The 57671-nt window shown below is 63.7% G+C and carries 50 protein-coding genes and 2 tRNA genes (1 of these 52 running past the window's edge); 11 read left to right on the top strand and 41 right to left on the bottom strand.

Annotation, left to right across the window (positions count from 1 at the left end):
• The 9 genes in view from ACODR8_RS16310 to ACODR8_RS16270 are tightly spaced (at most 45 nt apart) and all read right to left on the bottom strand, a layout consistent with a single transcriptional unit that may run on beyond the window.
• Window positions 1-423, bottom strand: the 5' portion of a protein-coding gene (locus tag ACODR8_RS16310; protein ID WP_489008241.1) for a retropepsin-like aspartic protease family protein. It extends 201 nt beyond the left edge of the window; the window shows 423 of its 624 coding nt (coding positions 1-423); it begins with the start codon at window positions 421-423; the stop codon falls past the left edge of the window.
• A complete protein-coding gene (locus ACODR8_RS16305; RefSeq protein ID WP_489008240.1) occupies window positions 423-1214 on the bottom strand; it encodes an MBL fold metallo-hydrolase in 792 nt (263 codons plus the stop codon). The genes ACODR8_RS16310 and ACODR8_RS16305 overlap by 1 nt, the downstream gene beginning before the upstream one ends.
• Window positions 1211-1984, bottom strand: coding sequence for a TatD family hydrolase (locus ACODR8_RS16300; protein WP_489008239.1), 774 nt, complete (start codon window positions 1982-1984; stop codon window positions 1211-1213). Before ACODR8_RS16300 ends, ACODR8_RS16305 begins: the two co-directional genes overlap by 4 nt.
• 4 nt (window positions 1985-1988) lie before the next feature.
• The gene (gene metG, locus ACODR8_RS16295) at window positions 1989-3557 is read right to left on the bottom strand and encodes a methionine--tRNA ligase (protein ID WP_489008238.1); all 1569 of its coding nucleotides are present in this window, start codon (window positions 3555-3557) and stop codon (window positions 1989-1991) included.
• Window positions 3558-3600: 43 nt separating this feature from the next.
• Window positions 3601-4572, bottom strand: coding sequence for an AAA family ATPase (locus tag ACODR8_RS16290; protein ID WP_489008237.1), 972 nt, complete (start codon window positions 4570-4572; stop codon window positions 3601-3603).
• Window positions 4569-5195, bottom strand: a complete 627-nt coding sequence (gene tmk / locus ACODR8_RS16285; RefSeq protein ID WP_489008260.1) for a dTMP kinase — start codon at window positions 5193-5195, stop codon at window positions 4569-4571. The genes ACODR8_RS16290 and tmk overlap by 4 nt, the downstream gene beginning before the upstream one ends.
• Complete coding sequence (locus ACODR8_RS16280; protein WP_489008236.1) at window positions 5192-6355, bottom strand: D-alanyl-D-alanine carboxypeptidase family protein; 1164 nt, start codon at window positions 6353-6355, stop codon at window positions 5192-5194. Before ACODR8_RS16280 ends, tmk begins: the two co-directional genes overlap by 4 nt.
• Before the next feature lie 45 nt (window positions 6356-6400).
• Entirely contained in the window at window positions 6401-7378 is a 978-nt protein-coding gene (locus tag ACODR8_RS16275) for a septal ring lytic transglycosylase RlpA family protein (protein WP_489008235.1), read from the bottom strand.
• A gap of 31 nt (window positions 7379-7409) precedes the next feature.
• Complete coding sequence (locus tag ACODR8_RS16270) at window positions 7410-8456, bottom strand: lytic murein transglycosylase (protein WP_489008234.1); 1047 nt, start codon at window positions 8454-8456, stop codon at window positions 7410-7412.
• Between the two features lie 135 nt (window positions 8457-8591).
• Here ACODR8_RS16270 and ACODR8_RS16265 point away from each other — a divergent pair.
• A tRNA-Ser gene (locus ACODR8_RS16265) sits at window positions 8592-8679 on the top strand.
• 34 nt (window positions 8680-8713) lie between these two features.
• Complete coding sequence (locus tag ACODR8_RS16260) at window positions 8714-9289, top strand: hypothetical protein (protein ID WP_489008233.1); 576 nt, start codon at window positions 8714-8716, stop codon at window positions 9287-9289.
• A gap of 124 nt (window positions 9290-9413) precedes the next feature.
• On the opposite strand, the gene ACODR8_RS16255 is transcribed toward ACODR8_RS16260, so the two are convergent.
• Both ACODR8_RS16255 and secA read right to left on the bottom strand, forming a co-directional pair.
• On the bottom strand, window positions 9414-9779 hold the full coding sequence (locus tag ACODR8_RS16255; RefSeq protein WP_489008232.1) for a PilZ domain-containing protein: 366 nt from the start codon (window positions 9777-9779) through the stop codon (window positions 9414-9416).
• Between the two features lie 123 nt (window positions 9780-9902).
• A complete protein-coding gene (secA, locus tag ACODR8_RS16250) occupies window positions 9903-12629 on the bottom strand; it encodes a preprotein translocase subunit SecA (protein ID WP_489008231.1) in 2727 nt (908 codons plus the stop codon).
• A gap of 193 nt (window positions 12630-12822) precedes the next feature.
• Between secA and argJ the strand changes: the two genes are divergently transcribed.
• Both argJ and ACODR8_RS16240 read left to right on the top strand, forming a co-directional pair.
• Window positions 12823-14049, top strand: coding sequence for a bifunctional glutamate N-acetyltransferase/amino-acid acetyltransferase ArgJ (gene argJ / locus ACODR8_RS16245; protein ID WP_489008230.1), 1227 nt, complete (start codon window positions 12823-12825; stop codon window positions 14047-14049).
• Window positions 14049-14846 carry an inositol monophosphatase family protein gene (locus tag ACODR8_RS16240; protein WP_489008229.1) on the top strand — a complete coding sequence of 266 codons (798 nt, stop codon included), beginning with the start codon at window positions 14049-14051 and terminating at the stop codon, window positions 14844-14846. The genes argJ and ACODR8_RS16240 overlap by 1 nt, the downstream gene beginning before the upstream one ends.
• Window positions 14847-15083: 237 nt before the next feature.
• Here the strand turns inward: ACODR8_RS16240 and trxA are convergent, their stop codons facing one another.
• From trxA to ACODR8_RS16195, 9 genes are all read right to left on the bottom strand, one after another.
• On the bottom strand, window positions 15084-15404 hold the full coding sequence (gene trxA / locus ACODR8_RS16235) for a thioredoxin TrxA (protein ID WP_294134703.1): 321 nt from the start codon (window positions 15402-15404) through the stop codon (window positions 15084-15086).
• A 30-nt stretch (window positions 15405-15434) separates the two neighbouring features.
• Entirely contained in the window at window positions 15435-18866 is a 3432-nt protein-coding gene (gene addA, locus ACODR8_RS16230; protein ID WP_489008228.1) for a double-strand break repair helicase AddA, read from the bottom strand.
• Entirely contained in the window at window positions 18847-21816 is a 2970-nt protein-coding gene (gene addB, locus ACODR8_RS16225) for a double-strand break repair protein AddB (protein ID WP_489008227.1), read from the bottom strand. Before addB ends, addA begins: the two co-directional genes overlap by 20 nt.
• Window positions 21809-22519 (bottom strand): nucleotidyltransferase family protein, encoded by a 711-nt coding sequence (locus ACODR8_RS16220; RefSeq protein ID WP_489008226.1) that lies wholly within the window; start codon window positions 22517-22519, stop codon window positions 21809-21811. The genes addB and ACODR8_RS16220 overlap by 8 nt, the downstream gene beginning before the upstream one ends.
• Entirely contained in the window at window positions 22516-23502 is a 987-nt protein-coding gene (locus ACODR8_RS16215; protein ID WP_489008259.1) for an aminoglycoside phosphotransferase family protein, read from the bottom strand. Before ACODR8_RS16215 ends, ACODR8_RS16220 begins: the two co-directional genes overlap by 4 nt.
• Window positions 23499-23957: a tRNA (adenosine(37)-N6)-threonylcarbamoyltransferase complex ATPase subunit type 1 TsaE gene (gene tsaE, locus ACODR8_RS16210; RefSeq protein WP_489008225.1), complete on the bottom strand. Its 459-nt coding sequence runs from the start codon at window positions 23955-23957 to the stop codon at window positions 23499-23501. Before tsaE ends, ACODR8_RS16215 begins: the two co-directional genes overlap by 4 nt.
• Entirely contained in the window at window positions 23950-26295 is a 2346-nt protein-coding gene (locus tag ACODR8_RS16205) for a sensor histidine kinase (protein WP_489008224.1), read from the bottom strand. Before ACODR8_RS16205 ends, tsaE begins: the two co-directional genes overlap by 8 nt.
• A 167-nt stretch (window positions 26296-26462) precedes the next feature.
• On the bottom strand, window positions 26463-27881 hold the full coding sequence (gene ahcY / locus ACODR8_RS16200) for an adenosylhomocysteinase (RefSeq protein ID WP_119745775.1): 1419 nt from the start codon (window positions 27879-27881) through the stop codon (window positions 26463-26465).
• Between the two features lie 155 nt (window positions 27882-28036).
• Window positions 28037-28597 (bottom strand): YqgE/AlgH family protein, encoded by a 561-nt coding sequence (locus tag ACODR8_RS16195; protein WP_489008223.1) that lies wholly within the window; start codon window positions 28595-28597, stop codon window positions 28037-28039.
• 120 nt (window positions 28598-28717) lie between these two features.
• Between ACODR8_RS16195 and ACODR8_RS16190 the strand changes: the two genes are divergently transcribed.
• Window positions 28718-29200, top strand: coding sequence for a peroxiredoxin (locus ACODR8_RS16190; RefSeq protein ID WP_489008222.1), 483 nt, complete (start codon window positions 28718-28720; stop codon window positions 29198-29200).
• A gap of 74 nt (window positions 29201-29274) precedes the next feature.
• A complete protein-coding gene (locus ACODR8_RS16185) occupies window positions 29275-30729 on the top strand; it encodes an AMP nucleosidase (protein ID WP_489008221.1) in 1455 nt (484 codons plus the stop codon).
• Here the strand turns inward: ACODR8_RS16185 and ACODR8_RS16180 are convergent, their stop codons facing one another.
• The 9 genes from ACODR8_RS16180 to ACODR8_RS16140 all read right to left on the bottom strand — a co-directional run bounded on the left by ACODR8_RS16180 (window position 30730) and on the right by ACODR8_RS16140 (window position 38986).
• On the bottom strand, window positions 30730-31881 hold the full coding sequence (locus tag ACODR8_RS16180; protein ID WP_489008220.1) for a GGDEF domain-containing protein: 1152 nt from the start codon (window positions 31879-31881) through the stop codon (window positions 30730-30732).
• Between the two features lie 31 nt (window positions 31882-31912).
• On the bottom strand, window positions 31913-33790 hold the full coding sequence (locus ACODR8_RS16175; RefSeq protein WP_489008219.1) for a M2 family metallopeptidase: 1878 nt from the start codon (window positions 33788-33790) through the stop codon (window positions 31913-31915).
• A 54-nt stretch (window positions 33791-33844) separates the two neighbouring features.
• A complete protein-coding gene (locus ACODR8_RS16170) occupies window positions 33845-34606 on the bottom strand; it encodes an alpha/beta fold hydrolase (protein WP_489008218.1) in 762 nt (253 codons plus the stop codon).
• Between the two features lie 72 nt (window positions 34607-34678).
• Window positions 34679-34855 carry a type II toxin-antitoxin system VapC family toxin gene (locus tag ACODR8_RS16165; protein ID WP_489008217.1) on the bottom strand — a complete coding sequence of 59 codons (177 nt, stop codon included), beginning with the start codon at window positions 34853-34855 and terminating at the stop codon, window positions 34679-34681.
• A 29-nt stretch (window positions 34856-34884) separates the two neighbouring features.
• The gene (locus ACODR8_RS16160) at window positions 34885-35106 is read right to left on the bottom strand and encodes a type II toxin-antitoxin system VapC family toxin (RefSeq protein WP_489008216.1); all 222 of its coding nucleotides are present in this window, start codon (window positions 35104-35106) and stop codon (window positions 34885-34887) included.
• On the bottom strand, window positions 35106-35348 hold the full coding sequence (locus ACODR8_RS16155; RefSeq protein WP_489008215.1) for a FitA-like ribbon-helix-helix domain-containing protein: 243 nt from the start codon (window positions 35346-35348) through the stop codon (window positions 35106-35108). Before ACODR8_RS16155 ends, ACODR8_RS16160 begins: the two co-directional genes overlap by 1 nt.
• Before the next feature lie 45 nt (window positions 35349-35393).
• Window positions 35394-36419, bottom strand: a complete 1026-nt coding sequence (locus tag ACODR8_RS16150; RefSeq protein ID WP_119745791.1) for an aspartate-semialdehyde dehydrogenase — start codon at window positions 36417-36419, stop codon at window positions 35394-35396.
• A gap of 145 nt (window positions 36420-36564) precedes the next feature.
• Window positions 36565-38793: a S9 family peptidase gene (locus tag ACODR8_RS16145; RefSeq protein WP_489008258.1), complete on the bottom strand. Its 2229-nt coding sequence runs from the start codon at window positions 38791-38793 to the stop codon at window positions 36565-36567.
• Between the two features lie 118 nt (window positions 38794-38911).
• Window positions 38912-38986 (bottom strand) — tRNA-Val (locus ACODR8_RS16140).
• 140 nt (window positions 38987-39126) lie between these two features.
• Here ACODR8_RS16140 and ACODR8_RS16135 point away from each other — a divergent pair.
• Entirely contained in the window at window positions 39127-39243 is a 117-nt protein-coding gene (locus ACODR8_RS16135) for an entericidin A/B family lipoprotein (protein WP_489008214.1), read from the top strand.
• A gap of 14 nt (window positions 39244-39257) precedes the next feature.
• On the opposite strand, the gene ACODR8_RS16130 is transcribed toward ACODR8_RS16135, so the two are convergent.
• Window positions 39258-39446, bottom strand: a complete 189-nt coding sequence (locus ACODR8_RS16130) for a hypothetical protein (protein WP_217672343.1) — start codon at window positions 39444-39446, stop codon at window positions 39258-39260.
• Between the two features lie 173 nt (window positions 39447-39619).
• On the opposite strand from ACODR8_RS16130, the gene hslV reads away from it, so the two are divergent.
• Together hslV and hslU are read left to right on the top strand one after the other, a co-directional pair.
• The gene (gene hslV, locus ACODR8_RS16125) at window positions 39620-40186 is read left to right on the top strand and encodes an ATP-dependent protease subunit HslV (protein WP_294134751.1); all 567 of its coding nucleotides are present in this window, start codon (window positions 39620-39622) and stop codon (window positions 40184-40186) included.
• A gap of 104 nt (window positions 40187-40290) precedes the next feature.
• Window positions 40291-41592, top strand: a complete 1302-nt coding sequence (gene hslU / locus ACODR8_RS16120; protein WP_489008213.1) for an ATP-dependent protease ATPase subunit HslU — start codon at window positions 40291-40293, stop codon at window positions 41590-41592.
• A gap of 110 nt (window positions 41593-41702) precedes the next feature.
• On the opposite strand, the gene proS is transcribed toward hslU, so the two are convergent.
• The 3 genes from proS to phaR form a co-directional block, all read right to left on the bottom strand.
• Window positions 41703-43229 (bottom strand): proline--tRNA ligase, encoded by a 1527-nt coding sequence (gene proS, locus ACODR8_RS16115; protein ID WP_489008212.1) that lies wholly within the window; start codon window positions 43227-43229, stop codon window positions 41703-41705.
• A gap of 87 nt (window positions 43230-43316) precedes the next feature.
• Window positions 43317-43661 (bottom strand): hypothetical protein, encoded by a 345-nt coding sequence (locus tag ACODR8_RS16110; RefSeq protein ID WP_489008211.1) that lies wholly within the window; start codon window positions 43659-43661, stop codon window positions 43317-43319.
• Between the two features lie 6 nt (window positions 43662-43667).
• Window positions 43668-44249 carry a polyhydroxyalkanoate synthesis repressor PhaR gene (gene phaR, locus ACODR8_RS16105; protein ID WP_489008210.1) on the bottom strand — a complete coding sequence of 194 codons (582 nt, stop codon included), beginning with the start codon at window positions 44247-44249 and terminating at the stop codon, window positions 43668-43670.
• On the opposite strand from phaR, the gene ACODR8_RS16100 reads away from it, so the two are divergent.
• Both ACODR8_RS16100 and ACODR8_RS16095 read left to right on the top strand, forming a co-directional pair.
• Window positions 44248-45336: an alpha/beta hydrolase gene (locus ACODR8_RS16100; protein ID WP_489008209.1), complete on the top strand. Its 1089-nt coding sequence runs from the start codon at window positions 44248-44250 to the stop codon at window positions 45334-45336. The genes phaR and ACODR8_RS16100 overlap by 2 nt on opposite strands.
• A gap of 49 nt (window positions 45337-45385) precedes the next feature.
• On the top strand, window positions 45386-46558 hold the full coding sequence (locus ACODR8_RS16095) for an acetyl-CoA C-acetyltransferase (RefSeq protein ID WP_489008208.1): 1173 nt from the start codon (window positions 45386-45388) through the stop codon (window positions 46556-46558).
• Window positions 46559-46615: 57 nt separating this feature from the next.
• On the opposite strand, the gene ACODR8_RS16090 is transcribed toward ACODR8_RS16095, so the two are convergent.
• The 8 genes from ACODR8_RS16090 to ACODR8_RS16055 form a co-directional block, all read right to left on the bottom strand.
• On the bottom strand, window positions 46616-46765 hold the full coding sequence (locus ACODR8_RS16090) for a DUF2256 domain-containing protein (protein ID WP_294134766.1): 150 nt from the start codon (window positions 46763-46765) through the stop codon (window positions 46616-46618).
• A gap of 19 nt (window positions 46766-46784) precedes the next feature.
• Window positions 46785-48374: an MFS transporter gene (locus ACODR8_RS16085; protein ID WP_489008207.1), complete on the bottom strand. Its 1590-nt coding sequence runs from the start codon at window positions 48372-48374 to the stop codon at window positions 46785-46787.
• Between the two features lie 166 nt (window positions 48375-48540).
• On the bottom strand, window positions 48541-49230 hold the full coding sequence (locus ACODR8_RS16080) for a DUF2490 domain-containing protein (protein ID WP_489008206.1): 690 nt from the start codon (window positions 49228-49230) through the stop codon (window positions 48541-48543).
• Between the two features lie 246 nt (window positions 49231-49476).
• Window positions 49477-51477, bottom strand: coding sequence for an ATP-binding protein (locus tag ACODR8_RS16075; protein WP_489008205.1), 2001 nt, complete (start codon window positions 51475-51477; stop codon window positions 49477-49479).
• A gap of 580 nt (window positions 51478-52057) precedes the next feature.
• The gene (gene bioB / locus ACODR8_RS16070; protein ID WP_489008204.1) at window positions 52058-53062 is read right to left on the bottom strand and encodes a biotin synthase BioB; all 1005 of its coding nucleotides are present in this window, start codon (window positions 53060-53062) and stop codon (window positions 52058-52060) included.
• Window positions 53059-55212: a methylmalonyl-CoA mutase gene (gene scpA, locus ACODR8_RS16065; RefSeq protein WP_489008203.1), complete on the bottom strand. Its 2154-nt coding sequence runs from the start codon at window positions 55210-55212 to the stop codon at window positions 53059-53061. The genes bioB and scpA overlap by 4 nt, the downstream gene beginning before the upstream one ends.
• A 182-nt stretch (window positions 55213-55394) precedes the next feature.
• Window positions 55395-55832 carry a methylmalonyl-CoA epimerase gene (mce, locus tag ACODR8_RS16060; protein WP_119745819.1) on the bottom strand — a complete coding sequence of 146 codons (438 nt, stop codon included), beginning with the start codon at window positions 55830-55832 and terminating at the stop codon, window positions 55395-55397.
• Window positions 55833-55959: 127 nt separating this feature from the next.
• Window positions 55960-57492, bottom strand: a complete 1533-nt coding sequence (locus tag ACODR8_RS16055) for an acyl-CoA carboxylase subunit beta (RefSeq protein ID WP_119745821.1) — start codon at window positions 57490-57492, stop codon at window positions 55960-55962.
• Window positions 57493-57671 lie beyond the last annotated feature (179 nt).

Here is a 57671-nt window from a genome sequence, read left to right as displayed (position 1 = left end):
GCCGGGCGCGCCGACATCATAGTTGAGGCCCGACGCCCGTGCGGTATTTTCCGACAGCGCAGTGATGGTCGCGCCGCTGTCTATCAGGAACCGGGCGGGCGTGCCGTTGATCGTCGCTTCCACCCAATAATGGCCATCGGGCGCGACCGGGATGCGGATCGACTGGCCTTCCGCTTTGGCGGGCGGCGGCGCGGCAGGGGCTTCATCGACCATATCCCCCTGCTCTGCCCAACGCCCGGTCAGATAGCCTTCATTCTGCGCCAGCTTGAAAAGGCCGAGCAGCCCGGCAAAGATCGCGACCCACAGCAACGCCATGCGCAATATCCCGCCCCAGGCGAGCCGCCGACCGATAAGCGCAGAGCCGACCAGCACCAGTGCCAGCACATACCAGATGGTTGATGCCGCCTGATCGCCGCTATCCATCAATCCCCCCGCTCTGCCGGTTCCAAGACTATCACCATGCCGTCATAGCCCGGTTCGACGCCGCTGGGGAGGGTGCGGCGCAATGTCGCATAATCCATGCTCTGGTCCATATGGGTCAGGATCGCGCGACCGGGCCGGGCGGCGGCGATGCCGTCCAGCGTCAGCGCCAGATGCGGATGCGTCGGGTGCGGCTTTTCGCGCAAGGCATCGACCACCCACACATCGACGCCGTCATAGAGCGCCAGCATGTCCGGCGTCAGGTCATGAAAATCCGTGGCATAGGCAACAGACTTGCCGCCATGGCTGAAGCGGAAGCCGGTCGAATAAATGTCGCCATGGGGCTGATCGACGCAGGCAATGTCGATGTCGCCGATCCGCAGGCCATCAGGCAAAACCCGCCCGTCGATGGTCGGGTGATAGCCGTTTCCGCCGTCAAAGACATAGGCGAAGCGCCGGCGCAGAAGCTTGAGCGTCTGCGACCGGGCATAGCCGGGCAGCGGCTCGCGGCGATGGTGATACAGCTGCCGCACATCGTCTATGCCATGGCTATGGTCGGCATGGTCATGCGTCCAAAGGATCGCATCGATGGCGATCACGTCCGCGGCCAGCAGTTGCGCGCGCATATCGGGCGAGGTGTCCACCAATATCCGCGTCGTCGCGCTTTCGACCAGAATCGACACGCGGGTCCGGCGATTCTTTGGCTCGGCGGGGTCGCACGCTCCCCAGTCATTGCCGATGCGCGGAACCCCCGACGATGTTCCGCTGCCCAGGATCGTCAGCTTCAGGCTCATGCCACCTTCTTGAACAGGGTGCGGAAATTGGCGGAGGTGGCGGCGGCCAGATCCTCCAGGCTTTCGCCGCGCAAGGTGGCGAGGAATTTTGCGGTGTCGGCGACGAAGGCCGGCTCGCACGGACGCCCGCGATGCGGCACCGGGGCCAGGAAGGGCGAGTCCGTTTCCACCAGCAGCCGGTCGATCGGTAGCCGAGCGGCGGTCTCCTGCAAATCCTTCGCGCTCTTGAAGGTCACGATGCCCGATATGCTGATGTAGAAACCCAGTTCCAGCGCCGCGTCGGCAAAGGCGCCGCTGGCAGTGAAGCAATGGATGACGCCGGTGTAAGCGCCCTTCCCCATCTCCTCGCGCATCACCGCCAGCGTATCCTCCTCCGCATCACGGGTGTGCACGATCAGCGGCAGGCCCGTGTCGCGCGCTGCGACGATGTGCGACCGGAAGCTGCTGCGCTGCCGTTCGCGGTCGCTATGGTCGTAATAATAATCAAGGCCGGTCTCGCCGATGCCGACCACGCGGGGATGCGCCGCGCGGGCGACCAGCTTGGCGGTGTCGATATGGGGATGCTCATCCGCCTCATGCGGGTGGATGCCGACCGTCGCCCATACGTCCGGCGCGCGGATGGCGGTGTCCAGCACCGCGTCCCACTCGCTTTCGCGCGTCGCGATGTTAAGCATCAGGTCGATGCCGGCCGCGCGCGCACGTTCCAGCACATTCTCCTGATCCTCGACCAACCCCTTATAATTGAGGTGGCAATGGCTGTCGATCAGCATGGGCTTAGCCGTCCGCTTCGGTCAGTTCGAGCCGGGGGAAAAGCGGCTTCGGCGCAGCCAGGATGAAGTCGCTTTCCGCCAGCGGCGAATACCAATGATCGCCGATCGCGCTATAGGTCCGCTTGTCGGCGGGGATGCCCATATGGTCGAGCAGCGCGGTGGCGCTGGCGGGGATCACCGGCAACACGGCGACGGCGAGCTGCGCGATGGCGATGTAGAGGGTCGCCAGCACAGTCTCCATACGCTGCGGATCGGTCTTGCGCAGGGTCCAGGGTGCCTGCGCATCGATATATTGGTTGCAGGCAAAGGCCGCGCGCAGCCAGGCGTCGATCGCCACCGACGGCGCAAGATCGGCCATGGCGGCAGGCATGTCAGTGCGCACAACCCGGTCGATCAGGTCGAACAATTCGCTGTCCGCCGGATCATGGCCATGAATGGCGGGCAAGTACCCCTCCAGATTCTTGGCGATGAAGCTCAGCGTCCGTTGCGCCAGATTGCCGAACGCATTGCCCAGATCGCTGTTGGAACGCTGGACGATCGCCTCCGCGCTGTAGCTGCCGTCATTGCCGAACGTCACTTCCGACAGCAGGAAATAGCGCAGCTGGTCGACACCGAACCGATCGGCCAGTTCAATCGGGTCGGCGACATTGCCGACCGACTTGGACATTTTCTCGCCCCGGTTGAGCAGGAAGCCGTGACCAAAGACCTGCTTGGGCAAGGGCAGCTTCGCGCTCATCAGGAAGGCTGGCCAGTAAACGGCATGAAAACGCACGATATCCTTGCCGATAATGTGCGTGATGTCGCCGCCTTCCGCCCAATATCGCGCCATGCGGTCGGCATCGTCGGGATAGCCGCAGCCGGTCAGATAATTGGTCAGTGCGTCGACCCACACATACATGACATGGCCGTCCGCCCCCGGCACCTTGACCCCCCAGTCGAAACTGGTGCGGGAAATACTGAGGTCAGACAGGCCACCCTCGACGAAGCGCAAAATCTCGTTGCGGCGACTGTCCGGGCGGATGAAATCGGGCTGGCTTTCATAGAGCGCCAGCAACTTGTCCTGATAGTTGGACAGGCGGAAAAACCAGCTTTCCTCGACCGTCCACTCCACCGGCGTCCCCTGGGGCGAGAGCTTGACGCCCCCTTCCCCGTCGGTCAGTTCCTTTTCGTCGTAGAAAGCCTCGTCGCGGACCGAATACCAGCCTTCATAGCGATCCAGATACAGGTCGCCATTGGCCTCCATCGCCTGCCAGATCGCCTGGCTGGCAGTGTGATGCGCGGCTTCACTGGTGCGGATGAAGCGATCATGGCTGATGTTAAGCCGCTCGTTCATCTCACGGAAATAGCCCGACATTTCATCGGCCAGCGCCAGTGGCTCGATCCCGCGGTTGCGCGCGGTCTGGGCCATTTTCAGGCCATGCTCGTCCGTACCGGTCTGAAAGAATACGTCGCGGCCCATCATCCGCTGGAAGCGGGCAATCGCGTCGGTCGCGATCACCTCATAGGCATGGCCGATATGGGGGCGGCCATTGGGATAGGAAATGGCGGTGGTGATGGTATAGGGCTGGGACATGACCCGTCCCTAGCGGCTGTTGCGCCGGGCGGGAAGCCGCTTTTCAGGCCGATTGCGGTGCGAGCGCCGCGACATGGCCCGCCAGCTCAAACACCACCGCTGCCGGATCGAGCGACAGGATCACTGCCCCGCCCGCCAAGTGCCGCGCCTTTTCCCAATGGTCGAGCGCCACGCCGAGGGCGGACCCACTGCGATGGCGTGCGGCCTGCGCGATGAAGGCGGGCGCGCGTTCCAGAAACGCCTCGTATCGCGGCTTGGCCGATTTGATCGCCAGCGCCTTGGCCAGCGCCAGACGCTGGCGATTATCGCGGTCGCCATCCTGCGCAATCCGAGCCATAGCGCTTTCAATGTCCGCCAGATTGAGGCCAGCATAGCGCAACGCCTTGCCCGGCGACCCTTCCCCCGCGCGGATCAGTGCGTCGATCTCCGCCGGGGACAGCGTCTCATCCTTGCCCCGCAAGATCGCGCGCATCGCCCCTTCATTCAGCGGATCGAAGCGCAGCGTGCGGCAACGCGACCGGATCGTCGGCAGCAAGCGCCCCGGCGCATGGCTGACCAGCAGAAACAGCATGTCGGCGGGCGGCTCTTCCAGATTTTTGAGCAGCGCATTGGCCGCGCCCCGCTCCAGATCGTCCGCGCTGTCGATCACCACGATCCGCCGGGTCGAGAGCGACGGGGCCGACTGGAGCAACCGATGCAGCCCGCGCACCTGATCGACGCTGATGTTGCGCGCGGTGACGCCATCCTTTTCCAGCGGGAACAGTTCGGCATAATCAGGATGAGCGCTCGCCTCGATCAGGCGGCGGACAGGGTGGCTTTCCGGCACATCCAGCCCCTCCCCCTCCACCGGCGGCCCGGCGGAGTCAGCCAGCAAACGCAGCGCCAGCGCGCGCGCAAAACCGCCTTTGCCGATACCCTTGGGACCGCTCAAAATCCAGCCATGATGCATCCGCCCGCTGGCCGCCGCGTCGATCAGCGTCCGCGCCTGCGCGTCATGGCCCAGAAGTGACGTCATGGCAGCAGGTCCGTCAGCGCGTCGAGCAGGCGGGCCGTCACCGCGTCCGCCTCTCCCGACGCATCAATCGCGTAAAAACGAGCGGGTTCGTCTCTGGCAAAACGGACAAAAGCATCAGCGACAGCGCGATGAAAATTCTGGTCGCGTCCGCCGATCCGGTCGGACATGTCCCCGTCCCGCACGCGCGCCCGGGCTTCGGCCTCACCCTCCGGCAAGGTCAGGAACAGAGTCCTATCGGGCAAAAACCCGTCGCTGCCAATCCGGTGCAGCGTCACGATGTCCGCATCGGACAGCGCCCCCTGCCCCTGATAGGCCCGGCTCGAATCGAGAAACCTGTCGGACAGCACCCAAGCCCCGCGCGTCAGTGCGGGCCGAATCGTCTTTTCGACATGATCGGCGCGCGCCGCCGCGAACAGCAAAGCCTCGGCCCGCGGGCTCCATCGATCGGCGCCGCCCGTCAGCAACAGCGAACGGATCGCCTCCGCACCCTCGCTGCCGCCTGGTTCACGGGTCTCCAACACATCCAGCCCGCGCGCGCGCAGGGCCGCAGCAAGCGCTCGCAATTGGGTCGATTTGCCCGCGCCCTCCCCGCCTTCCAGCGTGATGAACCGCCCTTCGATCACCCGAACAGCGATTTCAGGCCATTCCACAACCGGCCGAACATGCCTGCTTCGGCGACATCTGCCCCTGCGACCAGCGGCATCACCTGCGGCGGCGTGTCAGGCGTGGACACGATCAGGTCGGCAATCTTCTGCCCCTTGGCGATCGGTGCCTTGATCGGGCCGGTATAGACGACCTTGACCGAGATATTGGTCGACGCGGTGCGCGGCAGGGTGACTGCCAGATTCTGCGGCGCGACCAGCGCGACGCTGGTTTCGCTGCCCAACTGCACGTCTGCGGTCTCGACCGTCGCGCCCTTCTTGAACAAGGGCTGCGCTTTCCACGCCTTGAAACCCCAGTCCATGAAGCGAACCGATTCCTGAATCCGTCCGTTAAAGCTGGTCAGCCCCGCCACCACCATCACCAGACGGCGGCCATCCTGTTCGGCCGATCCGGTAAAGCCGAACCCGGCTTCCTCTGTATGGCCGGTTTTAAGGCCATCGGCCCCGGCGATCTTGCCCAAAATCGGATTGCGATTGCCCTGCGCAATGTCTGCGCCGCCCATCGTCTTGCCCCAGGTGAAGGAGCGGGTGGCGTAGAAGCGCTTGTAGAGATCGGGCGTTTCCTCGATCGTTCCCTGCGCCAGCTTGGCCAGATCCTCGGCGGTCACATATGTCACGCCCTCGTCCGGCCAGCCGTTGCTGGTGCCGAAATGGCTGTTCTTGAGGCCCATGCGCTTCGCCTCCTCATTCATCAGCGCGACGAAGGCCTGTTCGGTCCCGGCAATCCCTTCGGCCAGCACGACGCAGGCATCATTGCCCGACAGAGTGACGATGCCGTGCAGTAGATTTTCGACCGACACCTGCTCGCCCGCCGACAGGAACATGGTCGATCCTGCGGCAGGACCATGCCATTGCTTCCAGGTTTCCGGGCGCACGGTGAACATCGTGTCGAGCTTCAACTCGCCCTTCTGGATCAGGCGGAAGGCGACATGCGCGGTCATCATCTTGGCCATCGACGCTGGCGGCATCTTCGTCTCGCCACCCTTGTCATACAGCACCGCGCCCGACGACAGGTCCTTCATATAGGCGATCGGCGCTTCGCTGGTGTAAGGCGGCGCGGCGGCGGTCAGCGGCTGGGTCAACAGCCCGGTGAAAAGGAGGACTGCAACGGACTTGTTCATGAGGCTGCCTTCAAATGGGATGGAATCGCTTAAGGGTCGCGATGTCTATCGCGCGTCATTAGCCATGATGCGGCCATTCTCAAAGCCCTTGGCTGCCGCCGCGCGCACACCCGCCTGCGCGGCGTCCTGCGTGGGGTAAGGACCAAAGCGCACCCGCCACAATCCGTCGCCCTCGACCGCCCTGGCACCGATGCGCTTCGCCAGCGTTTCGGCACGGGTGCGGGAGGAGAAGGCGGCGACCTGGACGATATAGGTGCGGGCGGAGGTTGGCGCTGCGACCGCGACCGGTGCTACCGGCGCAGGGGCCGAAGGTGCGCCTGCCTGTTCCACCACGAAACCATCCTGCCGTACTGGCTGGGGCGCGGACTCGCCTATGTCCCGCGTGCGCACCGGCTTGGGCGGTGCCTTGACGCTTGGCCGGGCTGCGACCTTGGTTTTCGCCGGAGCGGTCACAGATCGGGCGGGCAGCTTGGCCCGCAGCGCCGTCAGCAAGGCAGGCGGGGTTTCCAGTCGCTCGGCGACCTGGCCATGGCTGCGCAGCGTCGCGCGCTCCTGGTCTGGGGGGCTGACCCGCCGCACGCGCACCGCCGCCGCGCCGTCGCCGATCACGCCCAGTTGCTCGGCCGCGCCGCGCGACAGGTCTATGATCCGGTCATTGGCGAAAGGCCCACGATCATTGACCCGCACCAGGATCGTCCGGCCCGTGTCCAGCGCCGTCACCTCGACATAGCTTGGCAGCGGCAGCGTCTGGTGCGCGGCGGTAATGGCGCTAGGCACGAAAGCCTCACCATTGGCGGTCTTGTTGCCCTGCAACTCCTCACCATACCAGCCCGCATAGCCGACCGCGTCATAATTGGGCGCGTCTTCCGGCGTATAGGTGACCCGACCCACGCTATAGGGCGCGCCGATCGTCACCGGTTCATCGGCGACCATGCCGCCCTGCGCCAACGGACGCGGCGATGGCGCAGGCGTCGGCGGCACAGGCACCTGATCCCCGCCACCGCAAGATGCCAAAAGCAGCATCACTCCGGCTGCCAGCGGCAGCCTACCCCCTTCATTTGACCGCATCGGCCAGCAACCCCACAGACAAAGCATAGAAATTGGAACAATTATAATCCAGGATCGCCCGGTAATTGCCGGTCAGCAGATAGGCGGTCTTGCCCGGCCCGTCCGGTTCCAGCAGCGTGGCCATCACCGTATCGGCGGGCCAGATGCCGCTCGATGGAAACAGGCCCAGCTTGCGCCATTCGGCCATGGTCAGCCAGCGGCTATGCCGGTTGAACACGCGCGGGCAACGCGCCGGATTGGTCTTGGCCGCCACGCTGGCACGATCGAAACTGGACGGCACGGACACCGCTACGCCCCAGGGTTGGCCACGCCGCCATCCGGCCTGCACGAAATAATTGGCGATCGATGCCAACGCATCGGCCTCACTGGTCCAGATGTCTGCGCGCCCGTCGCCATCGCCATCCTTGGCCAGCCGCAGATAGACTGACGGGAGGAATTGCGGATAGCCCGTCGCCCCCGCCCAACTGCCGATCAGGCGGCTGCGCGGTACGCCATTGTCCAGCATCTTGAGCGTCGCCAGCAGTTCCGGTTCGAACAAAGCGCGCCGCCGCCCCTCATGCGCCAGTGTCGCCAGCGACCGGATCAGGTCGAAATCGCCAGTGTAGCTGCCATAATTGGTTTCATGGCCATAGATGGCGACCATGATCTCCTCCGGCACGCCCGTCTCCGCCTCGATCCGCGCCAGACGCGCGCGGTTGGCCTGATAGGCGATCCGGCCCCGGCTGATCCGCGCGGCGTCAACATGCTGGCGGCGATAGGGTTCGAAATTGGGGATCGGCGAATAGGCGCCGCCACCCGGCTGGGTCTGGTCCAGCGCTATGACGCGCGAATTGGGCGTCAGCGTCGGAAACACGCTGTCCAGCGTCGTGTCCCTGATCCCCATCGCCCGCGCCTTGGGCCGCAGGCTTTCCAGATAGGCGCGAAAATCCGTGCTATCCTGCGCCAACGCAGCGCCCGGCACGGCGGCACCAGCGGTTACGGCGGCCAGCCCCAGCAACAATGAAAATACTGACGAACGCAGAGAATCTCTCATCCCCCCGTTGTTGCACAGGCCGGACGACAGGTGAATCCCCTTAATGGCAACTATGGCCGGTTTAGACGACGAACCGAGGCACAGGCGATTTTTGCGCTTGGCAAGCCAGCACAGCGCGCTAGGAAGCGAGGCGACGGAAGGGTGGCAGAGTGGTCGATTGCAGCGGTCTTGAAAACCGCCGATGCGCAAGTATCCGTGGGTTCGAATCCCACCCCTTCCGCCATAATTGCTCTTAAGACGCTAAAATGGGATCTTATTTGAGCGACTATTACTCTTCCCCGCTAAATCCCCTACTTCGCGATCCTGGCGCTGGAACGGCCAGAAGTGCATATGAGGTTGAGCGCAATCCATGGGCTAGGCGGAGTGATATTGAGGCTGCCCTATTATTTCGCGGCACTATCGTTTCGGCATACGGGTATATTGAAGCAAGGCTTGGTGAATTAGCGATCCGCTGCTCCCGTATTCCTATCTACTCGGTTGTGCGCAGCAGCTTCCCCTATTCGATAGATCGACGGATCAGCTTTTTGAAAGCTGCATTCAACATAGGGGCGCTGGAACCTCACAGACGATTTGCGGAACTGTTTTTTGAACGGGTCGAGCGGACGAGTGAATTGCGCCATATCGTCGCACATGCGCGAATGCAGGTGTTGCCAGATTGGGGTGTAACGTTTCACGATATTCCGAAGGCGGACGCTGGAGCAGTGACGTTGCGATGCCAGCGAATGACGATGGCAGAGCTAGAGCGAAGCGCGTGGCAGGCCGCACGACTGAGCCGACTTTGTCAGCACTTGCTCGACCGACTCGACGCCTTGGAAATTCTGCCGCCAACATAGAAACCACACGATTCTGTTGAGGTGGATCGTCGCCCTCTTTGTTCTCGACCCCGTCCACGAATATTGGTCGGCCCTCTGGCTGCCGCGCATCGTAGATCATTCGACCCAAGCACCCGCGTCCTGATCACCCATAAACCCCCGCCGATAGCCGCCGCAGGCTGATTTCGCGCTGCCGGGGCGCTTCCACGGTGCGCACGGATGGCTCCGCGATGACCGCCAGCGGATCGACCTGGCGGCTCAGCAACAGGCCGCAACGCTCCACGCCGCGCCAGATCACTGTGCCGCATACTTCCAGATAGTCGGCGATCACGGTCACGCGCGCGCCGATGGGCGGCAGGTAGAAGCCGGTGACCAGAGCGCCATAGGCGGAGATATTCTGGATGGTGATGGGTTCGGTAACGCCATCCCATAAAAGCGTCGCGCGGGCGTTGGCCACGAAGCGGCTTTCGCGGCGACGCTCGACCTGGGGCCGATAATGGATGCTGTTCATCGCTGTCTCCCGGTTTCCCCCCAGGATCAGATGCAATTGTGTCGCAGCAACCTTGCAGAAGCGATAAGCGGGCTGGTTAACCGGGGGACAGGCAAGAAACGTCTCGCCCGCCCCGTCCGGCGATCAGGCCAGTGCGCCGTGGCAATGCTTGTATTTCTGTCCCGATCCGCAGGGGCAGAGCGCATTGCGGCTGATGTCGAGATTGGCGAACTCGCCAGCCGGCGCCGTCGGCGCACGCGGGATCGTCGTCGTGATCCCGCCAAATGTCCCGGCGTCGAAATCGGCACTGTTATCGTCCCCGGAGAAGGGATCGATATGGGTCGTGATGAAATCGGGCAGCACCGGCAGGTCGAATTCCGGCAGCGGTGCGTCCATGCGGAATTGCACCCGCGCGATCGATCCGGTCACATCCTCGCGGATATTTTCCAGCATCCGCTCGAACAGGGCGAAGGCTTCCTGCTTATATTCGTTGATCGGCGTCTTTTGCGCATAGGCGCGCAGATGCACGACCTGGCGCAGCGCATCGAGCGTCGAGAGATGCTCCTTCCAGTGATGGTCCAGGCTCTGGAGCAGGATCGACTTTTCGATCATGTGCCAGTCGGCCGCATCGACCTCCTTGACCTTCTCCTCGACCGCTGCATTGGCCAGCGCCGTCAGACGCTCCTCGATCATCTCAGGATCGACCGCATCTTCGGTCAGCCAGGCGTCGAAATCGGGTTCCAGCCCCAATATCTCCGACGTCCGCGCCTTGAGCTTGGCGATATCCCATTGTTCGGGATAGGTGCCGGGCGGGCAGGCGCTGCCGACAATGTCGTTCACTGTTTCATGGCGCATGTCGGTGACGACATCATCCACCGTGTCCGCATCCATGATGTCGGACCGCTGCTCGTAGATCACCTTGCGCTGGTCGTTCATCACGTCGTCATATTCGACGACCTGCTTGCGAATGTCGTAGTTGCGCGCCTCGACCTTCTTCTGCGCGGTCTCGATCGCCTTGCTCAGCCATTTGGACGGGGGCAGCGCCTCGCCATCTTCCAGGTTGGACCGGATCATCTTGGCGAACATCGTGTCCGGGCCAAAGATGCGCATCAGGTCATCGTCAAGGCTCAGGTAAAAGCGCGACAGACCCGGATCGCCCTGACGCCCAGAACGGCCGCGCAGCTGATTGTCGATACGGCGGCTTTCATGCCGCTCGGTCGCCAGCACGAACAGGCCGCCCGCCGCCAGCACTTCGGCCTTTTCGGCTGCGATTTCGGCCTTGATTGCCTCGATCGCCGCGTCACGCTCCGGCCCTTCGGGCATGTCGCGCAGCTCGTCCTCGACCCGCAATTCCAGATTGCCGCCCAGCTGAATGTCGGTGCCGCGCCCCGCCATGTTGGTGGCGATCGTCACCACGCCCTTGCGGCCCGCCTGCGCCACGATATGCGCCTCGCTCTCATGGAAGCGCGCGTTCAGCACCGCGTGCGGCACGCCTTCCTGATTGAGGAATTCGGACAGCATTTCGGACTTTTCGATCGACACCGTGCCGACGAGGACCGGCTGGCCCTTTTCAGCATGTTCCTTGATCGTGCGGGCAATGCCGCGGAACTTGTCCTCGATATTCTTGTAGAAACTGTCCTGCTCGTCGATCCGCTGCACCGGCTTGTTGGTGGGGATCGTGACGACGTTCATCTTGTAGATTTCGTAGAACTCGGTCGCTTCGGTCGAAGCGGTGCCGGTCATGCCCGAAATCTTGGGATACATACGAAAATAATTCTGGAAGGTGACCGAGGCGAGGGTCTGGTTCTCCGGCTCGATCTGGACACCTTCCTTGGCCTCCACCGCCTGATGCAGGCCGTCCGACCAGCGGCGTCCGTCCATCATGCGGCCTGTAAATTCGTCGATGATGACGACCTTGCCGTCCTTGACGATATAGTCGATGTCGCGGCGGAACATCACGACCGCGCGCAGCGCCTGGTTCACATGATGGACGACCTGCGTATTCTCGAAATCATAGAGATTGCTGCCCTGGAGCAGCCCCGCATCCTCCAGCAGTCGCTCGATCTTCTCGGTGCCATCCTCGGTCAGGGTGACGGAGCGCTGCTTCTCGTCCTTCTCATAGTCGGTCTCGACAATCTGCTTCACGATCGCATCGACCGACACATAGAGTTCGGACTTGTCGTCGGTCGGCCCGGAAATGATCAGCGGCGTGCGCGCCTCGTCGATCAGGATCGAGTCCACTTCATCGACGATGGCGTAATTGAACGGGCGCTGGACCATCGACGCGCGGTCATATTTCATATTGTCGCGCAGATAGTCGAAACCCAGCTCGTTATTGGTCGCATAGGTGATGTCGGCGGCATAGGCGGCGCGGCGCTGGTCCTCGCTGATGTTCGGCACGATGACGCCGGTGGTCAGGCCCAGGAAACGATAGACCTGCCCCATCCATTCGCAGTCGCGGCTGGCCAGATAGTCGTTCACGGTAACGACATGAACGCCCTTGCCCTCCAGCGCGTTGAGGTAAGTCGCCAGCGTCGCCACCAGCGTCTTGCCCTCACCCGTACGCATTTCGGCGATTTCGCCGCGATGCAGGACGATGCCGCCCACCATCTGCACGTCGAAATGCCGCATCCCCAGCACCCGCACAGCCGCTTCGCGCACCGTGGCAAAGGCTTCGGGCAGCAGGTCGTCCAGCGTCTCGCCAGCGGCCAGCCGTTCGCGGAACCGCACCGTCTGCGCCGTCAGATCCTCATCGCTCAACGCTTGGATCGCAGGCTCGAACGAGGCGATCTTGTCGACGATCTTGCCCAGCGACTTCACATAGCGTTCGTTGGACGATCCGAAGATGGACTTGGCGAGGGCGCCGAACATGCAATTTCCTGACACAATAGGGAAGCGCGCCCCGGACCAGGGACCACGCGCAGACATGCGCGGCGATTTAGGGAGCGCTCAGCCGATAGTCAATCAAATCGCCGATCGGCGCGTGCGACGCTGGCGAACAAATTTGACCGCGAATCCGCTCGCTCTGGTTTGACGACCGGCGCGATTGCGCTAAGCGACGGCCATGACTGATCGCTCCCCCCTCGCCCCCGCCGCCTTCCCGGTCCTGCCCTCGATTGCCGGCGTGACCCTCCGCCGCGCTCGCGCCGGATATAAGGCGTGGGAGCGGTGTGACCTTACCTATGTCGAACTCGATGTCGGCACAGCGGTCGCTGGCGTAACCACGCAGAGCAAATGCCCCTCTCCCGAAGTCGAATGGTGCCGGGACGCCATTCCGCTGGGGTCGGCGCGGGCGCTCGTGGTCAATGCGGGCAATGCCAACGCCTTTACCGGCCATCGTGGCCGCGCGGCGGTGGAGGCGATCGCGGCCAAGGTCGCCAATCACCTTTCCTGCCTGCCATCGGACATTTTCATCTCCTCGACCGGGGTGATCGGCGTGCCGCTGCCGATCGACAAGGCAGAGGCAGGGCTGGAAGCCGCCTTCGCCGCCGCTCCCTGTAGCTGGGAGGATGCCGCCAACAGCATCGGCACGACCGACACTTTCGCCAAGGGCGCGCATGTCTCCGCCATGATCGGGGAGACGCGGGTCGATCTGGTCGGCATCATCAAGGGATCGGGCATGATCGCGCCGGATATGGCGACGATGCTGGGCTATATCTTCACCGACGCCGCGATCGATCCTGCGCTGCTGCAATCCATGCTGTCGTCCGCCAACAAGCGGACTTTCTCCTGCATCACGGTCGACAGCGACACCTCCACCAGCGACACGGTGCTGGCTTTCGCGACCGGCAAGACGGGCAATGCGCCGCTGACCAGCATGGACGATGCAGGCGCGGACGCCTTTGCCGCCGCGCTGGCGGACCTGTGCCGTCAACTCGCCCATCTGGTGGTGCGCGATGGTGAAGGCGCGACCAAGTTCGTGGAGATCAGCGTCGAGGGCGCGACCAGCGATGAGAGCGCCCACCGCATCGCCCTGTCGATCGCCAATTCACCCCTGGTCAAGACCGCGATCGCTGGTGAGGACGCCAATTGGGGCCGCGTCGTGGCCGCTATCGGCAAGGCGGGCGAACCCGCCGATCGCGACCTGCTATCGATCCGCTTTGGCGCGACCCAGGTGGCGACCGGCGGGCTGGCGGTCGAAGGCTATGACGAAGCCCCCGTCGCCGGGCATCTGAAGGGGCAGGACATCGTCATCGGCGTCGATCTGGGACTGGGCGAAGGCCGCGCGACGGTGTGGACCTGCGACCTGACCCATGGCTATATCTCGATCAACGCGGATTATCGCAGCTGATGCTGGACCTGCACGCCCCGGTCGTCGCGCTGATGCGGGAAGTCGCCCGCGACATCGTGATGCCCCGTTACCAGAATTTGGCCAGCAGCGAAATCAGTGCCAAGGCGGATGCCGACGATCTGGTCACTATCGCCGACAAGGAAAGCGAAATCAGGCTGGCCGAAGGTCTCGCTGCCATCCTGCCCGAAGCCGGTATCATTGGCGAGGAAGCCTGCGCCGCCGATCCGTCGATACTGGATCGCGCTGGCGACGGTCTCAACTGGATCATCGACCCGATCGACGGCACTGGTAATTTCGCTGCTGGCAAACCGCCCTTCGGCATCATGATCGCACTGGCCGACGCCGGGACGACGCTCGCGGGCTGGATCCTCGATCCTATCAGCGGACGGCTCTGTCACGCCATGCTGGGCGGTGGCAGTCATATCGATGACGAGCGGGCGCAGGCGCGCGAAAGTGGCGGTGATCTGCCAATCGCGGCGCTGGCGGTCTATTTCATGAGCGCAGAAGAACGCGCCGACATCGCCCGCCGGTCGCGGGACAAGTTCGCGCTGGTCGATATTCCCCGCTGCGCCGCCGAACAATATCCCCGGCTGGTGCTGGGCCAGAATGACGTGTCGGTATTCGCGCGCACCCTGCCCTGGGATCATGCGGCAGGCACGTTATTCCTGAACGAGGCAGGGGGCTGCTGCCAGCGGCTCGACGGCACGCCCTATGTCGTGGGCGACACGCGCCGCGGCCTGCTCGGCGCATCCTCGCCGCGCCTGTGGGACAGGGCGGCGGAGATATTGTTCCGCTGATGATCCGGGCCTCGCCTCTACAACGAAGCCCGGAACGATCAGATTAAGGTTTGATGACTTCAGGCTGCATAACTTCCGTTCGTGCTGAGTAGAGCCTGAGCCTGCCAAAGGCTCGTATCGAAGCATCATGCACTGCGCTTGATCCTTCGATACGCCATTTGACCTACGGTCGTCTGCGACTCCGACTTCGCTCAATGGCTACTCAGGACGAACGGATTAGGGAAAAGTCATCAGACTCTAGAGAACGCTCTCGATCCAGCTCTTGAGCGCGCTCTTGGGTGCAGCGCCGACCTTGGTGGCCGCTGGTTCGCCATTTTTGAACAGGATCATCGTCGGAATGCCACGCACGCCATATTGACCGGGCGCGTCGGGGTTTTCGTCGATATTGACCTTGGCGATCGTGATCTTTTCACCCAGTTCGTCGGAGATTTCCTCCAGCGCCGGGCCGATCATCTTGCACGGGCCGCACCATTCGGCCCAGAAATCGACAAGCACGGGCTTGTCGGAATCGATCACGTCAGCCTTGAAGCTGCTGTCGGTAACTGCCTTGGTGGCCATGACATTAATCTCCTTATCTTGAGGCGCTATCTAGGGTGTCGTCGCATGGCGCTCAACGGGTGAGAGCAGCAAATTCTCCTGCGCGGGCGCAAAGCCCGGCTTGTGCGCCGCCAGCAGCGCGGGCGGCAGGATGATGAGGCGCGGCGCGCTGGTATAGAGCAGCCCTGCCTCGATCGTCCGGTCGGGGAAGATCACCGCTAGCGCGGCGGCATAGGCGGCCATCTGCCGGACGTGCGCGGTCGGCACATCGTCCACGCCCAGCGGCGCGACGCGGCCAGTCTTGAAATCGACCAGCTGGATGCGGTCCGGCCCGACGCACAGCCGGTCGACCGTACCAGCGATCACCGCTTCGCCGACGACCGCCGCAATCGGCGCTTCGGCCAGCGCATCGGGGCTGAACAGATCAGCGAAATCCGGTGCTTCGATCACACGGAGCGCCTGCGCAATCACATCCTGCCGGACGGCGGCATCATCCGCGCCCTGCTGCACCAGCCAGCGATCCGCAGCGTCGCGGCGGCGCTCAGGCTCGACGCCGGGCAGCCGCTCGAACAAGGCGTGGAGCCACCGCCCCCGCTCCGCCGCTGCGCGCATCGCCGGGGTCGGCGGCGGATAAGGCACGTCATCCTCGACCGGCGCGGAAGGGGCCAGCGGCCGCGGCGGGCGCGCCTCGACCGGGGCGGGCTGGCGCAGCCAGTCGGGCATGTCCGCCGCCGTGCGTTCCTCTGCCGTCTCCGGCTCCGCCTTCCTGGACGGCAAATCCTCGGTCCCGCGCCAGCGCCGCGTCGCGCCCCAGAGCGGATCAGCCTCCCACTCGGCACCCAGCGACACCATCGCCCCCTCGACCGCCGCGAACCAGCTTTCGGGCTTCACCTCGCCCTTCGCCCGTGGCCCCAGCGATCCGGCGACGATCAATTTCTCCTCCGCGCGAGTGAGGGCGACATAGAGCAGCCGCCAATGCTCCTCCCGCTCGACCGCAGCGGCCTGTTCCGCGACATCGCCAATCGGTCCCTGCCGCTCCGGCTTGCGCGGGGGCAGGATCGGCAGGCCGTTCCACAGCAGCGAATCCGCGCGATTGCCCGCATCGGGATCAAGGCAGGCGTCGGCCAATATGACGATCGGCGCCTGCAAGCCCTTGGCCCCATGCACCGTCAGCAGGCGCAGCATGTCGCCCTGCGCCGCCGCATCACGCACTATGTCGACTTCGCCCCGATCGAACCAGTCGATGAAGCGCTGGAGCGAGGGATGGTCGTCACTCTCGAACGCCAGCGCGGCGTTCAGCAGTTCCTCGATCGGATCGACCGCTTCCGCCCCCAATCGCTCGATCAGGCGGCGGCGACCATCCATCGGCCCGGACAGGATCGCCTCCAGATAGCGGTAAGGCGTGGTGAAATCCGCCACCGCCAGCAGATCGCGCAGGGGCCGCAGCGTCGCATCGTCCAGCGTCTGGTTGAGGTGCCGCCACAGCCCGGTCTTGCGCCCGATCAGCCGGCGCATCAGCTCGTCCTGGGTCCAGCCGATCAGCGGCGACACCAGCAGCGACGCCATGTTCAACTCGTCGTCGGGTTGCACCGCAAAGCGCAGCGCCGCCAGCAGATCGCGCACCGCCAGCGGCGCATTCAGCCGCAACCGATCGATCCCCGCGACCGCCACCTTTTCCTCATACAGCCGCGCCACGATCAGCCGCGCCAGTTCGCTGCGCCGTCGGACCAGGATCATGATGTCCCCCGCCCGCACCGGCCGCCCCCGGCTTTCCAGCATCACGCCATCGTCGATCCACTGTTTGATCTGCTGCGCGATCTTCTGCGCCAGCACCCGCTCCTGATCGGCCGCCCAATCTTCCTCGCCCTCGGCATCCTCGGACAGATTGGCCACCACCGGCTTCCACAACATCACCTCGCCCGGATGCCGGTTGGCGCTGATATGATGGACGTCGCCTGCCTCCAGCCCCAGCCGCTCGGCGCGCAGGGTGGAAATGGTGCGATCCACCACGTCCAGCACCGCTGGGGTGGACCGAAAACTGCGGTCGAGTGACAGGTCATGGAAATCATGCCCGCTATTGTCCGCGTCCCGCTGGAACAAGATTTGCGCGGCGGCGAAATTGGCCGGGCTGGTCCCCTGAAAACCAAAGATCGCCTGCTTGAAATCGCCCACGGTGAAGATGGTCCGCACCTTGTCGCCCGGCTGCCACTCGCTTGCGAAAAACTCTTCCGCCAGCGTCCGCACGATCCGCCATTGCGCCGCGTTGGTATCCTGCGCCTCATCGACCAATATATGGTCGATCCGCTGGTCCAGCTTGTAACGGATCCACTCGGCAATCCCGTCCTGCTCCAGCAACGCGGCGGCGCGGGCGATCAGATCGTCGAAATCCACCGCCCCCGCCAGCCGCTTGGCCTGCGCATAGGCCCGGGCATAAGCCCGCCCGGCATGGAGCGCCTGCCCGAGCAGCGCGGCATAATCGGCGCGCAGCTTCATCGCGATGAGTTCGCCGCAACGGTCATACAGCCGCGTCGCCATCTCCGCATAGCCGTCTACCGGCGGCACCCACCCCTTTGTCAGCATGATGTCGCCATCCGCCTTGGCCCAGGCGCGATGCAAGTCGGTCAGGGTGGCAGCGCGTCCGGCCGGATCGAGCGCGCGCCATGCGGCTATCCGGTCGCAGCGCTCCAGCCCACGACCCTTGCCCCACTGCACATTGGCCTGCACGATCTGCTCCAGCGTCCGCATGTCGAAGCTGGCATCGTCGCATTGATCCGCCAGCCATTGATCGATGTCGCCATCCGGCAATCCCAGTTCCGCCATGATCCAAGGCGTAATCGCATCCGGCAGTGCGTCGAGCGCCTCGACCCTGGCGGCGCAGCGCAGAAGATAGCTCTCCGCCCCGCCCTCTCCCAGCCGCAGGCTGATCGCCTGCAACGCCGCGAACAGGGCTTCGTCGCCTGTCTCATGCGCCCGCACGACCATGTCGGCCAGCGTCTGCCGGGCCAGGTTGGTCTGCTCCCGCTGGTCGAGCGGGCTGAAACCGGGCGTCAGGTCCGCCTCCAGCGGGAAGGCGGTCAGCAATTGCTGGCAAAAGCCGTGGATCGTCTGGATACGCAGCCCGCCGCCGGTCGATTCCAGCACTTCGGCGAACAGCCGCCGGGCAAAGTCGCGCGCGTCAGGCCCGGACTCCTCGCCCAACGCCTCTAGATCGCCAAAAAGCCCCTTGTCATCCATCTGCACCCAGGCGGCGAGCCGGTCATGGATGCGATCGGCCATTTCCGCAGCGCCCGCCTTGGTAAAGGTCAGGCACAAGATATTTTCCGGCCGCACCCCTTGCAGCAGCAGGCGAAACACGCGCGCGGTCAGCACATGGGTCTTGCCCGTCCCCGCCGATGCCGACAGCCAGACATGGGCGTCGGGCGCAGCGGCGCGGGCCTGATTGCCCAGCAAGGGTTCCAGCCCCTTAGCCATCGTCGCGGCCATACCATTCCTCCAGCCGCATCAGCTGGTCATAATCGCCATAATTGGCGACTTCGGGGTTGATCTCCGCACGGAAAGGCGTGGTGCCGAGCAGGAAGGCCTGCGCCAGCTCCTCGAACTGCGCATAGACGTCCATCGTGAAGTCTGCCGTGACGATCTTGTCGCGCTTGCCCAGCGGATCGACCGGGCTTTCGCGATAGCCAAACTGGTCACCCTTCTTGGCCAGCGACCAATATTCAAAGCCGCCAGCGACCTTCTGGCCATCGATGCCCTCAAACCCGCCATGCTCGGCAATCACGCCCAACAGGCCCAGTTGCAGCGCGAAGCCCGCCTTCACCTGCCGCGCACTGGGGGGCTTGCCCGTCTTATAATCGATGATGCCCAGCGTGCCATCGGACAGCCGGTCGATCCGGTCGGCCTTCCCCATCAGCGTGACGTCGGCAATGTCGGCCCGCCCTTCCTTCTCGACCGCAAGGATGGCGCGCCCTTCCGCCTTGTCCCGCACGACCTCCGCCGCGATCCAGCGGATTGCCTCGATCAGGCGCGGTTGCCATAGCGCGCGCAGCAGTGGATGGACTTCGGGCCGGTCGAACATGGCGCGGGCGCGCGCTTCCAGATCGGCGGGGTCCAACGTTCCCGCCTCCGCCCAATGCTGGAGGATGTCATGCACCGCCGTCCCGCGCCAGGCTGGCCCGGCATCCGCATCGACCGGATCGAGCCGCGCCAGCCGCAGCACGCGCCGGGCATAGAATGCGTAAGGGTCAGCCTTCAACCGGTCGACATCGGTGACGGGAATGACGGTCGGGCGGGCTGAAACCGGTGGCGCAGGCGCGGGACGGCCAACGGGATTATGCGTTGCAGGCGTGTCCAGCCCCCGCGCCAATGCCGCATAGCGATCCGCCACCTTCCATTGCGGCCCGGCCATGGCCTTCAATCGCAACCACAGCCGCGACGCCACCGCCGGGCCACCGCTCCCCCGCCGCGCACGGGTGATCAGCACATGCGGCGCGCCCAGCGCACTGGCGAAATCATGCGCGGCCAGGCCAATGCGCGTCTCCACCCCCGGCAAGCCCAGTTCGCGCCGGATGCGCGGTGCCAGCCACGGATCGGGAGCGGGCAGGCCTGGCCAGGTGCCTTCGTTGAGACCACCCAATATCATCAGGTCCGCCTGCACCAGCCGCGCCTCGATCAGGCCCAATATCGCGATGCGGGGATGCCCTCCCTGCGGCGGACGCACCGACACCCCGCCCAGCATATGGTCGAGCAGCACCGGCAGCGCGCGAACATCCGCCTGACGCGGCCCTTCGTCGGCGGCGGCCTCCATTTCGGCGAACAGATCGGCGGCGGCATGGCCCTGATGCCCGGCCCAGACTGCATCTCCCGTCAGCACACCCGCCTGCTCGCGGATCGCAGCCAGTTGCCCGGCCAGATCGGTCGCAACGCCAAAGGCCCTTTCCAGCGGCTCCAGCAACGCGCGCGCGGCGGGCCACCATTCGCGCACCTGATCACGCAGGACACGCTGCCGGTCATCCTCCCGCGCAACCATCAGCATATCGATGCCCACCAGCCCCGCCTGCGGCCTTGGTCCCCGCAACAACAGGTCGAGCGCCCGCACCCCGTCCAGCCAAGCCAGTCGCCCCTCGCCCCGCATGACCAGCGGATGCTTGAGCAATGTCAGCAGCGGCACCGGCGCGAACCGCTCCGCCACCGCCTGCGCCATGGCGATCAGCAATGTGCCGGGCGGCAGGCGTGACAGCGGCAGGCCCGCCGAATCGTCCGCCTCAATGCCCCATCGCTTCAGATGCGCGGACACCCGCGTCGCCAGTTGGCGGTCGGGCGTGACCAGCGCAGCAGTGCGCTTCTCCGTCTCCAGCGCCTCACGCAGCGCGATGGCGATGGCCTGCGCCTCCTCGCCCGGCGTCGCGACTTCCAGCGCCGCAACCCCCGCCAGCGACCGATCCGCCGTCTTGAGGTCGCGCCACCGGCTGGTGAGTTTCGGCGGCAGCATCGCGTTGGAGATATTGCGCCCGCGCACCGCCCGCGCATCATGTTCGCTGCCCCAGCGCCATTGCGCCACGTCGTCGCGGGTCGCGCTCATGACGTGGAGCAGGCGTTTTAGCGCATATTGCGGGTGGCTCTCATGCCCGGCAGGGGCATGGCCGGTGACCGGATCGGGATCGAACGGACCGATCGCCTCCCACGCCGCGTCGTCCATATGCTGGTCAAGCCCGGCGAACACGACCATGCCACCTTGCATCTCGCCAATCCGCCGCAGCAGCCCGGCAACCGCAGGGGCAGTCGTGGAAATGCCGGCCGCCACGACAAAACCCGTCGGCGGATGGTCTCGCCAGCGCGCCGCCAGCCGGTCGAACAGCCGGTTGCGCCGCTCGGTCAGGTCCATGCAGCCCAGCCGCGCCAGCTCGTCCGGCCAGCGGGCAATGACGATCTCGAACAGATGCAGCGACGTCTGCCAGTGCCGCGACAATTCGTCGGACAGGGTAAGCTCGCGCAAGGCCGTCACCGGCACCCGCTCCACCTGCATCTGGTCCAGCACCGCGCCCAGCGCCTGCCCCAGTTGCAGCGCCTGGCCCGCGTCAATGTCGCCCTTCACTTGCTGTACCATCCGCGCCAGGATCATCTGGCGGCGCATTGGCGCAATCGCGGGCGGCAGTGCCTCCCCTTCCCCCAGCGGATCGAGCGCGCTGCCGACCTGCTCGCCAATGTCCGGGTCGCCGATCGCCACCAGCCGCGGCAGCAACAGCCCGCCACCCGACGCCCGCACGAAGGCATCGCTAACCGCCCGCACCGCGCGGTTGCTGGGCAACAGGATCATGCCCTGCGCCAGCGCCATCGGATCGCCGCCATGGCGCGCCAGCAGGCCAGCGACCAGCGCATCGGAAAAGGCGCGATGCGCCGGAATGGAAAATAGCGCGGGGCGCCCGCGATCACCCATGGGTGATCATGGATTCCACGACGGGGATGGCCTTGGGCGTGCCGACATCGAACCACAGCCCCTGATGCGAGACGCCATAAAGCCGCCCCGCCTCGATCGCCCGGTTCCAGAAAATATTGGTCGAAAACATGTCAGCGGGGGGATCGCGCAACAGAGAGGGCGACAATATCTGCACCCCCGTAAAGACGAACGGCGCGACATGGGCAGTCTTTCGCCGGGTCAGGCGGCCCCCGGCATCCATATGAAAATCGCCCGGCCCTGAATGGCAATGGGCGCGCGCCAGCGGGACGAGCAGCAGCAGCGCATCCATCCTGTCCGGGTTCCAGATGCGCTGCATCATATCCAAAGTCTCCTGCGGACCGTCGATCCACAGATTGTCGCTATTGGCGCAGAAAAACGGCTTGTCGCCCAGCAGCGGCGCGGCATGCATCAGGCCACCACCGGTCTCCAGCAATTTGGCGCGCTCGTCGGATATGACGAATTCCATGCCGCCCTTGCGCGTGCGCAGATGCGCCTCGACCGTGTCGGCGAGATAATGGACATTGACCACCACCTTGCGGATGCCGCCCGCTTCCAGCCGGTCGAGCGCATGGTCCATCAGCGGTTTACCCGCCACCTTGACCAGCGGCTTGGGCCGGGTAGCAGTGAGCGGACGCATCCGCTTGCCAAGGCCCGCCGCCATCAGCATCGCCGTGTCGATCATGCGGGCGCAAACTCCGCCAGCGCATCATGGCGCTGATCAGCCGGTATGTTGGCAGCGAACCACTGCGCCACCGGGGCCAGCGCGGGGTGGGCCAGGTCGCGCTCCAGCAATCCCCACATGCGCGGCAGGAAGCTCAAATAACGCGGCTTGCCGTCGCGCTGCCACAGGCGGGTGAAGATGCCGATGATCTTGGCGTTCCGCTGCGCCCCCAGCACCGCATAGGCGGCGTCGAAATCATCGGGTGGCGCAGCAATTGCCTTGTAACGCGCCAGCATCGCCGCCTCGACCTGCGGCGGCACGTCGCGCCGCGCATCCTGCAACAGCGACACCAGATCATAGGCCGGATGCCCGGCCAGTGCGTCCTGAAAATCGAGCAGGCCAAGGCCATGCGACGTCGCCCGGTCGATCAGCATGATATTTTCCGCATGATAATCACGCAACACGGTGACGGTCGGGCTGGCCGACTGTTCAACGATCGGCAGCACCGCGTCCCACGCAGCGGTATAGGCATCGCTATCAACCGTCAGTCCGATCGCTGGGCAATACCATTCCGTTAGCAATCCGACCTCGCGCTGATAGACCGCCCGCTCATAAGGCGGCACCGGCGCGGCGGGCAGGCGGTGGAGGTCGGCCAGCAGATCAATCGCGCGGCCATAGACCGCCAGCTCCGCATCCGGCTGATCGTCCACATGCTCCTTGACCCGCAGGTCCCCGAAATCCTCGATCAGCACCAGCCCCTGTTCCAGGTCGCGTGCCAATATCCGTGGCGCGGCAAAGCCATCTTCCAGCAAATGTTCGGCGATCGTGATGAACGGGCGCGGGTCTTCATGCGGTGGCGGTGCGTCCATCAGCACCGCGCGGCGCCCGCCGTCGATGACGCGGAAATAGCGGCGGAACGAAGCGTCCCCGGCCAGTGGCACGATGGCGGCATCACCCCATCCGGCTTGGCCAAGGAAAGCGGGCGCGGCGGCGGGGGGGATCATATCTGTGACCATCGGTCCGTCCAAGCGTCGGGCACGTCCGCTGTCAAGCGCCGAGCGCCATCCGCCTCGATCGTGATGGTCAAACGCAGTGCATGGGACCATAGTCGCGCGCCGAGCCGGTCGGGCCATTCGATGATGAGAAGGCTGTCCATCAGATAGTCGCCCAGCGCCAGTTCCTCCGTATCCTCCGGTGTGTCGAGCCGATAGAGATCGACATGCGCGACCGACAGCCGCACTTCAGGTACGTCATAAGGCTGGACGATGGCAAAGCTCGGACTGGGCGCTTCGCCCGCCAGCCCCAATGCCTCCAATATGCCGCGCGCCAATGTCGTCTTGCCCGCGCCAAGCCCGCCTTCCAGCGCGATGACATCGCCGATTCGCACATGGATGGCGATGCGATGGCCCAAATCGAGCATCGCGGCTTCATCCGCCAGATACACCACCGCCTCAGCCACGCGGCAGCTCGATCACCACCATCGTCCCCTGCCCGGCCTGCGATACCAACTCCAGCGTCCCGCCATGCGCCTGCGCCAGTTGGCGGGCCAGCGGCAGGCCGATCCCGGCCTTGCCCCCGGTGCGCGCCTGTCCGGCGCGGGCGGCTGGATCGAACAACAGTTTCTGCTGCGCGACGGAAATGCCCGGCCCATTGTCGGAAATGACGATCCGCGCACGATCCGCCCCGCCATCGCCATGCAGCAACACGCGCGCGCTCTTGCCGCAATAACGCACGGCGTTTTCGAGGAGATGGTCGATCGCTTGCCCGATCCGGCGGGCGTCCCCCTGCACCTGACCAAGGCTGGCCTCTATCGTCACCGCCAGATCAATCCCCTTCGCCTTCGCGTCGGTTCGGACGCGATCGGCGCTCGCGCGGGCGACTGCCGCCAAATCGACTGGCGCGCGGTCGATCGGCAATGTCCCGGCCTCGCCCTGCGTCAGGTCCAGCACATTGTCGATCAGCATCGACAGCCGCCCCGTGCTTTGCAGGATTCCGTCGACATAGTCCTTGGCCGATGCGCTGAGTTCCCCGGCATAGCCCGCGCTCATCATCTCGGCGAACCCGGCGATCGTCGTCAGCGGCGTGCGCAATTCATAGCTCATATTGGTGACGAAGGCGGTCTTGACCTCATCGGCCTGCTCCAGCGCCACGTTGCGGTCGCGCAGCACCTGTTCGACACGGCGACTGTCAGTCACGTCGAGCATGGTGAAAAGCGCGTTGCCATCGGGCAGCGGGATGGCGGCAAATTCAAAAATGCGTCCGTCGGCAAAACCGACATGGCCAATCCGCTGCTTGCGCTCGACCGTCGCGGCGCGGACCAGTTCGCGCACCAGATTGGACTGTTGCGGCTTGGCCAGGCGTTCCTGCACCGCGCGCATCAGATCATCGATACGCGGATGGGTAGCCAGCATGTCCTCGTCCGCGCCCCAGACGGTGCGGAAACGGCTGTTCCACATTTGGAGGCGGCCATCGGACGAAAAAACGCCGATCGATTCGAACAGATTGTCGAACGTCGCCGTCCGCACCCGCAGCAGCGTGTCGCGTGCGCTCGACAGCTGCACCTGCTCGGTGCGATCCTCGAAGATCAGCAGCAGGCCGCCGTCGGGCAGCGGCTGGGCATAGACGCGCAAATGGGTGCCGTCCTGCAACAGCCAGTTTTCCTCGACCGGATCGGGCGACAGGAACCAGTCGCGCCGTTCCCCGCGCCAGGCGGGAAAGTCGCGATGTTCGGGCAGGCGGCGGGCATCGCGCATCTGGTCCAGCACCCGCTCGAACAGGGGCGCGTCAGCCAATTGCTCCTGATGCAGGCCGAACAGGCTGATGAAGGGCTGGTTCCAGAAACGTAGCGCCCGGTCAGGACCAAAGCGCGCGACGCCAGCGGACAAGCGATCCAGCAAATCGCGCTGCGCCGCCTCCAGACGGCGGTGCTCGACCCGCGCCTGTTCCAGCTCATGTTGATCGACCGCATAGCCAGCCACTCCGGCCTCGCCCAGCGGCACATCGACCACGCGCATGGTGCGCCGTTCGCCGTCGATGGTAGCCGGGACCATGCGCTCGACCGGCTCGCCCCGCGCCAGCGCATCGGCAGCGGCGGCTTGCGGAGTCAATCCGCTCACCGCCTCGACCAGTTCCACGCCGCTGCCAATCACTTCGCGCGCATCGGCGCCGTCCACCGCGCGAACATAGGCGCTGTTGACGAGGCTGAGGCGCAGGTCGGGGGTGCGGTGCCACATCGGGAAGGGCGCGGCTTCGACCAGACCCGCCAAAGCCTCCAGCGCATCGCGCAACTGATCGACTTGGCCTTTGAGCGCCTGAATTTCAGACTGGCTGTCAGTCGCGTCGAAAATCCACAGCACGACACCGCCGTTGGACGCCAGAGCGGGCGCGGCAGGTGCGCCGCGCACGAGCAACAGCCGCGACGAGCCAACGCCCCGCACGGGCAAGGCAAAGCTCTTGCCCGCCTTTTGCGCCGACGCGATCTCGCGCGCCAGCGCTGCGGCATCGTCGGGTTCCAGCCCACCGTCCGTAGCGGTCAGTTCAGAAGCAAAGGTCGGCACGCGGGGCTTGCCCAGCCATTTGGCGAGGCGATCGGCCGCCTCCAGCCTGCCGTCGGGGTGAATGACCACCGGCGCGGCAGGCGCGGAAGCCAGCAGCATGGCGAGCCGATCAAGCTTGCCCTGTGCCTGCATCCCCTCGCGCCGCATCCGCTGGCCGGTGGCGAGCGCCCACACGGCGCCCCCCAGCCACAGGGCCAGCACGATACCCAATATGATGGCGGCCATGGGGGTCAGCGTCATTGCGCCCTCTGCTCCCATTTCGGCCGAACCTGCCCGTCGCTATCCATAATCGCACCGGGACTAACGCAAGTCGGGCGCAGCGGGAAGAAGGCGATGCAAAGAATTGCCCCTACTAACGAAGGGCAATGAAAAAAGGGGGAAGGCATCGCCCTCCCCCTTTTGCCTGATCAGTAGCGGTAATGGTCGGGCTTGAACGGCCCTTCGACCGGCACGCCGATATAGTCGGCCTGTTTCTGGCTCAGCTTGGTGAGCTTCACGCCCAGCTTTTCCAGATGCAGTTCGGCGACCTTCTCGTCCAGATGCTTGGGCAGGACATAGACCTCATTCTTATACTGCTCGCTCTTGGTCCACAGCTCGATCTGCGCCAGCGTCTGGTTGGTGAAGCTGGCCGACATGACGAAGCTGGGGTGGCCGGTGGCATTGCCCAGATTGACCAGACGGCCCTTCGACAGGACGATGATCTTCTTGCCATCGGGGAATTCGACCTCGTCCACCTGCGGCTTGATCTCGGTCCATTTGAAGTTCTGGAGGCCCGCAATCTCGATCTCGCTGTCGAAATGGCCGATGTTGGACACGATCGCCATATTCTTCATCGCGCGCATATGATCGACGGTCAGGACGCCTTCATTGCCGGTCGCGGTGACGAAAATGTCGGCGCGCGGGGCGGCCTCTTCCATCGTCACGACTTCATAGCCTTCCATCGCCGCCTGCAACGCGCAGATCGGATCGACTTCGGTCACCAGCACGCGCGCGCCACCGTTGCGGAGCGAAGCGGCCGAGCCCTTGCCGACGTCACCAAAGCCAGCGACGCAGGCGACCTTGCCGGCCAGCATAACGTCGGTGCCGCGACGGATCGCGTCGACCAGCGATTCCTTGCAGCCGTAAAGATTGTCGAACTTCGACTTGGTGACACTGTCATTCACGTTGATGGCGGGGAAAGGCAGCTTGCCCTTCTTGGCCAGCTCATAGAGGCGATGCACGCCGGTGGTGGTTTCTTCCGACACACCCTTGATGGCGGCGACCGTCTTGGTCAGGAAGCCGGGACGTTCGGCAAGAACGCGCTTCAGCACCGAACAGAAGATTTCTTCTTCCTCGTTCGACGGGGTGAACAGCTCTTCTCCCGCCTCGACCCGCGCGCCCCACAGGGCGAACATGGTGGCGTCGCCGCCATCGTCCAGGATCATGTTGCACACGCCCGACGGATCATTGTGCCAGTCGAAGATGCGTTCGACATAGTCCCAATATTCCTGCAGCGTTTCGCCCTTGATGGCGAACACCGGCACGCCCGACGCGGCGATCGCGGCGGCGGCATGATCCTGCGTCGAATAGATGTTGCAGGTCGCCCAGCGAACCTGCGCGCCCAGCGCGGTCAGCGTTTCGATCAGCACGGCGGTCTGGATCGTCATATGCAGCGACCCGGTTATGCGCGCGCCTTTCAGCGGCTGCGACGGGCCGAATTCCGCACGCAGGGCCATCAGGCCCGGCATTTCGGTTTCGGCGATATCCATTTCCTTGCGGCCAAAATCGGCCAGGGCGATATCGGCGATCACATAATCCTGCGCCAGGGTGGCGGAAGCGGTGGCCACGGTCGTGTCTCCGTAAACTTGAAATGATGCCTGTACCGCTGGAAAAAAAGTCCGGGCGGCGGCGATGGCAAGCGCTTTACCAACCGCCGCCGCCCGTGGCAACTCAATATAAAGATTTCTTTATGTGCTAGCGCTATTGGCCATCGGAAGCCGCGTCAGGCCGACCCGGCCCCGCGGACCAGATGCGACGAATCGACGCCGGCCGCCGCATAGGATGCGGCCCATTTGCGATGGGCCGGTACGTCGAACAGCAAGTCCGCCTTGCCCGGCGCCAGGAACCAGCTGTCGCTCGTCATCTCGCGTTCTAGCTGTCCCGACCCCCATCCGGCATAGCCCAGCGCGACGAGATAGCGGCTTGGTCCCCGCCCCTGCGCAATCGCTTTCAATATGTCGAGCGAGCCGGACAGGCCCCATTGCCCGCCGACCTGCACCATATCCTGACCCGACCAGTCGAGCGAATGGAGAACGAAACCGCGTCGCGGCTCGACCGGACCGCCGCGCAGCACCGGCCTGTCGGGAATTGCGCTGCCATCGATATCGAAGCTGTCGAGCAGGCCATGCAGGCTCACCCCCTCCATCTCCTCCCCAACCGCAATGCCCATCGCGCCGTCGGCGTCATGGACGCACAGCGCGACCACGCTATGATCGAAGCGCAGGTCAGCCATGCCGGGAAGCGCGAGCAGAAAATGCCCGCCGAAAAAAGTCGTCTGGTCCATGATCGGAATATAGACAAAGACAGGGTGATGCCAAGGATCAGGCAGCATATTCCGTCCCGGCTCTTGACAGTGCGCCCGGCAGCAACGACCTGCGCCATCGTCAGTTTTAGGAGAAGATGCATGACCATTACCAAAGGCGACCGCCTTCCCAGCACGACCTTCACGAAGATGACGGAAAATGGCCCGGAGGCCGTGCCGTCGGATGAATATTTCGCGGGCCGGACCGTTGCGGTCTTTTCCGTTCCCGGCGCGTTTACGCCGACCTGTTCGGCCAAGCATCTGCCCGGCTTCATCGACAAGGCCGACGCACTCAAGGGCAAGGGCGTCGATGAAATCGCCTGCACCGCCGTCAACGACGCCTTCGTCATGGGCGCATGGGGCAAGTCTGCCGGTGCCGATGGCAAGGTGACGATGCTGGCCGATGGCAATGGCGATTTCGCGCAGGCCGTGGGCCTGACCATGGATGGCAGCAAATTCGGCCTGGGCCAGCGCGGCCAGCGTTTCTCGATGATCGTCAAGGACGGTGTCGTGGCCGAACTCAATGTCGAAGCCCCCGGCGACTTCAAGCTGTCGTCGGCCGACCATATGCTGGGCCAGCTCTGACTCGAAAAGGTCGGCGCGCGTTTTTGATCGCGCGCCGACTTTCATCCGTCACGCAACTGCGGTAACAGGGGGCGATGACACAAAGCATCGGCAGCGCCACGGTCGCGCAACTGGACCGCCTCTACCAGACATCCATCGACACATTGCGCGACGCCATGCGTGCTTATGGCCGAGACGGCAGCATACCGCCGCCGCAAGCTCGGCAAGACCAGCGTTTCTGCTATCCCGAATTGCGGATCATCTATCATGGGGACAGCGACGCGCCGCCGCCCGGTCGTTCCTTCGCCCGCCTGTCCAAGCCAGGCCGTTACGTCACCACCATCACCCGTCCCGCGATGTTTGCCGAATATCTCGCCGAACAGATCGACCTGCTCGTCCGCGACTATGGAGTGACGGTCGAAACGGGCTTGAGCGACCAGGAAATCCCCTTTCCCTATGTGCTGGACGGGCTGGACATGGGCGCGCTTGACGGTACGCCGCCGACCGAACTGGCGCGATATTTCCCCACGACCGAACTGGCCGAGATTGGCGACGAGATTGCCGATGGCCTCTTCATGCCCGATGCGGATGGCGATCGGCCGCTGGCACTGTTCGACGGGCTGCGCACGGACTTTTCGCTCGCGCGCCTCAAACATTATACCGGCACGCCCGCCGATCATGTGCAAAGCTACATATTGTTCACCAACTATCATCGCTATGTGGATGAATTTGTCGCCTGGGCCTGCGCGGAATTACAGCGGGAGGGTAGCCGCTTCACCGCGCTGTCGGGCGCAGGCGGCGTCTATGTGACCCCGGAAACGGCCGATCCGGCGCAGATGATCGCCGACAGCGCCTGGCGCAAGCATCAGATGCCAGCCTATCATCTGATCGCGCCCGACGGCAGCGGCATCACGCTGGTCAATATTGGCGTCGGCCCATCCAATGCCAAGACGATCTGCGATCATCTGGCCGTCTTGCGGCCCGAAGCCTGGCTGATGATCGGCCATTGCGGCGGGCTGCGGCCCAGCCAGCGGATCGGCGACTATGTACTGGCGCACGCCTATCTGCGCGATGACAAGGTGCTGGACGCCATGCTCCCGCCCGAAATCCCGGTCCCGGCCATCGCCGAAGTGCAGGTGGCGATGGCGCAGGCGGCAGAAGCGGTATTGGGCGGTCGCGACCCGGAAGATTTCAAGCGTCGGCTGCGAACCGGCACGGTCGTCACCACCGACGATCGCAACTGGGAATTGCGCTATTCCAGCTCGGCCCTGCGCTTCAGCCTGTCGCGAGCAGTCGGCATCGACATGGAATCGGCGACCATCGCGGCGCAAGGCTATCGGTTCCGCGTCCCCTATGGCACGCTGCTGTGCGTATCCGACAAGCCGATCCACGGCGAACTCAAGCTGCCAGGGCAGGCCAATCGCTTCTATGAAGAAGCGATTGCCAGCCATTTGCGCGTCGGCCTCATGACCTGCGAATTGCTGCGTGAAGGGGGCGCGAAACTGCACAGCCGCAAGCTGCGTGCGTTCAACGAACCGCCATTCCGATGATCAGTCGGCGGCGCGCCAGATAGCAACGCGATCCTTGCCGTCGCGCTTGGCATCGTAGAGCGCGGCGTCGGCACGGGCGACCATATCGTCCAGTTGTTCGTCGCCCGCTTGCAATTCCGCCACGCCAAAACTGGCGCGCAGGTGGACCTGTGGTGCGCGGGGCAAGGTCAGGCAGGTGATTTCGGCGCGCACCCGCTCCATGACGTCAGCGGCGGCGGCGGCGGCGGTCTCCACCAGCAGCAGGCCGAATTCATCGCCGCCCATGCGCGCAACAATGTCGCCGCGCCGGACCGCGCTGGTCAGCAACTGGGCAAAACCGCGCAAGGCAGCGTCCCCGGCGATATGGCCATGACCGTCATTCAGCGCCTTGAACCCGTCCAGATCGCATACCACCAGCGCCAGCGGCCGATTGTAACGCCGGGCATTGGCGATGGCGCGCGCCGCCGCCTCGTCCAGCCCGCGCCGGTTGAGGACGTTGGTCAGCGGATCATGCCGCATCTGTCGCCGCAACTGATGCGCCAGATCACCCGCCACGACCATCACCGCTGCGACGCCCATGCCGACATAGAGGGACGGCAGGCCAAGACCCAATATCGCGCGATAGGTTGCCAGTCCCGTCGCCGGAGGCTTCCCCCAACTGCTGGCGGCGCTGAACACCAAAGCCGATTCAAACAGCGCGAACAGCAGGAACATGGTGAAAAACGCCATTTCAGGTGTGTTGAAACGACGTTCGCGCGGCCAGAGTGCGGCGGCCGAACACAGCATCAATATGCTGACATAGCCCGGCACGATCATGCCCTGAAGCGATCGATCGTGGGTCATCGCTGCGTAAATGCCGCCGACAGCCACGACCGATCCCGCGCCGATCATCAGCGGCCATGGCACACTCTGTCCCGACCGCTGGCGCACGCCCGCCACGACCAGCGTGCCGCTGATCACGATGCACACCGCTGCCAGCGCCATGAGCGGCCCGCTTTTCAGGGCAATGCCACCCGCATTGGCAACCCATTGCACCATCGCCGCACCATAGGAGAGCGCCCAGCTCAACACATGACGCTGTCGCCCGAAGTGTAGCCACGCCACGCCCATCGCCAGCGCCATGATGACGCTGGTGAAGAAGAGCAAAGCAATGATGATGATCGCCGGGTCCACGGGCCGGCCCTTTACTGACTTTACTTGGCGATTACCAGCCGCAAGACTTGCCCTTATTCTGCTGGACCAGCCATTTCTGCAACGGCGCGAAATAGGCGGTCATCGCCTTGCCTGAAATCTCGCGCGTGCCGGTAAATGCCTGCAACGCATCGGGCCAGGGCTTGGAAGCGCCCATTTCCAGCATCGCATTGAGTTTGGCCCCTACGTCTTTGTTTCCATAGAAGGAACAGCGGTGGAGCGGCCCCTTCCAGCCCGCCTGTTTGCAGGCCGCTTCGTAAAATTGCTGCTGCAAAATACCCGCCAGGAAATAGCGGGTATAAGGCGTGTTTCCGGGAATATGGAACTTGGCGCCCGCATCGAACTTCGTTTCATCGCGGGACACGGGCGGGACGATGCCCTGATACTGGCGGCGCAGGTCCGTCCAGCCCTTTTCATACTGGCTTTGCGGGATCGTGCCGCTGAACACACCCCAGCGCCACTTGTCGACCAGCAGGCCGAACGGCAGGAAAGCGACCTTGTCCATCGCCTGCCGCAGCAACAGGCCGATGTCCTTGTCCGGTCCCGGCACCTTGGCAGCATCCAGCAGGCCGATCTTCACCAGATAGTCCGGCGTGATCGACAGGGCGACAAAATCGCCGATCGCTTCATGGAAACCATCATTGGCGCCGTCCAGATAGAGCGGCTTCTGCTTCTGATAGGCGCGCTGGTAATAATTATGGCCCAGTTCGTGATGGATGGTCACGAAGTCGTCGCTATTGACCTTCGTACACATTTTGACGCGAATATCGTCCTTATTGTCCAGGTCCCAGGCCGACGCATGGCAGACGACTTCGCGGTCCAGCGGCTTGATGAACTGGGTCCGGTCCCAGAAGGTCGCGGGCAGCGGCGCAAAGCCCAGCGAGGAATAGAAACCCTCGCCAATCTTGAACATCTGCTTTTCCCAATAGCCGCGACGCTGCTGTTCGGGCGTGTCGGGGGTATCGACCTGACCGGGGCGGGTTTCGACATAGCCCTTGGCCTTCAGCAATTCGCCCACATCATAACCCAGATCGCCCGCCCCTTTGGGCGCCACGACATCATAGATATTGCCCCAGGATTGCGCCCACATATTGCCGAGAAGGTCGGCACGGATCGGACCGGATGCAGGCTGCACCGCATCGCCATATTTCTCGTTCAGCTTGGTGCGGGTGTAGCAATGCAGCTGGTCATAGAGCGGCTTGACCTCTGCCCATATCTTGTCGGTCAGCTTGGCGAAATCATCGGCGGGCATGTCATATTTGGACCGCCACATCGCGCCGGTATCGGCAAAGCCCAATTCCTTGGCCCCGGCATTGGCGATATCGAACAGCTTGGCATAATCGCCCCGCATCGGCGCGCCGACATTGTCGTGCCAACTGACCCACATTTCCTTCAGCTCTTCGGGGTTACGGTTATTTCCCATCTGCTCTTCAATGTCGCTGCCGTTGATCGGCTGCCCTTTCAGCGTCCCCTTCCCCTTGCCATAGGCGGACTGGAGCCGGGTCGCGAGGTCGTTGAGTTCCTGCGCTGCGCCCGGCGCTGTCGGCGCGGGCAGCGTCAGCGCGGTGCGCAACAGGTCCAGGCGGCGCCTGGTTTCCACTGACAGGCCCGGCGCGGTCGCATATTTGGCGGCTTCCAGCGCGTAATCGACATTCATCGACGTGCGGATCGCCCCGAAATAGGCGGCGACCGCGTCGCTATCATCGCTCAGATAGGTGGAATTGACCCAGTCGGCGCGGCTGGAGATCAGCGAATGATCGAACATCGCCTTTTCCGCCTTGGCGAGGAAGGCTTCGGCCTCAGCTGCGGTGGGCGCAGGAGCCTGCTGGGCAAGGACAGGCGATGCAGTAAGCGCGGCCGCAAGTGCGGCAAGCGAGATGGCGATTTTCATGGGAATTCCCCTCATAGGCTTATGAAGGGAAGGTGACTTGGCCGGGCGATACAGTCAAGCGGTCAGGAAATCGACCATCGCCTGCCCCATTTCCTTGCGGGTGACGGCGTTCATATGATTGCCCGGTATCTCGACATAGCGACCGTTGGGCAGCAGGTCGGCCAGTTCCTGCGCCACGCCATTGTCCCGGTCGTCCGCGCCGCAGATGATTTCGGTCGGCTGCTGGATCGCCGCGATCGTGTCGCGCGGCGTATCGACAAAGGTGTTCAGGATATGCAGCATCGCCACCGGATCGCCCTTGGTGGTCTTGAGGAAAGCCTCCGTCATCCATTCCGACGTGCCACGCTCGAACGTGCCGAGGTTATTGAGGACATTCCTGTAATAGCCGCCCTTGTCGAGCGTCTGCACCAGCCCGCGCAACCCCATGCCCGCCAGGATCACACGGCGCGGCGTCGCCCCGCGCGCCAGCATCCGCACACTCGTCCGCGCACCCAGCGAATAGCCGCCCAGATCATAGTCAGTCAGTTCCAGCTGCTCGACCAAAGCCAGCCCGTCATCGGTCAGCGCGTCCGGCGGATAGGCGGCGATATCGTGCGGCTTCCCGCTCTCCCCATGACCGCGCAGGTCCGGCATGATCAGGCGAAAACCGGCCTCGACCAGTTTCGCGGCATGGCCGTAGCGAATCCAGTTGGTGTAAGCGTTGGAGAAATAACCGTGAATCAGCACCAGATCGCGACCTTGCCCGACCATATGCACCGCGATCGGCAGGCCATCGAAACCTTTGATCTCATGGCGTTCGATCGGCAGGTCGGTCATCGTGGCAAATCCTTATTCGGCGGCGGCTTGCCGATATGGCGTCAGGCGCGGCGGCGCAAGAGCGCTGTCCTGTCATTCCGCCCAGGAAGAGCGATCCATCAACCCCGAAACCAGCGCTGTAAAAGGCGTGTCAGCACAGCGCCGGACCAGCCTGCGGTCAGCGGTGACCACAACCGTTTCCAGCATCTCGGCGGTGGCGAGGAAGAAGCAGTCATAGGCGGGATGATCCAGCGCCAGACTGATCGCCATCGCGCGATCGGCCAGTTGTCCGGTCGGGATCAGGTCGACAAGATCGCCACGGCTTCGCGCGCCTGTGCTGCATCAATTTCCTGCGCGCGCACCTTCTTCCACATCACATTGGCGAATTCGGCGGTCAGCAGGTCCGGCGCGATCAGCCGACGCGGCAGCAGCGTAAGCGCCACGGTCGTTTCAGCAGACATCGCCGGATCGTCACTGCCGACGACCCAGCGGGCCGCCACGCTGGTATCCACCACCAGCATCAGGGGCGATCATCATCCCGGAGCAAATCTTCGGCAGGTGTCTGCCGGACATGTTTCGGCGTCATTGCCCTGATGGTTTCGAGGCGCGTGAGCGTCGCGTGCAGGCGCTCACGCGTCATCGGTCGCCCGCGCGCCAGCGCTTCACGCAGTTCCGCTTCCAGTGAACGCTGGTTACGCGCCGCCAGTTCGCGATAGGCCGCGATCAGGCTGTCGTCGAGATTACGGATAAGAACCTGGCCCATGCGGCCATGCTATCATCATGATAGCATGGCCGCAAGGAATCAGGCTCAGCCCTTCTTGAGGTGGCGACGGCCCAGCAGTTCGGCGATCTGCACCGCGTTCAGCGCTGCGCCCTTGCGCAGATTGTCGCTGACGCACCAGAGCGAAATGCCGCTGTCAACCGTCGGGTCCTCACGCACGCGGCTGATGAAGGTCGCGAAGTCGCCGACACATTCGATCGGGGTGATGTAGCCGCCATCCTCGCGCTTATCGACCAGCATGATGCCGGGGGCTTCACGCAGGATGTCCTGCGCTTCCTTGGCGGAGATTTCCTTCTCGAACTCGATGTTGATCGCTTCGGAGTGCCCCACGAATACTGGCACGCGTACGCAGGTGGCGGTCAGCTTGATCTTGGGATCGAGGATCTTCTTGGTTTCCGCCACCATCTTCCATTCTTCCTTGGTCGACCCATCGTCCAGGAAAACGTCGATATGCGGGATCACGTTGAAGGCGATCTGCTTGGTGAACTTCTTGGCTTCGGCCGGATCGCCCACGAAGATGTTGCGCGACTGTTCGAACAACTCGTCCATGCCCGCCTTGCCCGCGCCGGACACCGACTGATAGGTCGATACGACCACGCGCTTGATGATCGCGGCGTCATGCAGCGGCTTCAAAGCCACCACCATCTGCGCGGTCGAGCAGTTGGGGTTGGCGATGATATTCTTCTTCTTGTAGCCGTCGATCGCGTCCGGGTTCACTTCGGGCACGATCAGCGGCACGTCCGGGTCCATGCGGTAGAGCGAGCTATTGTCGATCACGACACAGCCGGCTGCCGCCGCCTTGGGCGCATATTCAGCGGTCGGGCCGCTGCCCGCGGCGAACAGGGCGATGTCCCAGCCGGTAAAGTCGAAATGTTCGATATTCTGGCATTTGATCGTCTTGCCGCTGTCACCGAAATCGACGGTCAGCCCCTGCGAGCGCGACGATGCGACCGCGGCGATCTCGTCAATCGGGAACTCGCGCTCGGCGAGAATGGTCAGCATTTCGCGGCCCACATTCCCGGTGGCACCTACGACGACGACCCTGTAACCCATGACTGAACACTCCACTCCGATGCAGATATAACGGAGTGCGCGCCATAGCGGCGTTGCGTCATTTGTCCAGTGGCAAGCCGTTTGTTGCGCGAAAGGCCAGCTTTTGACGCTGGACGTTGCCGGGATCCGGCAACGTCCTTGTCGCTTATGGCTTGGTTGCGTCAGGCGACACGCCGCGCCGAGCCAGGAAATCCTCGATCGTACGCCACAGATGGACGCTGATCCCCGGCCCGCCGACGCGGTGGGTCTGGCCGGGATAGGCCATCATCTCGAACGGCACCGCCGCGCCCTGCATCTTCGCCATCAACGCGGTGGCATTGTCGAACACGACATTATCGTCCGACATGCCGTGGATCAGCAGCAGTGGATCGCTGATCTTCACCGCCTCCTCGATCGCGCCGGACGCCGGATAGGCACTCACCTTGTCCTGCGGCATCCCCAGATAGCGTTCGGTATAATGGGTGTCATATAACTCCCACTTCGTCACCGGCGCGCCCGCCACCGCCGCAGCGAATATGCCCGGTGCCTTCTCCAACAGCTTCAGCGACATATAGCCGCCATAGGACCAGCCATAGGTGGCAATCCGCTTGGGATCGACGAACGGCTGGGCCTTGAGCCAATCCACGCCCGCCAGTTGGTCCGCCACCTCGACCGTCCCCATGGCGCGGTAGAGGTGATCCTCGAACGCCTTGCCACGATCGGGCGTGCCGCGATTGTCGATCGCAAAGACGATCCAGCCCCGGTCGACCAGATATTGGTTCAGCGCACCGGACCAGGTGTTCGTCACCTGCCGTCCGCCCCCCGGCCCGCCATAATGGATCATGAACACGGGATAGCGTTTCCCCGGCTCGATCGTCGGGGTCATGATCTTGGTATAGAGCGTCGTGCCATCCTTGGCCCTGATCGTGCCGAACCGGGTTTTGACATGGCTTGCCAGATAGGGCGCATAGGGATGATCGCCCTTAAGCGCGTTTTCGGACAACCATTGCAACTGCTTGCCGCTACTGTCGGCCAGATAGACCTGCTTGGGCTGATCGCTATTCTGGCGGGTGATGACGACCCGGCTGGCCTTGCCATCCATCACCGCGTCATTCCACCAGCCGCTGGTCGTGATCTGACGCGGCGGCGCGGACTTGCCGATCGGCGCGCTGTAAAGCTGCTGCTCCAGCGGCGTTTCGCGATTGCCGGTGAAATAGACCAGCCCGGCCTTCTCATCGACCGCCACCAGCGTTTTGACCTCCCAGTCGCCGCTGGTCAGCGCCGTCCACTTGCCATCGTGAACCCGGTAGAGATGGCCATGGCCGCTTTTTTCCGACCACCAGAGGAAATCGCCGCCAGCCAGCGGATGGAAATTGTCGCTGAGGTTGATCCAGCTTTTGGCGGTTTCAGTGAGGACGACCTTCGCCTTGCCGGTAGTAGGATCGACCGCCAGCAGATCGAGCCGCTTCTGGTCGCGCGTCTCGCGCTGGACATAGAGGGTGCGCCCATCCTTCGCCCAGTCGACCCGCGCCAGATAAATGTCGCGGTCCGGCCCCAGATCAACCTTCACCTGCCCCGACCCGTCCGGCTTCATGACATAGAGATCGAAGATCGCATTGGGTGTCCCGGCAGCAGGATAGCGCTGCTGATAGACCTTCGTCCCCTCCCCGCCGATCGCGGTGCGGGTGACGATGCCGACCGGACTTTCATCCACCCGCGCCACGGCGATCAGGGCATCGTCGGGCGACCACCAATAACCAGTCCGCCGGTCCATTTCCTCCTGCGCGACAAATTCGGCCACGCCCCAGCTGACCGTATCGCTGGCGCCCTGCGTTACCTGCCGCTCAGCTCCACCGATGCGTTGCACGAACAGATTGCCGCCGCGCACGAACGACACGAAGCCGCCCTTGGGACTGACCACGCCGTTGAGTTCACCATCGGGCGTGTCGGTCAGCCGCTGCACCTTGCCATCCAGCGCGGCGAGATAAAGATCGCCATCGACCGGCACCAAAATGCTCTTGCCATCGGGCGACCAGTCATAGCTGGTAATACCGCTGCTGCCCGCAACCGAGCGGTCCCGCTCCCGCTGCATCTTTTCCGCTTCGGACAGCTCTGCGCCGCTGCCGGTCTTGCGCGAATCGACCAGCATCCGCTGCTTGCCCGTGCGCGTGTCGATCGCCCACAGGTCGAGCCGCTCCTTCTCATCCGCGCGGGGCTTTAGCAGGGTGACGAGCGTGCCATCAGGCGACAATTTAAGCGCACGCGGCTGCGGCCCGGCCAGGTCGGGACTGGCAAAGACCCGTTCGAGCGTCAGCCTCTCCTGCGCCATGACAGGCGTGGCGGACAGCATGAGCAGCGCGCCAAAGGCTGCGCCGGATTTCCAATAGGGAGGCATCGACATCCTTTCAGGTCGGCGACCGCACGGGACGCCGGATCAAGGGCAAAGATTAGCCCGATGAGACTGAAAAGATCAATGGAGGGAAATAATCTGTCCCGGCCATGGCGCTTTGCCATGGTGGGCGCGGCAGGGATTGAACCTGCGACCCCACCCGTGTGAAGGGTGTGCTCTACCACTGAGCTACGCGCCCCCTGTCGGGAGGAGGCGGCCATTGGCATCGCTGGCGCGCCCTGTCAAGCGCGGGGGCATTCCGTCCCGCAAATTGCGCCTTTGCACTGCGTCGCGCTCACGCTTAAAACGGTCACACCGCAAATATGGAGTGACGGATTAATGCGTAAAGCGCTGCTTCTAATGATTTTGGCCACGCTGGCCGCGTGCAACACGGTGCAGGGTGTGGGTCGCGATATCGAGTCCGTCGGTCGCGCGGGCAAGGACGTAATGCGCTGACCAACTGGCAGAGATTATTGCAGGACGCGCCCGATGGCTGTCGCGTTTTTCCGCAAGCGGACGCCGTCGCAACCCGGTTCGCCACAGTTGCAGGCTTCGATCGTGTAGCGCACGCCACACATGACCAATATGTCATGATCGAAACTATAGTTGGAAATGCCCGCGCGCTCGACCTTTTCCTGAGCCATAGCCTTGAGAGTCATGCGAGTCCCCCCGTAAATGCGGACGCTGATAATTGATGTTGCGATGCACAATGTCAATTGATCGACATTTGTTCCTGGACGAATCGTCAAAATATTGTCGCCAAAATGCAACGCTTCGTCGTCGCTACTGAGGTGACTTGCACCACACGGCACAGCGTCCCATATGCCGCCCCATGAACGACCATAACAGCAGCGCCATGCCGGTCTGGCATGGCACCACCATCATGTCCGTGCGCAAGAATGGAAAGGTCGTCGTCGCTGGCGATGGCCAGGTTTCCATGGGCCAGACGGTGATGAAACCCAACGCCCGCAAGGTGCGCCGCCTGCATGACGGCAGCGTCATCGGCGGCTTTGCCGGGGCGACTGCCGACGCCTTCACCCTGTTCGAGCGGCTGGAGGCGAAGCTGGAGCGCCACAATGGCCAGTTGATGCGATCTGCCGTGGAACTGGCCAAGGACTGGCGCACCGACAAATATCTGCGCAATCTGGAAGCGATGATGATCGTCGCGGACAAGGATGTAACCCTGATCCTGACCGGCAATGGCGATGTGCTGGAGCCGGTGAACGGCGTGGCCGCGATCGGATCGGGCGGCAATTTCGCCCTCGCCGCCGCTCGCGCGCTGGTCGATTATGAAGCGGACGCTGAAACGCTGGCGCGCAAGGCCATGGCCGTGGCGGCGGACATCTGCGTCTATACCAATGATCAACTGACCATCGAAACCCTGGACAGCGCCGCGTAAATCCCCCTCCCGCTTGCGGGGAGGGGTTAGGGGAGGGCCTGTAACGGCGTTCCTCGACATGCCCTCCCCCGACCCCTCCCTTAAGGTAGGGGAGAAGGACCGAAATGAACGACAATCTGACCCCCAAAGCCATCGTCGCCGCGCTCGACGCCCATATCATCGGCCAGCACGACGCCAAGCGCGCCGTTGCTGTCGCCCTGCGCAACCGCTGGCGGCGCCAGCACCTGCCCGACGACCTGCGTGACGAGGTGACGCCCAAAAATATCCTGATGATCGGGCCGACCGGATGCGGCAAGACCGAGATCAGCCGTCGCCTTGCCAAGCTGGCCGACGCCCCCTTCGTCAAGGTCGAAGCGACCAAATTCACCGAAGTCGGCTATGTCGGCCGCGACGTCGAACAGATCGTCCGCGATCTGGTCGAGGAAGCCGTGCGCCTGGAAAAGGACCGCCGCCGCGAAGCGGTGCGCGAGGCCGCCTCCGAAGCCGCCATGACCCGCCTGCTCGATGCCCTGACTGGTAAGGAAGCCAGCGAGGCAACCCGCCTCTCCTTCCGCCAGAAGATCGAACAGCATCAGATGAACGATGTCGAGGTCGAGGTGGAAGTCGCCGACAGTCCCTCCATGCCGATGGAAATCCCCGGCATGGGCGGTCAGGTCGGCATGATCAACCTGTCGGACATGATGTCCAAGGCGTTTGGGCAGCAGCAGAAGAAGCGCCGCAAGATGCGTGTCGCCGATGCGTGGGACAAGCTGGTCGAGGAAGAGCAGGACAAGCGGCTGGATCAGGACGATGTCGCCCGCGTCGCCATCACCAGCGCCGAGCAGAATGGCATCGTATTCCTGGACGAGATCGACAAGATCGCGGTCAGCGACGTGCGCGGCGGATCGGTCAGCCGAGAGGGCGTGCAGCGCGACCTGCTGCCCCTGATCGAAGGCACGACCGTCTCGACCAAATATGGCCCGCTCAAGACCGACCATATCCTGTTCATCGCGTCCGGCGCGTTCCACGTCGCCAAGCCCAGCGACCTGCTGCCCGAACTTCAGGGCCGCCTGCCGATCCGCGTCGAGCTAAAGGCGCTGACCGAGGAGGATTTCGTTGCGATCCTGTCCGACACCAAGGCAAGCCTGGTGGCGCAATATCGCGCGCTGCTGGCGACCGAGGAAGTGACGATCGACCTGACCCCGGATGGCATCCGCGCGGTCGCCCGCATCGCCGCCGAAGTGAATGGCGAAGTCGAAAATATCGGCGCCCGCCGCCTCCAGACGGTCATGGAAAAGCTGCTGGAGGATGTGAGCTTCGAAGCCGAGGATCGCCGCGGCGAAACGCTGGTGATCGACGCTGCCTATGTCGAGAAGCAGTTGAGCGCGATCGCGCATGATACGGATTTGAGTAAATATGTGCTGTAGGCAAAGATAAATGTGTTCCCGCGCAGGCGGGAACCCAGTCCCGCCCCCGTTATCATACGCTACCGTTGGAACTGGGCTCCCGCCTGCGCGGGAGCACCTAATTTTTCGGCTTAATAACTCCGCCCTACCAGCACTCGCTCGACCGCCGTCTCGCCGGTAAACACGCACATCCCGTCCGCGGGTTCCGCATCGTTCGGCACATTGCGCAGCGTCAGCTTCTCGCCCTTGAGCCACTGCACCACCTTCTCCAGCGCTTCGCCGGTCGGCTTGGCCCATTGGACCAGCGCCCAGCCGGGCTTGGTGCTGGCGTTGAAATAGGCCTTGAGCGCATCGATGTTGGTGATCGACCGGTCGATGCTGCCGTCCAGTCGCGCCTTGGCGTCGGCAAACAGCGATGCCTGCACATCCTCCAGCATCGCCACCGCGCCCGCGACGAAGTCACCCTTGGCAACGATCTGGCTGTCCAGCTTGCCGTCGGCGCGATAAAGCCGGTCGCGGCGGATGACCGACACATTGCCGCCCGCGACATCGCGACCGCCCACCTCGATCACGATCGGCGCACCCTTCTTGACCCAGCCCCAGCGCTTGGTCGCCGCCTTGGCCGGGCGACGGTCGAGCAGCGCCCGCACTGGCTCGCGGAACACGTCGAGCGCGTTCAGCTGTGCCACCAGATCGGCGCAATAATCGACGATTGCGGCGTCCTCGTCCGTGTCGCGCAGCATCGGCACCACGACGACCTGATAGGGCGCAACGCGCGGCGGCACTCGCAAACCGTCATCGTCACCATGGACCATGATCAGGCCGCCTATCATCCGGGTCGACATGCCCCAGCTGGTCGTCTGCGCCAGTTCCTGCGCGCCTTCGCTATTCTGGAACTTGATATTCTGGGCCGCCGAGAAGGTCGTACCCAGAAAATGCGAGGTGCCGGCCTGCAATGCCTTGCCGTCCTGCATGATCGCTTCGATCGAGTAGGTGGCGACCGCGCCCGGGAAGCGCTCATTCTCCGGCTTCTCGCCCGCCACCACCGGCATGGCGACGCAATCCTCGGCAAAGCTGCGATAGACTTCCAGCATCTTCATCGTCTCTTCCATCGCCTCATCGACGGTGGCGTGAGCGGTGTGGCCTTCCTGCCAGAGGAATTCCGTGGTGCGCAGGAACATGCGGGTGCGCATTTCCCAGCGCACGACATTGGCCCACTGGTTGATCAGCACGGGCAGGTCGCGCCACGACTGGACCCAGCGGCTGAACGCTGCGCCGATCACCGTTTCCGACGTGGGGCGCACGACCAGCGGCTCCTCCAGCTTCGCTTCGGGATCGGGGACAAGCTTGCCGTCCTTCTGGATCAGCCGGTGATGGGTGACGACCGCCATTTCCTTGGCAAAGCCGTCGACATGCTCGGCTTCCTTCTCGAAATAGCTTAAGGGGATGAACAGCGGGAAGTAGCAATTTTCATGTCCCGTCGCCTTGATCCGCGCGTCGAGCAGGGTCTGGATGCGTTCCCAGATGCCATAGCCCCATGGCCGGATGACCATGCAGCCGCGCACGCCGCTTTCCTCGGCCAGGTCAGCCTCCGAAATGACGGCCTGATACCAGGCGGAGAAATCCTGCTCGCGGGTGACGGAAAGGGCGTGTTTCACGGGAATGGCTTGCCTGCTGTAGGGAATGGATCGGCGCGCAATAGGCCATGCGCGCTATCCCCGTCCACCCCCGACGCACATTGACCTTTAGCTAACGGCAACGCCCAGTTTTTCGAGCCAGGCGCGTGCCTGTTTCGGCTCGCCCGGCGCGTCCGACGCCACCGGGCCGCGCGCGGCGAGAAAGGACAGGTGCAGCGCAAACGGCTCCAGCCCCAATTGATCGCGCAGATTGTCGATGTCGGCGGCCAGCTCATCCAGCGCCGCGATGACCGGCGCGACCTTGGCACGCGCCTGCCGGTCGGGCTTATGGTCGAACAGACCCCAGACCCCGCCTGCCGTGACCTGAAGCGCAGCAATCAGCGCCGCGTCATAGTCGGTCTCCAGCTCGGCCCGCCGCACGTCCAGTCGTTCCAGCCGGTCGGCCTTCGCCATCGGGGGTCAGCCCAGCTTGTCGATCTTGGCATTGAGCGCGGCAAGCTGCGCCTTCAGCACCGCGATCTCATCGTCCTTTTCGGCTTCGGCCGGGGTCGCCACACCCGGAACGCCGGGGACACCCGGCATCAGCCCGCCAGCGCCCTTGAACGCGCTGGTTGCCGCCTCGAACATCTGCATGTTGCGCTTGGCGATCTCGGCTAGCGGACCGCCGCCGAACGCACCCTGCATCGCTTCCTGAAACTGCAACTGATTCTTGCGGAACGCATCCATCGACGCTTCGAGATATTGCGGCACCATCGACTGCATCGAATCGCCATACATGGAGATCAGCTGACGCAGGAAATTGACCGGCAGCATATTTTCGCCGCGCTGTTCTTCTTCCATGATGATCTGGGTCAGGACATTATGGGTAATGTCCTCGCCGCTCTTGGCGTCGACCACCGTGAATTCGCGGCCCTCGCGCGTCATCTGCGACAACAGGTCAAGGGTGATGTAACTGGACGTTTCGGTGTTATAAAGCCGCCGGTTAGCGTATTTCTTTATAACCACTGGCTCTGATTCATTAGCCGCTTTAGATTTGGCCATGGACACCTCTCCCGCACCTGCACACTCCTCAATAGCACAGGGCGTTGCCGCACCGCAACATGGCCCAAGGCCTTTACCCCTTTTTCTCAACATTTTATGGCGCGAAACAGAGGGCGATCCAGAGCTGCGCAAACGGGCCTTCATCGGCCTGCGCCGCTATCAACAGGCGCAGCGCCCGCTGCCCCCGCCTGCCCCCGCCAGCATGGCGCAGGTCGGTAGCGCGCGGTTGCTGCGCTATGGTGTTGATAATGGCCGCGCGCCGGTGGTTTTCGTACCCTCCCTGATCAATCCGCCCCAAGTGCTGGACCTGTCCGAACGCCGCTCTTTGCTGCGCCACATGGCCGCAGCAGGACATGAAGCCTGGCTGGTCGATTGGGGCAGTCCGTCGGCGCAGGAGGCGGCGATCGGGCTGGATGGCCATGTCACCGACCGGCTTTTGCCGCTGATCGCAGCACTGCCGCGCCCTCCCATATTGGTGGGCTATTGCCTGGGCGGCACGCTGGCGCTGGGGGCGGCTATGCTGCACCCGGTGCAGGCGGTGGCGACGATCGCTTCGCCCTGGCGATTCGACGGTTTCAGCGATGCCGACCGGCAGGACATCAGCGCCCTGTGGCGCGGCGCCAAGCCGATGTGCGATCGGCTGGGCTATGTGCCGATGGAGGTGCTGCAATCGGGGTTCTGGGCGATGGACCCAGCACGCACGATCCGCAAATTCGCCGCTTTTGCCGATGTCGCTGCGGGATCGGACGGGGAGCGTGCCTTCATGGCGGTGGAGGATTGGGCCAATGGCGGGCCACCGCTGACCTATGCGGCGGGACGCGATCTGTTCGATGACCTCTATGCCGGTAACGCCAGCGGAGAGGGGCTCTGGACCGTCGGGGGCCAGACAGTCGATCCGCACGCGCTTGCCTGCCCGACCCTGTCGATCCGCTCGACGACGGATCGCATCGTCCCTGCCGCCGCCTCGACCCAATTGGCTACAGACTGGCAATTCAAACTGGGTCATGTCGGCATGGTCGTGGGTGGGCAAGCGCGCGAAACGCTGTGGTTTCCTCTGTCCCAATGGCTTTCCAGTCATGGCGGATGATGCTATGTGCGCCTGCGAAAAGAGACCCCAATAATAGAGGATCGAGCCTTTGTCAGATATCGTCATTACCGCCGCCAAGCGCACGGCCGTCGGCAGCTTCATGGGTGCGTTCGGATCGACTCCGGCGCATGAACTGGGCCGTCAGGCGATCATCGCCGCGCTGGCGCAGGCCGGTGTCGCGCCCGACGAAGTGGACGAGGTGATATTGGGCCAGGTGCTGAGCGCCGGTCAGGGGCAGAACCCTGCGCGTCAGGCTGCCGTCAATGCAGGCATCCCTGTCGAGCGCACCGCGATCGGCCTCAACCAGCTGTGCGGCTCCGGCTTGCGTGCCGTAGCGCTTGCCGCTCAGGCGATCCGCGCGGGGGACGCGAACATCATGGTGGCTGGCGGGCAGGAAAGCATGTCGCTTGCCCCCCATGCGCAATATCTGCGTGCGGGCAGCAAGATGGGCAATGTCAGCCTGATCGACACGATGATCCATGACGGCCTGACCGACGCCTTCAACAATTATCATATGGGCATCACCGCGGAAAATCTGGCGGAGAAATATCAGATCAGCCGCGAAGCGCAGGACATCTTTGCGGTGGCCAGCCAGAACAAGGCCGAAGCCGCACGGGCATCGGGCCGCTTCGTCGACGAAATCGTGCCGGTCACGATCAAGGGGCGCAAGGGCGACACGATCGTCGATGCCGATGAATATATCCGCGCCGGCGCTACCATCGAAGCGATGGAGAAGCTGAAGCCGGCCTTCAAGAAGGACGGCACCGTCACTGCCGCCAATGCCAGCGGCCTGAACGACGGCGCCGCCGCACTGGTGCTGATGACGGCGGATGCCGCTGCCAAGCGGGGCGCGACCATTTTGGGCCGGATCGCGGGTTTTGCGACCTGCGGCGTCGATCCCTCGATCATGGGCATCGGCCCGGCTCCGGCCAGCCGCAAGGCGCTGGAGAAGGCGGGCTGGTCGATTGCGGACCTCGACCTGATCGAAGCCAATGAAGCTTTCGCCGCGCAGGCGCTGTCGGTGGGCCAGGAACTGGGTTGGGATGCGTCCAAGGTCAACGTCAATGGCGGCGCGATCGCCATCGGCCATCCGATCGGCGCGTCGGGCGCGCGGGTGCTGACCACCCTGCTCTATGAAATGGCCAAGCGCGACGCGAAAAAGGGTCTGGCGACGCTGTGCATCGGCGGCGGCATGGGCGTGGCGATGTGCATCGAACGCTGATCGACTGAGAGATTGTAAAAGGCCGTCGTTCCCAACGGAGCGGCGGCCTTTTTCGTGTCAGGCTTGGCGCGGGGCGCTGCGGCAACGGTCGGAACAATAGACGACATTGTCCCAGTCGCGTTCCCACTTTTTGCGCCAGGCAAAGGGGCGCTGGCAGACTGGGCAAGTCTTCGTTGGCAGATCCCGCTTGGCAACGCCGCGTGGCATGGATGATTCCCCGGTTGTGCTACGCGTCCAGCGGCCGATCCTTCGTTTCCGGCAGCGCGACCAGACAGGTGATAAGCGCCAGCGCCACCACGGCCAATGTGTACCAAAGCCCGGCATAGGGATCACCCGTCCGCGCGACGATATATTGGCTGACCAGCGGCAGGAAACCGCCGAAATAGCCGGTGCCGATATGATAGGGGATCGACAGCGACGAATAGCGGATGCGCGCCGGGAAATATTCCGACAAGAGCGCCGCCACCGGTCCATAGGTCGCGCCTGACAGCGTCCAGAGCAGCAAGAGCGCGCCGAACAGCAGCATCGCGCGCGGCCAGTCCGGCGTCACACTGCCGGTCGGGTAGCCGCCCGCTTTCAACGCGGCGTCCAGCCCGGCGGCACTCAGGTCCGTGACGACCAAGTCGCCGACCTGCACCGCAGGCGTGGGCGCCGCCTGCTTATCATAGGGAATACCGCGTTTGGAAAAATGGTCGAGCAATTTGCCGCAGGCGGTTGGCTGGACCTTGGCAAAGGGATCGAACACGCAGTCCGGGCCGCGCACGACAACCGGGGCGCGCTTCCCCGCTTCCACCAGCGCCGGGTTCGCGGTCGCGCCCATGAACTGGTAAAGCGGCATCAACAGCAGCAGCACCAGTGCATAGCCGATGACGATCGGCTTTTTCCGCCCGATCCGGTCGGACAGATGGCCGAAATAGACGAACGCCCCCATCCCGGCAAAGGCGCTGCCGCCCACCAGCAATTGCGCGATACCGGGCGACACATGCAGGCCGCTCTGGAGGAAATAGAGCGCCTGGAACATCACCGTATAGGCGATGACGGTAAAGCCCGCCGCGATGCCGATCATCGCGACCAGCATCCGCTTTTTGTTGCCCGGATAGGTGAAGGCTTCCTTGATCGGATTTTTCGACTGGGTGCCTGCCTTCTTCATCGCGGTGAATACCGGGCTTTCGCGCAGCATCAGCCGCATCCACAGCGATATGCCGAGCAGGGCAAGCGAGAAGAGGAAGGGCAGCCGCCAGCCCCAATCGGCCCAGATTTCCGGCCCGACCAGCCATTGCGTGCCGACCACGACGATCAGCGAGAGGATGAAGCCGCCGATCACCCCGGCCTGAATGAAGCTGGTATAAAAACCGCGTCGTCCCGGCGGCGCATGTTCGGCGACATAGATGGCCGCGCCGCCATATTCGCCGCCCAGCGCCAGCCCCTGCGCGATCCGCAACGTGATCAGGATGATGGGCGCGGCAATGCCGATGCTGGCGGCCGAGGGCGTGAGGCCAACCCCTGCCGTGGCAACGCCCATCAGGATGATCGTGGCCAGGAAGGTATATTTGCGCCCCAGCCGGTCGCCCAGATAGCCGAACAATGCCGCGCCGATCGGACGGAAGGCAAAGCCGATCGCGAAGCCCGCCAGCGTGTAGAGCAGTTCGACGGTAGGATTGTCGGTCGGGAAGAAGGTCCGCCCGATGATCGGTGCGAGGACGCCATAGATATAGAAATCATACCATTCGAACACGGTGCCGAGCGCCGACGCGGTGATGACCAGCCGGTCGCGCCTGACGTCCATCACATAGTCGCTGCCGACCGCTCCGCTCATCCCCTGCCCCCTTAACTTCGCACTTTTCCCGGTAATTGTGAAATTGCGTTACCCCACGGGGCAATTAAATTTCCAACACCGCTTTGCGCAACCGCCAATGTCGGCACGCGAAGAAGGGGCCGATATCGCATGAAGCGGGGGCAATAGGACAGGCTAAAAAACGGCCTCAGCGGCGCAGTTGCAGCGTCACCAGCAGGACATGGTCGACATCATCGGCCCGACCGCGATTTTTGACATATTGGTTGAGATAGCCGACCTCCACGGTCGACTTGCCCGCCACCGGCACTTCCAGCCCGGCAAAGCTGCGCAGCCGGTCAAACCCTTCACGCGCGCCCCAGTCGGTATCGTTCAGCGCCACGAACCCTTCCGCATAGGTCAGCGCCGACACGCCGCCCGGCTTGCCGGTCAGCGGCACCGCCAGCCGCAACCATTGCCGCAACCGCCAGCCCATATCGTCGCCGCTCGACACCCAGCGTTGCTCGATCCGGGTGCGCGAGGAGAGCGGCCCGCCCGCAACCTTGCCGAGCGACCAGTTGATCTGCTGGAAGCTGCGATGCTCGCGCGTATCCCCGCCACTGGACCGCGGCGTGCGGACATAGGCATAGCCCTGAAAGACGGTCAGCCGGTCGGACAGTTTGACGCCGATCGCGGGCCTCAGCAGCATCTGGTCCAGCCCGTCCATGTCCCTGCCAAAGCGCGACTGCACCTCGGCGAAATAGACGATATCGCCGGAGATCGGCCCCTGCGCGATGGTCTGGAGCCAGAACTGCTCATCTTCGGCAGCCTGCGCCGGCAGCGCGATCATGGCCGTGAAGAGGGCGGAAAGGCACAGGATCGTCTGTCGCAGGCTGCTCATGCCGCGGCTGCTAAGGGAAAGGCCGGGACCGGGGCAAGGCGCGACAGCCCAGCGAAACATTAAATAACAAAGGGCCGCCCTTTCTCCCCCCTCCCCGGCGGGGAGGGTTGATTGGAGTCACGTGCCTTCAATCAAGGGAGGGGGAGCAAGGCGAAGCCGAGCGTCCACGCTAGCGTCAGTACACCCCCACCCAACCTCCCCCTCAAGGGGGAGGGGTTCTACGGATCAGATCAACGCAGCTCGCGCCTATTCCATTTCGAGGATCACGGCATCCACCGCCAGGCTGTCGCCCTGTGCCGCCGACACGCTCTTGACCACGCCCGCCTTTTGCGCGCGCAGGATATTTTCCATCTTCATCGCCTCGATCACGGCGAGCGGTTGCCCGGCCTCGACCTTATCGCCCTCGCCCACATGCAGCGCGACCAGCAGGCCCGGCATCGGACAGATCAGGAAGCGCGACAGGTCTGGCGGGATTTTTTCGATCATGTGCGCAGCATAGGGTGCAGCATGGGCGGGCAGGATGCGCAGCTTGTGGCTGGCCCCGTGGCAAGTCAGGACGAAACCCGACCGCACCGGCGCGATGCGGACGGCGAGTTGCTCTTCGCCAAACTCCGCCTCGATCAGGCGATCGCCCGGCGTATATTCCAGCGCCATGTCGAGGGGCTGCCCGTCGACCGTCACATCATCGCCGTCAATTTCGACGTCATGGATTGCATCACCAATCTTGACCTGCCAGCCGGTCGGCGGGGCCAGGCGCTTGCCCAGCTGGCCGTCGATACGGCGGGCGCGGTCGGCTTGCGCCATCGCGGCAAAGGCACCGATGGCGGACAGCCGCACCAGCAATTCGGGTGACGCAGGCGCGCCCTGGAAGCCGTCGGGATATTCCTCGGCAATGAAGCCGGTGGTGATGTTGCCTGACCGGAACCGCTCATGCTGCATCAGGGCGGACACGAAATCGATATTATGCCCCGGCCCCTCAATCTCGAACTTGTCGAGCGCCTCGATCTGCTTGTCGATGGCTTCAAGGCGGGTCGGCGCCCAGGTGATCAGCTTGGCGATCATGGGATCGTAGAACATGGACACTTCGCCGCCCTCCTCCACGCCGTCATCGACGCGGATCAGTGCGCCGCTTTCATCCGCCCCGGTTTCGGGCGGGTTGTAGCGGATCAGGCGACCGGTCGAGGGCAGGAAGCCGCGATAGGGATCTTCGGCATAGACGCGGTTTTCGATCGACCAGCCGTTAATCTTGACGTCCGCCTGGGTGAAGCTGAGCGCCTCGCCATTGGCGACGCGGATCATCTGTTCGACCAGATCGACGCCGGTGATTTCCTCGGTAACGGGATGTTCGACCTGGAGCCGCGTGTTCATTTCCAGGAAGTAGAAACCGTCGCCGGTCTTGTCCTCACCCGACACGATCAGTTCGACCGTGCCAGCGCTGAAATAGCCGACCGCGCGCGCCAGGGCGACGCATTGTTCGCCCATCTTCTTGCGCATTTCCGGCGACACGAAGGGCGACGGCGCTTCCTCGACCACCTTCTGGTGACGGCGCTGGATCGAACATTCGCGTTCGTTCAGATAGACGATATTGCCATGCTGGTCGCCCAGCACCTGAATTTCGATATGGCGCGGGCTTTCGATGAACTTCTCGATGAACACGCGGTCGTCGCCGAAGCTGGCAAGGCCTTCGCGCTTGGTCGCCTCAAAGCCTTCGCGAACGTCCTGTTCGGAGTAGGCCAGTCGCATCCCCTTGCCGCCGCCGCCGGCCGACGCCTTCATCATCACCGGATAGCCGATTTCGTTGGAGATTTTGACGGCATGTTCGGTGTCATCGATGACGCCGACGAAGCCGGGGACGACGTTGACGCCCGCTTCGAGGGCGAGTTTTTTGGACTCGATCTTGTCGCCCATGGCCGCGATGGCGTTCGCCGGGGGGCCGACGAAGATGATGCCTTCCGCGTCCAGCGCCTTGCGGAAGCTCTCCCGCTCCGACAGGAAACCATAGCCCGGATGCACCGCGTCCGCGCCGGTCTGCTTGCACGCTGCGATGATCTTGTCGGCGATCAGATAGGATTGGGCGGCAGGCGACGGGCCGATATGCACGGCCTCGTCCGCCATCAACACATGCGGCGCGCGTGCATCGGCATCGGAATAGACCGCGACGGTCTTGATACCCATCTTCTTGGCCGTGCGCATAACACGACACGCAATTTCGCCACGGTTCGCGATCAGGATCTTGGTGATTGCCATTTTCTATCCTTGCCCCAGTCCTATATCCAATTCGTCACCCCGGACTTGATCCGGGGGCCAGGGTGGCAAGCATTGTGCCTGCCGCTCTGGATGCCGGATCAAGTCCGGCATGACGGTAATTTCCTCTCAACTCTTTCGGGCTGAGCAAACAAATCAATCAGCGTGGTTTACGACGCCAAAAGATCAAAACCATTCCGCCGATCCAGGCCGCTACAACTGAGCCAACAATCCATAGCGATCCTGACCAAAGCGCTCCCCAAAAACAGATCAGGGCGAAAAACGTTAACCATGACAACGCGATGACCCGACCACCGGTCACTTGATCACTTCCAAACCCCAATCGTCACCCTGAACTTGTTTCAGGGTCCATCGTGCCCCAATCGACCACATTGCGGGGGGAGAAATGGATGCTGAAACAAGTTCAGCATGACGGAGTGTGGAGACGCGGATCATGCAGCAGCAACCTTGCCCCCACCCGTCATGCCGGACTTGATCCGGCATCCCGCTTCCCTCCAACGCAGCGCCAGAAGAACAGCGGGACCCCGGATCAAGTCCGGGGTGACGGGGGTGGGCGTGAAAGTCACTCCGCTGCCTCCATCGCCACCTTAACCTCAGCCTGCATCGGCACGACGCCCAGCTTCGCGAACAGCGCCGCATCCGCATTGTCGCCCGCATTGGCCGTGGTCAGCAGCTTGTCGCCGGTAAAGATGCTGTTCGCGCCCGCCATGAAGCAGAGCGCCTGGCACGCATCCGACATGCTCTCACGCCCCGCCGACAGCCGCACCATCGACTCCGGCATCACGATCCGCGCGACCGCAACCGTGCGGACGAACTCGATCTCGTCGATTTTGGCCAGCGGCGTGTCGGCCAGCATATTGCCCAGCACCGTGCCCTTGACCGGCACCAGCGCGTTGATCGGCACGCTTTGCGGATGGGTTGGCAGCACAGCCAGCGCGTGCAGGAAGCCAACGCGGTCCTCGCGCGTCTCGCCCATGCCGACGATGCCGCCCGAACAGACGTTGATCCCAGAATTGCGGACATTTTCCAGCGTTTCCAGCCGGTCGTCGAACGTCCGGGTGGTAATCACCTTCTCATAATGTTCGGGCGAGGTGTCGATGTTGTGATTGTAATAATCGAGGCCCGCATCGGCCAGCACCTTGGCCTGCCCTTCGCTCAACATCCCCAGCGTCATGCAGGTTTCCATGCCCATCTGGCGCACGCCCTTCACCATCTGGACGATGGCGGGCATGTCCCGCTCCTTGGGGTTGCGCCAGGCCGCGCCCATGCAGAAGCGCGAGCTGCCTGCATCCTTGGCCTGCGCCGCCGCCTGCATCACCGCTTGCACGCTCATCAGCTTTTCGGCCTTGAGGCCGCTCTCCGCCGACGCCGACTGGTTGCAATAGCCGCAATCCTCCGGGCAACCGCCGGTCTTGATCGACAGCAGGGTGGAAAGCTGCACCTCGTTACGCGGGAAATTCGCGCGATGGATCGACTGCGCCTCGAACATCAGGTCGTTGAACGGCAGGTCGAACAGCGCGGCGATTTCGGCGCGGGTCCAGTCGGTGCGAGCGGTCAGGTTAGTCAAGCGGCGTCCTCCAGCCCGGCGGGGGGCATGTTGTGGCCGAGGAGGCGCAGCACGTCGGCGGCGCATTCCACGACATTGGAGCCCGGTCCATAAATGCCCTGGACGCCCGCGTCACGGAGGAAGTCATAATCCTGCGGCGGGATGACACCGCCTGCGATCACCTTGATGTCGGTGCGGCCTGCTTCGCGCAGCTTGGCGATCAGGTCCGGGATCAGCGTCTTGTGGCCCGCCGCCAGCGACGACGCGCCAACCACATCGACGCCGCTTTCCAGCGCCAGCACTACCGTTTCGTCGGGCGTCTGAAACAGCGGTCCCGACACGACGTCGAAGCCCATGTCACCGAACGCGGACGCGATGACGTTGGCGCCCCGGTCATGCCCATCCTGCCCCATCTTGGCTATGAGGAGTTTGGGTTTGCGACCGAGGCGCCGCTCGACGGCCTGCACGCCGTCGAGTACCTGTTGCCAGCGGCTGTCGCCCTCGTAGGGCGCGCTATAGACGCCCTTCACCGGCGTCGGCTGGGTTCCGTAGCGATCGAAGCTTTCTTCCATCGCCGAAGAGATTTCGCCCAGCGTCGCGCGGGCGCGGGCGGCCTCCACGGCGAGGGCGAGGAGGTTGTTGTCGAGGCTGGACGGCCTGGCTGCGCCGTCGCGCAGCGCCTGCAACGCCGCATCGCATTTTGCGCTGTCGCGTTCCGCCTTCACCCGGTTGATCCGGGCGATCTGGCCTTCGCGCACCTTGGCATTGTCGATGTCGAGCGTTTCGAGGAAATCCTCGGTCGCGAGGCGATATTTGTTCACGCCCACAATCACGTCATCACCGCGATCGACCCGCGCCTGCCGGGCGGCGGCGGCGGTTTCGATCATCGCCTTGGGCCAGCCTGCCGCCACGGCCTTGGCCATACCGCCATCGGCCTGCACCTTCTCGATGATCGCCCAGGCTTCATCGACCAGCTGCTGGGTCAGTGCCTCGACATAGTAAGAGCCGCCCAGCGGATCGACCACCTTGGTCATGCCGGTTTCTTCCTGGATCACGATCTGCGTGTTGCGCGCGATCCGGGCGGAAAAATCGGTGGGCAGGGCGATGGCTTCGTCCAGCGCATTGGTGTGGAGCGATTGCGTCCCGCCCAGCATCGCGGCCATCGCCTCGATCGTGGTGCGCATGACGTTGTTGTACGGGTCTTGCTCGGTCAGTGACACGCCGCTGGTCTGGCAATGGGTGCGCAGCATCTTCGAGCGTTCGTCCTTCGCGCCCAGTTGCGTCATGGCGCGATGCCACAGCACCCGCGCGGCGCGCAGCTTGGCGATTTCCATGAAGAAGTTCATGCCGATCGCGAAGAAGAAGCTCAGCCGCCCGGCAAACTTGTCGATGTCCAGGCCCGACGCCACGCCATATTTCACATATTCCATGCCGTCGGCGATGGTGAAGGCCAGCTCCTGCACCTGCGTCGCGCCGGCTTCCTGCATATGATAGCCGGAAATGGAGATGCTGTTGAACTTGGGCATCTCGCGGCTGGTATAGCCGAAAATGTCGCTGATGATCCGCATCGATGGTTCGGGCGGGTAGATATAGGTGTTGCGGACCATGAACTCCTTGAGGATGTCGTTCTGGATGGTCCCGTCGAGCAATTTGCGGTCGACGCCCTGTTCCTCACCCGCCACGATGAAGAAGGCCAGGATCGGGATCACCGCGCCGTTCATCGTCATGGACACCGACATCTGGTCTAGCGGGATGCCGTCGAACAGGATCTTCATATCCTCGATCGTGTCGATCGCAACGCCCGCCTTGCCCACGTCGCCGGTGACGCGCGGATGATCGCTGTCATAGCCGCGATGGGTGGCGAGGTCGAAGGCGACGCTGAGGCCCTTCTGTCCGGCGGCGAGGTTGCGGCGATAGAAGGCGTTGGATTCCTCGGCGGTCGAAAAGCCCGCATATTGGCGGATGGTCCAGGGCCGCCCGGCATACATGGACGCGCGCACGCCCCGCGTGAACGGCGCGAAACCGGGCAGGCCGGGATCGACGGTCACGTCGTCAGCCGTGTAGAGCGGCTTGACCGCGATCCCTTCCGGGGTCGCCCAAGTCAAATCCTTGCCCTTCACTTCCTTGGCGGCAGCGGCGGCCCAGTCGTCCAGCGTCGGCTTGTCGGTCATATTCTACCCTTGTTCTACCCCTCTCCCGCAAGCGGGAGAGGCAACGAGACTTAGGTCCGCGCAGCGGGCCTTAGTCGCAGTGGTGAGGGCCTTGCGCGTCGCTGGCCCTCACCAACTTCGCCTAGGCGGACAAGCCGCCAAGGCTTCGTATCCTCTCCCGCCTGCGGGAGAGGAGTGTATGCCTAGTGCGCTTCCTTCGGCGTCTCCATGATCTCGGTCAGCACCCCGTTCATATCCTTGGGATGCACGAAGAAGATCGGCGTGCCATGCGCCCCGATCCGCGGCTCACCCAGCACCCGCGCGCCCTTCGCCTCGAACCAGGCCTTGGCTTCCAATATGTCCGGCACTTCGTAACACATATGATGCTGCCCCCCGGCCGGGTTCTTGGCGATGAAGGCGGTGATCGGCGAGCTTTCATCGAACGGCTCGATCAGCTCGATCTGCGTCCCCGCCGTGCCATTTTCCCCCGGCGTATCGACAAAACACACCTTCACCCCCTGCGCAGGCAGGTCGAACGGTTCATGGATCTTCGTCGCGCCCATGACATCGCGATAATAGGCGATGCTTTTCTCAAGGCTGGGCGTGGCGACGCCGATATGATTGAGACGGCCGAGTTTCATGCTTCTAGTCACCCCTCCCGCTTGCGGGAGGGGACGGGGGAGGGCCTGTCCGATCCGGCAACGGATAGTCTTTCGAGAGGAACATGCCCTCCCCTAACCCCTCCCGCAGGCGGGAGGGGAACTTCAGTTAAAGCGGAATATTGTCATGCTTCTTCCACGGATTCTCCAGCGCCTTGTTGCGCAGTTTCCGCAGGCCCAGCGCAATCCGTCGCCGCGTCGAGTGGGGCTGGATCACCTCGTCGATGAAGCCTTTTGACGCGGCCACGAACGGGTTGGCGAAGCGCGCTTCATATTCCGCGGTGCGTTCGGCGATCTCGTCCGCCGTCTTGCCGCGGAAGATGATCTCGACCGCGCCCTTGGCTCCCATCACCGCGATTTCGGCGGTCGGCCAGGCATAGTTCAGATCGCCGCGCAGATGCTTGGACGCCATCACGTCATAGGCCCCGCCATAGGCCTTGCGGGTAATGATGGTGATCTTGGGCACGGTCGCTTCGGCATAGGCGAACAGCAGTTTCGCGCCATGCTTGATGATGCCATTATGCTCCTGCGCCGTCCCCGGCAGGAAGCCCGGCACGTCCACCAACGTCACGATCGGTATCTCGAACGCATCGCAGAAGCGCACGAAGCGCCCGGCCTTCTTGGACGAATTAATGTCCAGCACGCCCGCCAGCACGAAAGGCTGGTTGGCGACGATGCCGACAGTCCGCCCCTCGACCCGGCCAAAGCCGCAAATGATGTTGCCGGCGTGCGCGGGCTGCACCTCGAAGAAATCGCCCTCATCCACGATCTTCCTGATCAGTTCGTGCATGTCATAGGGCTGGTTCGCATTGGCAGGGATCAGCGTGTCGAGGCTCGGCTCGATCCGGTCCCACGGGTCGGCGCTAGGCCGCTCCGGCACCGGTTCCTTGTTCGACGCGGGCAGGAAGTCGACGAAATCGCGCACCGCCAGCAGCGCCTCGATATCATTTTCGAACGCCACGTCCGCCACGCCCGACTTGGTCGTGTGCGTCACCGCGCCGCCCAGTTCTTCCTGCGTCACGACCTCGTTCGTCACCGTCTTGACCACGTCAGGGCCGGTCACGAACATGAAACTGCTATCCTTCACCATGAAGATGAAGTCGGTCATCGCGGGCGAATAGACCGCGCCGCCCGCGCATGGCCCCATGATGACGCTGATCTGCGGCACGACGCCCGACGCCAGCACATTGCGTTGGAAAATCTCGGCATAGCCCGCAAGCGACGCCACGCCCTCCTGAATCCGCGCGCCGCCGCTGTCATTCAGGCCGATCACGGGCGCGCCGACCTTCAGCGCCATGTCCATGATCTTGCAGATTTTCATCGCGTGCCGTTCCGACACTGCGCCGCCATAAACCGTGAAATCCTGGCTGAACAGGAACACCAGCCGCCCGTTGATCGTGCCGGAGCCGGTGACGACGCCATCGCCGGGAATATGCGCCTCATCCATGCCGAAATCGGTGCAATTATGCTCGACATACATGTCCAGCTCTTCAAAGCTGCCCTCGTCCAGCAACACCTCGATCCGCTCACGCGCGGTCAGCTTGCCCTTGCCATGCTGCGCGTCGATGCGCCGTTGGCCGCCCCCCATACGCGCACCTTCGCGCTTGGCTTCCAGCTGTTCGATAATGGCGAGCTTCGACATAGGCATATCTCTCCGGTCAGGACGCGGACCTGTTATGACGCCCTTTTCCCGTCTTTGCGATTTTTCGCAAATGCAAATTTGCTAATTTGCAAATCACCACTTCGCAAATTAGGGTCGCCCGCACTTCCCTCCGTTCGTTTCGAGCGAAGTCGAGAAACGTCGCGCACCGGTTTCTCGAC

Source organism: Sphingobium sp. FG58 (assembly GCF_057809055.1).
Note: the sequence above shows the minus strand (reverse complement) of the source record. Positions and strands in the feature narration are given on the sequence as shown.

Coding starts and splice junctions, on each gene's coding strand:
- ACODR8_RS16160 (WP_489008216.1), bottom strand. CDS start 35,106: ATGCTGGTGGTGGATACCAGCGTGGCGGCCCGCTGGGTCGTCGGCAGT.
- ACODR8_RS16110 (WP_489008211.1), bottom strand. CDS start 43,661: ATGGCGAAGGCCGACCGGCTGGAACGACTGGACGTGCGGCGGGCCGAG.
- trxA (WP_294134703.1), bottom strand. CDS start 15,404: ATGGCCACCAAGGCAGTTACCGACAGCAGCTTCAAGGCTGACGTGATC.
- ACODR8_RS16305 (WP_489008240.1), bottom strand. CDS start 1,214: ATGAGCCTGAAGCTGACGATCCTGGGCAGCGGAACATCGTCGGGGGTT.
- ACODR8_RS16055 (WP_119745821.1), bottom strand. CDS start 57,492: ATGTCGAAGCTCGCCATTATCGAACAGCTGGAAGCCAAGCGCGAAGGT.
- ACODR8_RS16165 (WP_489008217.1), bottom strand. CDS start 34,855: ATGGCGATCAGTCTGGCGCTGGATCATCCCGCCTATGACTGCTTCTTC.
- ACODR8_RS16085 (WP_489008207.1), bottom strand. CDS start 48,374: ATGAGCGGAGCGGTCGGCAGCGACTATGTGATGGACGTCAGGCGCGAC.
- ACODR8_RS16190 (WP_489008222.1), top strand. CDS start 28,718: ATGACCATTACCAAAGGCGACCGCCTTCCCAGCACGACCTTCACGAAG.
- ACODR8_RS16195 (WP_489008223.1), bottom strand. CDS start 28,597: ATGGACCAGACGACTTTTTTCGGCGGGCATTTTCTGCTCGCGCTTCCC.
- ACODR8_RS16145 (WP_489008258.1), bottom strand. CDS start 38,793: ATGCCTCCCTATTGGAAATCCGGCGCAGCCTTTGGCGCGCTGCTCATG.
- ACODR8_RS16150 (WP_119745791.1), bottom strand. CDS start 36,419: ATGGGTTACAGGGTCGTCGTCGTAGGTGCCACCGGGAATGTGGGCCGC.
- addA (WP_489008228.1), bottom strand. CDS start 18,866: ATGGCCGCGACGATGGCTAAGGGGCTGGAACCCTTGCTGGGCAATCAG.
- ACODR8_RS16240 (WP_489008229.1), top strand. CDS start 14,049: ATGCTGGACCTGCACGCCCCGGTCGTCGCGCTGATGCGGGAAGTCGCC.
- ACODR8_RS16075 (WP_489008205.1), bottom strand. CDS start 51,477: ATGGCAATCACCAAGATCCTGATCGCGAACCGTGGCGAAATTGCGTGT.
- addB (WP_489008227.1), bottom strand. CDS start 21,816: ATGGGTGATCGCGGGCGCCCCGCGCTATTTTCCATTCCGGCGCATCGC.
- argJ (WP_489008230.1), top strand. CDS start 12,823: ATGACTGATCGCTCCCCCCTCGCCCCCGCCGCCTTCCCGGTCCTGCCC.
- metG (WP_489008238.1), bottom strand. CDS start 3,557: ATGTCCCAGCCCTATACCATCACCACCGCCATTTCCTATCCCAATGGC.
- ACODR8_RS16155 (WP_489008215.1), bottom strand. CDS start 35,348: ATGGGCCAGGTTCTTATCCGTAATCTCGACGACAGCCTGATCGCGGCC.
- hslU (WP_489008213.1), top strand. CDS start 40,291: ATGAACGACAATCTGACCCCCAAAGCCATCGTCGCCGCGCTCGACGCC.
- ACODR8_RS16255 (WP_489008232.1), bottom strand. CDS start 9,779: ATGAACAGCATCCATTATCGGCCCCAGGTCGAGCGTCGCCGCGAAAGC.
- ACODR8_RS16090 (WP_294134766.1), bottom strand. CDS start 46,765: ATGCCACGCGGCGTTGCCAAGCGGGATCTGCCAACGAAGACTTGCCCA.
- scpA (WP_489008203.1), bottom strand. CDS start 55,212: ATGACCGACAAGCCGACGCTGGACGACTGGGCCGCCGCTGCCGCCAAG.
- ACODR8_RS16175 (WP_489008219.1), bottom strand. CDS start 33,790: ATGAAAATCGCCATCTCGCTTGCCGCACTTGCGGCCGCGCTTACTGCA.
- ACODR8_RS16215 (WP_489008259.1), bottom strand. CDS start 23,502: ATGATCCCCCCCGCCGCCGCGCCCGCTTTCCTTGGCCAAGCCGGATGG.
- ACODR8_RS16130 (WP_217672343.1), bottom strand. CDS start 39,446: ATGACTCTCAAGGCTATGGCTCAGGAAAAGGTCGAGCGCGCGGGCATT.
- ACODR8_RS16185 (WP_489008221.1), top strand. CDS start 29,275: ATGACACAAAGCATCGGCAGCGCCACGGTCGCGCAACTGGACCGCCTC.
- ACODR8_RS16280 (WP_489008236.1), bottom strand. CDS start 6,355: ATGAACAAGTCCGTTGCAGTCCTCCTTTTCACCGGGCTGTTGACCCAG.
- hslV (WP_294134751.1), top strand. CDS start 39,620: ATGAACGACCATAACAGCAGCGCCATGCCGGTCTGGCATGGCACCACC.
- ACODR8_RS16135 (WP_489008214.1), top strand. CDS start 39,127: ATGCGTAAAGCGCTGCTTCTAATGATTTTGGCCACGCTGGCCGCGTGC.
- ACODR8_RS16205 (WP_489008224.1), bottom strand. CDS start 26,295: ATGACGCTGACCCCCATGGCCGCCATCATATTGGGTATCGTGCTGGCC.
- ACODR8_RS16220 (WP_489008226.1), bottom strand. CDS start 22,519: ATGATCGACACGGCGATGCTGATGGCGGCGGGCCTTGGCAAGCGGATG.
- mce (WP_119745819.1), bottom strand. CDS start 55,832: ATGAAACTCGGCCGTCTCAATCATATCGGCGTCGCCACGCCCAGCCTT.
- ACODR8_RS16270 (WP_489008234.1), bottom strand. CDS start 8,456: ATGAGAGATTCTCTGCGTTCGTCAGTATTTTCATTGTTGCTGGGGCTG.
- ACODR8_RS16100 (WP_489008209.1), top strand. CDS start 44,248: ATGGACACCTCTCCCGCACCTGCACACTCCTCAATAGCACAGGGCGTT.
- ACODR8_RS16275 (WP_489008235.1), bottom strand. CDS start 7,378: ATGCTGCTTTTGGCATCTTGCGGTGGCGGGGATCAGGTGCCTGTGCCG.
- secA (WP_489008231.1), bottom strand. CDS start 12,629: ATGTTCGGCGCCCTCGCCAAGTCCATCTTCGGATCGTCCAACGAACGC.
- phaR (WP_489008210.1), bottom strand. CDS start 44,249: ATGGCCAAATCTAAAGCGGCTAATGAATCAGAGCCAGTGGTTATAAAG.
- ACODR8_RS16170 (WP_489008218.1), bottom strand. CDS start 34,606: ATGACCGACCTGCCGATCGAACGCCATGAGATCAAAGGTTTCGATGGC.
- ACODR8_RS16080 (WP_489008206.1), bottom strand. CDS start 49,230: ATGAGCAGCCTGCGACAGACGATCCTGTGCCTTTCCGCCCTCTTCACG.
- ACODR8_RS16300 (WP_489008239.1), bottom strand. CDS start 1,984: ATGCTGATCGACAGCCATTGCCACCTCAATTATAAGGGGTTGGTCGAG.
- ACODR8_RS16290 (WP_489008237.1), bottom strand. CDS start 4,572: ATGACGTCACTTCTGGGCCATGACGCGCAGGCGCGGACGCTGATCGAC.